We start from the raw sequence: 57,671 nt of genomic DNA, 5'->3' as shown, positions 1-57,671 counted from the left end.
CATCGCTCAATGCAGCGGCCGCATTATTTAGCTTTGCATAGGCCTCAGCCCGATTAAGGTACATTTCAGCCAGACGTAGGTAACGGAAGGGTGAAAAAGTATAAAGTGATTCATACCGGATCATATATTTTGAAACGGCCCGTGTATCCTCGGGATATCCCGGTGTTACATTACTGATATAAAAGCTATTTCGCTTGTCGTCAGCCTCCAGCAAGGACAACAAATAAGGAGAAGGGCGATATAAGCCCCCAGTATAACCTATCCGTGAGGGCATTGCAAAATAATTGCTGATCAGCCCCTGTGAATAGTCTATATTCACCGCAAAGATATCCTCTTTGTTGTTTATGTTATTGGTTTTATAATAATCGACATAAGCTTGACCCTGCAAAAGCTGATAACCACCTTCTTTGATCACTTTGTCTGCATACTCTATGGCCTTCTGGTTGGCACTGGCTACCGGATTATCGACCGTTCCACCCATATACAGGTATACTCTGGACAGCAGCGCATATGCAGCATATTTGCTGCCATAGCTGTTTGATTTTTTTACGGCAAATAAAGGAGCTGATGTTTCCAAATCGCTAATGATCTGCGCATACACCTGTTCCACCGAAGCTCTTTTCGGTGCAAATCCTGGGCTGATTTTGTCATCTAGGATAAGCATAACGCCCAGCGATTCACCGGGTGACTGATGGTAAGGTTTGCCATAGAGACGTACTAGGTTAAAATAGACATAAGCCCGTAAAAATAAGGCATCGGCTTTTGCCTGTAAGATTTCAGTGTTTGTTTCACCCGCCTTCACATGGCCCAATATCTTGTTGAGGTGCAGCAGCAGCGTGTAACTTCCGCGCCAAAACTCGTAGGTATGCGAACGATCTTTTGTACTGGAGTTGACATAGTCAAACACATCTGTATTCTTGTTCACCTCAGCATCTAGTGCCCTGATCGTGTTGCCCTTTGCCTCCGAGAGGAAGATGAGCATATCATTATAATTAAAGGAAGATGCTACCGCACCGCCAGCAACCAGGTTATACGTACCCACAACAGCCTTGCTATAGCCTTCGGGGCGCTCAAACTGGATATCCTCAAAAATAACGTTATGCGGACGAAGCTCATCCAACTGCTTATTACAGCCGCTTGTCAATCCTACAACAAGCATGCTAACTAGAAAATAAAGACTTCTATTTCTATGATATCGGTATATAGTTCTGATTTTCATCTGTAAATAATTAAAACGTAACTTGAACCCCCAGTAAAAAACGTCGTGGATTTGCAAAACCTGCGCCTACGCCACCAAAAGAATTTCCACCGAGTGCGGCGCCCTCCGGATCCGCCCCGACAAAACCGCTGTCTTTAATGACAAGCAGATTGTCTCCGCTGAGGTAGACAGTCGCATTTGTCATTTTTATACTTTTTAGGATATTCTGGGGCAATGCGTAAGCCAATCGTACATTGCGCAACCTGGCGTGACTGCCATTTCCCCATATTCTTGACGAGCGGTAGTTCAGTGTAGACCAGGCGTTGGGATCCGTGCTGAATATATCCGGATAGTTTGCCTTTGTATCGCCAGGTCCTTTCCAGACATGCTGGTTTTCGCCGAACGCGATATTATTGCGGCCCTGTCTTGGCAATATCGGACTCTGGAAATTATTGACAATACTCATCATCAGATAATTGCCATACTGAAACCACCATTCTGCGCTTAGAGTAAATGCTTTATATTGAAAAGTGTTGGTAAATCCGCCAAAAAACTTTGGTGTAGCTGAGCCAACTGGCTGCCAGTTGCGCAAGTCGCTCGTGGCTCCAATTCCTTCTACAATCGCTTTTTCACCATTGACAAAGTTGTAATGCTGCATATTGCCATTATCCGGATTGATACCGGCATATTCTACAGCCTTGATCACGTTAATATCGTCACCGATCTTCCGGTAGTAAGCGAGCGAATAACCATCCAGCAGCGAATCTTGATACAGTTTCGTGATTTTATTTTGATTGATGCTAAAATTAAGGCTACTATGCCAGTTAAAATCCTTTGATTTGATCAGATGTGCATTTAGAATCAGTTCTAGACCTTTATTGACAATCTGCCCTACATTCTGGTATTGCGCCAGAGAACCTTGGGCAGAAGGCAATTGCACATTCTGTAGCAGTCCATCACTTCGCTTATGATACATATCGAAGGTGATACCCAAACGGCCAAATAATAGTGCATCTACCCCAATATTGGTATTGTATAGCGTCTCCCAAGAGATGATGGGATTTGCAAGCTGCGAAATGCGGACACCGGTATTTCCTTCCTGCTCATAACGAAACAGGGTGCTACCATTTCCTGTCGCATAGAAGGTTGTATTCAAATAACCATCCCCAAGATCGCGCCCTGACGTTCCATACGAAGCACGCAATTTGAGCGAATTTATTGCTTTGACATCTTTTAGAAAATCTTCCGAAGACAGCATCCAGCCTGCACTCAAGGAATAGAAAGTACCATACCTTTTGTCCCGTCCGAAATTGGTCGTTGCATCTGTGCGGACCGACGCTGAGGCCAGATATTTTTGCCTATAGCTATAATCGGCCTGTCCGAAAACCGAAAATGTTGCTCTTTCCCGATAAGCTCCGACGGGTGAATAGGGCCGCGAATATGCTAGGTCTACCGCACTACCAAACCTTTTTGCCGCCCCCATATTTCTTTCGCCAGCAAGCAGATCGTTCATATTGACCGTAGACAGCTCTGTTGTGCGTTTGCCCCACTCCTGCCCCATCAATACGGATAGATTGTGCTGCTCAAAATTTTTCCGGTAATTCAAGGTATTGGATGTCAGATAGTCGACCATTTTTGTATCGTCCAGATCCAGGCTTCCATTGGGTACGGTCATCCCTGGCCGGAATAAATAAGGGAAGCCGCCATATCTCCCCGAAAATGATCTTGGATCAAAATAGGAGTTGATATTCGTGCCCATATAATTGATTGAATTGGTACTCTGGATACTCAGTTCCGGCAAAATATCATAGCGCAAGCGCAAACTACCCAGGTGATTTTGCACATTCGTCAAGCGTGTGTTGTCATAATCCGTTTCGGCAAGGAAATTTTGCATCCAGCTTGTTGTGACCGGCCCATAGTTGCTCGACTGCCTAACCAGCAAACTATCCAGCAAATTGCCCTGGTCATCATAGGGCGACATAAAAGGCTGAATCATATACAGTTCGGGAACGCCGTTGCGTTTTGATGTTCTGTCCACGATGGTGCTGAGGTTTATACTTGCGTGAAATTTGCGCGATACAGCATGATCAATATTAACCCGTAAGCTCTTACGGTCAAAAGAATTGTCATATAACGCCCCATTCTCTTTAAACCAACCTATTCCGGCATAGAATTTCGTCTTTTCAGTACCGTTTCGGACACTGACTTCGGTATTCCGGAGGTTGCCGTTGCTATAAATAGCGTCTTCCCAGTTAAAATTACGGGAACGGTCTGCATCGGTATACACACGGCGTTCTCTGATAAAATCATTTACATCAGGAAAAGTCTTACGGATAGATTCTGTCTGCTCCCAATAGCGGCGCATCTGCTGATCCATAAAACCGATGAGCTCGGTTGTATTCATAAAGCGCAAATCGCGTTTTGGCTGGATAATTCCATATTGTATATGCGCGTCGACAGCACTCTTGCCCGACAGTCCCCGCTTGGTTGTAATGACAATCACACCCTGTGCTGCCCGCGAACCATATATGGCTGTCGAAGAAGCGTCTTTCAGTATCGAAATATTTTCCACATCGGCTGGGTTAACAGCATCCTGCACAGCCTGGTAATTGGTGATTATCCCGTCGACCACAATCAGTGGTCCCAAATAGTTGTTGGTAGGTGTCGTCATGGAGGACTGCCCCCGCTCGACCACCTGGCCTTTTGCGCCGGACTCGCCAGAGGTCTCCGTGATATACAAGCCCGTGGTTTTCCCCTTTAACATGGACAAGACATTGGATGAGGTGACACTGCTGCGCAGGACATCCCCGCTGACCTGCTGCACGGCACCTGTCACTTCAGAGGCTTTCTTATTCATATAGCCCACCACCACCAGCTCTTCCAGGTACTGGCTCTGCTGCAGCAAGCGGATCGTCCCCAGATTTTCAGTTGCTTTTATCCGCTGTGGCAGATAGCCCAGCAATGAAAACTCCAGATAGCTTTGTTTGGGCACGTGCTCGATATAAATATCTCCGCTGCCGTTACTGCTGGCGTATTTCACTATTTTCAGATCTGCCGAAAGCACTTTAACGGTCACGCCCAAAAGACCATTATTGAGTGAATCAGTCACCCGTCCACGAACGCTCATTTCATCCTGCACAACGATTGGTTTTCTTTCGACAGAGGTCGGCTGTTCCTTTATAATGATCAGCTTGCCCTCAAGCTCATAGGTCAGTGGCAACCCCCGTATGATAGACTGGATGGCCTCCTGGAGTGGCTGATTCTTAATATTGACGGTTATGCTTCTGTTGCTCTCCACTTGCTGTGCGGACCAGATGTAGTGGTAGCCGGTCTGTTTATTGACCTCCCTAAAGGCTTCCTTGAGTGTCATTTTTGTGTGCCTGAGCGTCACCATCTGCGCGGCCGTCTTGGCGCTTATGTGCACAAAAAACACACTGCAAATAATAGCGGTAATTGATATTTTCATAATACACGTTTTGGTCAGGTTAGGAAACCAATGTACATCTTTCTTGTTTATTTTATACATTTGTGTTGGTTAGTTAGGTATTAAAATGTGTTGTTCAAGATAGTTTTGATCACGACTGACAGTATTGATCGGGGGCGCCGCAAACGCCCCTGATTATTGCCCGGTTCGCTCTCTTTCATTTTCTTTCGTCGTTTTATTTCATAGGCAATCTGGTTTTCAGGTTTCTTATTATCGTTTGTATTTTATTATCTTTTATTTTTTCTTGACATGCAGCAGTCTGCCTTTGAGCTCAAATCTGACATCGCTGGTCTTTTCCAAGATTTTCAGCAATGATTCCAGCTTCTCATAGCGGGGTACTATACCTTCAAATTTCAATTTCTTTAAGCTGGGGTCGGTAAAGTCAACATCAATATCATACCAGCGCGCCACCTGGTTTAGTATGATATCAAGAGATTCATCCGAAAAATTGAATGTACCCTCTTTCCAGGAGATAAAACCTGAGCTTTCGACATCTGCGATCGTGATCGTTCTTCCCTGGATGAGGGCTTGCTGATTCGGTTTTAGGTATTGTCTGTTTGCCCCATCCGGCAGCGACAGCTCCACCTTTCCTTCGATCAAGGTAGTCCGATCTGGCTCACCGCTATAAGCCGTGACGTTAAACGAGGTACCCAGCACCTTGATGGTCTGGCCCGGGGTACGTACCACAAAAGGCTGCAGTATTTTGTCCTTACCCTTTGACCTATATCGGTGCGCAACTTCAAAATAAGCCTCCCCCTCTAGCTCCAAGTTGCGCGCTTCGTCAGCCCGATCAACAATATACCGCAGACGTGAATCCGCATTGAGCCAGACTTTTGACCCATCAGGAAGCGCAATTTTATACGTACCTCCTTTCGGGACATCAATGATCATATTTCGTCCGCTCACATTCTCAGCAGCTATCCCCTGGACCAATGATCCATCTGCATAAGCCAGTTGCTTGCCCAGTACAATTTCAGACTGACTTTCGCTCAGGCTCACTTGTGTACCATCGTCCAGTCTGATGGTTGCTTTATTTCCACCCGGTAAAACAGTAGCCTGTTTTGGTGCCCCGGTATCGTTATCGACCAGATAGCGCACGGTGAGTCCCAGTCCCACCAGCAGGACAATCGTGCCGACAAGCCGCACCCACTTGTTGTGAAAGCTTATTATTTTTGCTGGCTCGGGCTTTTGAATCGTCTGTAAGACCTTTTGTTCCAGTCCATGCAACCAGTTATCGTCAGTATCAAGCTGCTGTACTGCAGTAGGCTCATTTTTGAATTCCTCCCCGATCAGCTGGCGCAGCTGCGCAACGTTATTTTCGTCCGCTATCAATCCCTCCAGCTCCAGCATTTCCTTTGGAGTCAATTTATCTGCCAGATAGCCTTCGAACAATTCGGAAAAACGGGAAGTTTGCATAGCTCTTTTTATTAGTAATACGAACAGAATGAACAAACCAATGAAGCGATCTGAAAAAAAATGCAAAAAAAATTAAGATGTGGTATCAGGACTTAGTTCGTCGCCGCCGAGGCTGTCCGCAAAGAAAATTAAAATAAGGAAATTTAGAATATATCCGGGGCGATATTCGCAAAGAAAAATACAGTCAATACCATCGAAGCTAATTCTGGATGCTGCTTAAAATAAGCCTTTATAGAAGCATTTGCATTGGTGATATGTGAATTTACAGTTGAGACTGAAATGGACAAAAGCTGGCTAACCTCTTCATAGCTCTTGCCCTCTATTTTGCAAAGCTCAAAGACTTTTCGGCGCTGTTCAGGCAATTGCTGGATGCCGCGCTGTAGCACTTCGAGCATCTCCTTGCCAAAGATCCCCTCTTCGATATGGGAATAAGCTTCAATAATATGCGTAAAATAATCAACAGACAGCCTTTTTTCACGTGTGGCTTTACGTAACCGGTCATAGACCAGATTTTCAGCGATCTTATACAGGTAACCTCGGTAGCGTTCGGTATCCAGGTTGTCCCTATTTCTCCAGACCCGCAAAAACAGTTCCTGCAGCAGCTCTTCGATATCTTCCCGAGATTTGATCAAACGCGACATCGACACAGCCAGAGGACCCTTGTATCTGCTCATCAGCTCTTGCAATGCCAGTTCATCCCCTGCTTTCAGGCGAAGCAGTATCTCCGATTCCGTTGTATTAGGGGTGTTTTTCAAGCAGATTTATCAAGTTGAGGTTCTTTGGCCTAAAGTTAACAATAACAAATCAAAGCGCAAAGCCCCTGCCCCGATCTTAAATCGTCCCATTCAATCGGTTCCGCAATGTCAGGATATTAGCACAAAAAAGGCCGGATCAATTGCTGTTCCGACCTTAAAAAAAACTATCCTTTAATCCTACGTATACCTTATTATTCTTTATACATATCCTATTAACGAACACGATCAGGATCAAAATAGTTTTATTTTTTTTAAAAAACTTTAAAAGCTATCTATAAATCTTGTCAAATTCATAATTTCGTAGCCAAACAAGCCTTTTGAAACCAAGTTTTTAGTGGAATTGACAATCTACTGACGATAGTGTGCTATTTAAACGCAGGCTTGTGTTAATGTTATTAAATCTTTACTGTTTTTGAAAAGCGATAATCTATTTCATTAACTGACGCAAACGCTGAAATGAGTAATACGATCATAGATCTGTGTTGGAATGATTTTATTGAGGGCGATAAAAAGGCCTTCGAGCAGATCTATCGTGCCCTATTGCCCAGCTTGTACGAATATGGTATGCGACGTGTAAAAGATGAAGATTATGTCAGAGATGCTATCCAGGAAGTATTTATCAAATTTTGGGAAAATCGCAATAAATTAAAAGTCATATCCAATCCGAAGCATTATCTACTGGTTGCACTTAAGAACAGCTTATTAAACACGTAATTACGTAACGGGAGGCTGACCTCATTTGGCGAAAATGATGATTTCCAGCTGACTTACGATGTGGAGTCCAGCTACATCGCTACCGAGGAACAACGAGGCAATGCACTTAAACTGATTCAGGCACTTGAACAATTAACCGGCAAACAGAAAGAAGTTATTTTTCTTCGATATTTTGAAGAACTGAGCTATGAAGAGATCAGCGTGCTGACCAATATCTCAGTGAAAAGCTTATACAAATTGAATAATCGCGCCATGGCGACGCTTATTACTTTCTTAACATTTGTTATCGCGCAACGGTGAAAATTATTCTCATTTTTGAGTAGTAATAAAACCGTACAAAATGAGAACAGCAATTGTATTCAATCATCCCTATGAAGGTAGCTACTGCAATCGGCCTTACTCATTGTTGTCGAAGTAATGAATCCGCTAATAGACATCACCATTATCAACAAAGTGATAAAAGCACCTATTCATGACGCATTCAAGGTATTGGGGGTCGACTATTCTGCAGCGTCCACAAGATTTGGAACCCATGGGATATCTATTAAAGGTGCAGCGACCATCGAAGACATCTGGTTAAACAACGACTTAGATCCTGAAAAAGTAATTGACTTGATCACGGAATAGTTTTACCGTCATTGCTACATAAGTAGACGTTCGCCTTTACCCCATTAATCCTAACCAAGGCTAAAACCCAGTCCTTAAGGCGCGGCAACGGCATTGACAAGCAATACATCTTTTTTTAGGCCTTTGCTTTGCGCCTGTACCTGGATCTTACCCGCCTCTTCGGCAGCCTGCACGATCAGTGTAAGCTGTCCGTTAAACAAGTGCATCTGTGGCTTATGAAAAGCCTCGAGGTTGGTCGGATCGCCATTGGCCAAGGCCTTGAATGTACCGGCTCCTTTTACCTCAAACTGTACCAGCCCGTCTGCATGTGGGCACAAATTTCCATCTTTATCCACTGCCTTAACACGAATATAAGCCAATGCGCGGCCATCTGCAGCAATAGTGCCGCGCACAGTCTCCATTTTTATCTGGTACGGTTTTCCAGCTGTCCGTACAATCTTCTCATCTGTGGCTTTTCCATTTTCATCGTAGGCCACCACTGGATTGCTTCTGACGGCTGAGTGAATGTTTTTGATGTCCATAGCCAGCAATTCAGAAACTTTACGATCGTGGATGCCAGTGGAAGGAGAAATGCAAAGTGGGCGTACGATATTCTGGAGGATGAGGCGGATAATCTGTGGATTGCCTCTTACATGGGTGGGATATTTGTTGTCAACCGAAATACACTATTGGAAACAAAGGGACCAATTATAGCAAGCAAGAATTTTAGTAAAGCGAATGGGCTTTTGGAAGATTTTGCCAACCAGATCGTCGACAATGGTCGGGGTAAGATGCTGGCCTTATTTTATAATAAAGGTATCAGTAGCATCGATAGGGGCACCGGCAAGATAAGCGAATTGAAGGATAAAGAAAAATCCTTTCACCCGAGCGCCTACTCTCTCCTAAAGAATATTGTTAATTTAAAATAGAATTATTATCTTTGGCTATCAGACATTAAATCAATGCCATATATTATAATAAATCGTAAAAGAATGAGCTCTTCGGAATAGATCAACAAGATTCATATTTTTCAAGCTTATAATAAAAAGAATAAAGTCAGTAACAACAAACTTAAAATCCATCTATTATAAAATTATTTAATCATTAAAAACATGAGAAAAAATCGACTTCTAGTTATTGCATCAGCGCTGATTATTTTAGGACAGTCTTGCAAAAAAGATGACAACCTCACCCCGGAAACAAGAATAGATGATACGCCTAAAATTAAATCTGAAACTAAAATCCTGAAGGGAAAACCCGTAGCGGAAGGCGAAGCGGGCTATCACGTAGGGTTATTGAGAACTAAAGCTACAGAAGTTAAAGTACAACCAGGCGATTGTAAATTCCAGGTTTCATTACAATGATAGAAAAATGGCCACCTTATGGGTTCAATTTTAGAAATTGCAAGAAATTAAGACTTCTAGCAGAAAAGATTATTAATAACGAGAAGAAGTGAATTTCTCCTTCTCGTTATTTTCATATGAAAAATATCAAATGTTTTTTCATTTAATTACCCTATGATAACCACTTTCCTGATTATACCTTCTCTGCCAACCCACGCATCCAAGTATTAAAATCTGCGTCCGAAGGAATTTCAAGCTTCTTGCGCAACCTGTTCTTGCGGACCTGTACAGCCCGGACAGTGACAAAGGTATATTCCGCTATGTTCTTTGTCGAAAAATTAAGAAAAGCCATGGCACAGAACTCCAGCTCTGTCGTTCTGATATTGGGGTCAAGGGCTTTCAAGGCTTGGATAAACTGCGGATAGAGTTCAGCAAATAATGTCAGGAACTCCGGATTATTACTTTTGGCCAGGTCGATCAGATTATTGAATTTGTTTTCGCCGATCTGCTCCGTCAGCTCCCTATTAATGGTTTCTGTTTCCTGCAGTTCCTCTTCCTTTTGTCCCAACAGCCTACGGTTGTGCCTTACGCGCCATACAAAAAACGCAATGGCAATAATAAGTACCGCCAGGATGATTACAGAGACAGTAACCGATTTTGAGACCTTAGTATCCGATTCCTGATCTTTCAATTTTAAAATCATGCTGAGCACCTGATCGACGACCGCTCTATTTTCATTTTCCAGGGAATCATTGAGCCGGCTAAAAGCCATTTCATAGTGGTCAGTTTTGGCTTTGTCCAAGCCAGTTGTTCGGTAAAAATCGGCCAGCGCCCGGTACGAATTTTTCATTCCAATTCTGCTACCAGCTGCCCGCTTTCTTGCTAGGCTCTCCTCATAGAAAGCAGCAGCTTTTTTTAAATTCCCTCTCTTTTTCTCCAAAAGACCCAAGGTACCATAGGTATTCAGAACGACAGGAATTTTATATTTTTTCATGAGCTCCAGTGATTTGTCAAGGTATTGCTGCGCCTTCGCGAAATCACCTCTATCAACATATAGCTTTCCCAGGTTTTCATAAACAATTTGATAACGCATGGCCGCATCTTTCTCTTGAAAGACCTTCAGGTTCGCTAATTGGAGTTCGGTATATTTTTGCATAGAATCCAGTTGCCCCATGCGCTGAAAAACGACTGATAAATGTTCATAATTAAACTGGTAGGATTTTACCTGTTGTTCGCCTGTCAGTTTTTTGATCAGCCCCTGTTGCAGACGGAGCACTCGAAGGGCTTGTTGATTCAGATTGAGCTCACCATAGGCTCTCCCTCGTATGAGTAAGGCCTGAGATTGCATGAAAATTTCATTCTTATAATAGTCTGTGGTTTCAATACGATCCAGCTGTTTCAGTCCTTCCTTAAATAGCCCTGCAGTTACAAGACCTTCAGCTATATAAGAGCCTGATTTTGCTTTCCCTTCATCATAATTCGCTTCGTTGGCCAAATTAAGCGCTTTTATTGCAGTCTCTATATAAGGCAACAATTTTCCCGCTTTAGCAAATTCTTTTGCTTGTGCTAAAAGCGATTCCACCGCCTGCTTCTGCTGATCGCTTACAGTTGATTTAGCGGTTGATTTAAGTGCAAATAACAATAAAATTAAAAATAGAAATTGCTTTTTCATCAGGTTATTAGGTTATCATTAATTTAAAGGAAGATATCACTAACTTCTAGGGCACGAAAATAGCGTTTTTTTTCTCAAACAATACTATCGTTTTTCAATAATATGAGGGGTAATTTTCGCTAATTTTTGTTCCCCATCATATTCATTGAAATATAGAAATGACCATATTCAAACGCCATACAAAATTGCCTTTTAATATCTTAAGGATCAAAAACTATGATATCACAACTATATCACAATTATATCTCATTTCTTTAAGCTAAAAACAGGTATCAGCATATCTTTCCGGTAGAAACTGATCCAACCTAAGTTAAGGGGATAAAAAGGAGTTTAAGTTAACCGCTTTTGTTAGTGTTAGGGTAATAAGTCTGCTGCAGCTCTTGAAGCTGATTCACCACCGCATCATTACTACGCTCCCGTGCAATAGCAATTATTTTGCGAAACAAAGACTGGGTTGGGCGAAACGGATAATTTAGCGCTGCAGAGACCTTATCAAAATGCCTGCGAATGGCCGCCGGATCTTTTAACGCATCCCTGAAGTTCCAGCGATAAGATTCAAATATAAAACGTAGGCCATCATTGTTGCCGGGCAATGGCACAGTGCCGTGATCATCCTCTTCATAGAAAACATATTTCCATCGAAGATTTTTTAACCGTTCCTTTTCCAATACCGTTCTAAACTTGACGATCGCAATTTCATGTTCATCGTCGGTCAAATTCCGGAGCCGGGCATTATTGGCCTGGGCAAGAAAAAGGCGGATATCCTTAAAATCCCGTTGCAGTGGCAACAGCAATGACCAGCCATCTGACGACATTATTTTTAGGCTTTCCAGGCAAGCCTACTGACTGGGGATTGTTGTGTTGTTCAATATGCTGAAAAAGGCCATCTAAATACTGTTGCCTTTCTTCCGCTTTCAGATCTGTCCAGATCTGTCCTGTAGGTATATCATGTTCCTGCAGCCAGTTTTCGATCCACACTTCTTCTTCTTTTGTGCAATTCCCGGCCTCATATCGGATTAATAACTGTTCAAAATCGCTGTTGCTCATAAGGTCTATAATCTTCGGTTTGGATATAAGACACCTAACTGCAGAAGTAGTACTATTTAATTTTCACTTTTTTTTCAAGCTCAGGCGAAAATACTTCCAATTTCTCTGAATTAAAAAATGTTACAGGCATTGTAATTATTTTCTCGTTTTATTTTTTACCTTTCAGCATCTAAATATAGACCTATGAATGCAAGCACAAGCGACGTTAACCTGTTTTCTGCTTTTAAAACTGGTAACAATGATGCATTTTCAAGAATTTATGAGCTCTATGCTGAACCGCTAATTGAATATGCCTCGAGAAAATTACAATCCGTTGAAGAAACCCGAGATCTGATTCAAGATCTGTTTATTTATACTATGGGAAAAACGTGCTGACCTGACTATTAATCAATCGTTACGCGCTTACCTTTTTCGTGCTTTAAATCGAAGAATCCTGAATCATTATCGGAAGAATAACACGCGAGAAGAATACGCCTCCTATCTGTCAAAAATGGAACATGCATTCACTGATCCCGACCAATCAGTCGAAATAAAGGAGCTGCAACAGAATATCCAATTCGCCTTATCAAAAATGCCCAATAAAGTCAGGGAGATTTATCGTCTTAGCCGCGAAGAATACTTGAGTGTACGGGAAATTGCACAGCATTTAAATCTTTCAGAACAAACGGTAAAAAATCAACTAACAACTGCATTGTCAATTATTAGACAAGTATTAAAAGGAATTGTCGTCTTCTTGGTCTTTTTATATTTTTTATTTTACAACTAACTTTTACAGATAGATTCAAGGATTACTCTTTCGTGTTGGTAGTAGCGGAATTGGTTGGTGACAATAGTTGGTTTACCTTTTTCACGTATGGAGATCGAAGTTGACAGGATGAGCTGTAGCGTTTTATCTGTTGAGGACTTCCCAGCTGGGCGGTCCTCAACAGGATTTTTCTTCTATTTTTTCGCTTCGGTATTGGCAAAAGTTACTGGAATTTCTTTTCCTACTTGTGTAGAAAACCAAAATCCGCTCAAGCTTCCATATGTATTTTTAATTCGGAAAAAGTTTTTGCGATCTTCTTCAATCAATAGCACATAGCCGTTTTCCAATGTTACGATTTCGGCAAAAGATTGCTCCTCGTTGTTTTGATATTGATAAGTGGTTTGATCGTATGAAGGATCTTCTTTCCAACCATTTACTTTCCAATTCAGCATCATCTTTCGACCATTAATGGTGGTTGAGAAAGTTGTTTGTTCTAGCAATGGTAATTCGACTAAAGTTGCAGCGCTATCAGCCGCTGCTGCCGCCGCTTCTACGGCAACAGTTGCCGCTTCAGCAGCGATAGGGTCGCCCGGTTCTTCTGCGCTAACAAAATCTTCAAAATTACCATCGAAGGCTTTCAGATCTTTAAACAAACCGCCGTACCATTGCTCTTTGAATTGAATTAAATCAACATAGCGCAAGACATAATTCTCCTCTTTGTTCCTGTTGCTTTTGACCCAGATAAAACCGCTGTATTCTATAATCCCTTCAGAATTTTCGGCTTTATTGTTATCGGATTTAATTTCTTGGATGTATAAATCTTGCCAGTTGATTTCCCCATTCTTAACGTCACAAAAATCTTCCAGTATTTTTCCCATCATTTTATAATATCTGCTTTCGTTGTACAGCTCGATTGGGCCGGAGGTACGGGCATCAAAATCACCACTGCTGATCATGATTTCGGAAAATGTTTTTTGGTCGGGCCACAATGTTTTGAACGCCTTAGCATCACTGTTTTTTATTGCTTCAAATGCTTTGTGCAAATGTTTCTCGGACGCAGCATTTTGCGCCATCGCTATTGTATTTACTAGCATAACTAGTACGAGTAAGAGGTGTTTTTTCATAAAAGAAATAAATGAATTTTTTAAATATAAAAATATTCATCCCTGAAATAGGAAGCCATTTAACATTCGTAGTATTTCTTTTAATATTCGTGCATTTATTCCCGGACAATAAAAAATGTATTAAATACGGGGAGTGAATTAAATACCTAAATCTTGGATTTTTCAAACGATCGTTGGTTAGAGGCTGTTTTTTCAATAAATAAAAATGATAACAAATAACAGTATTATGGAAAACAACATCAATAATCCCGAAATCATCAATGACATTATCAAAATTAATAATGACCGTATTGAAGGTTACCGAAAAGCAATTGATCTGGCTACCAGTCATGGTTTAGATAAATTGCTACCGACATTTCAGAAGTACATTGAACAATCAAATGAATTTATCGCAGAACTGAAACCCTATGTGGAACTGGAAGGCAAGGAACCTACAGACAGTACAATGCTTAGCGGCAAGCTCTTCCGGGTTTGGATGGGCATAAAAGTAAATATCACCGGTGACGACGAAAGAAGTTTGCTGGAAACCTGTGAACAAGGAGAAGATGCCTTCAAATCGACTTATCAGACAGCCCTTGCTGAAGGATCGAATGAACTTTCACAACATGTACATAGTCTTATCAACACTCAGCTTAGTAAACAACTGGAAGCACATAATATCATCAAAATGATGCGCGACAATAAAGCAATCTAAGCTTAAAGTTTTAGAAAAACAACTACCGAAGCGTAAATGGCAGCGGTAGTTGTTTTTAGTTTGCGTGCCGTATCAGGCCCGCCCCCATCCTGCAATGCTTTCTAAACCTATAAACGAAATCTGCTCCGCCTCCAGAGGAGAAACAGGATCAAGACAAAGCCAACACTCCAAAGGTATTTCGTAGATAACAGCGTGTTACGGCTCTTTTCATGCCTGGTCTCCAGTTGTTTTCCCTGTTCATTTTTGCGGGTAAGGTCTTGCAGATGTCTGCTCCTACTGCCTGTTGACTCATGTCCTAGCAGCCTCCCTGACTGCGCGAACAGTCCACTGTCCGGATGAAAGCGAAAAGTACTGTCCGTCCAAAAATACCATGAGCGGGAGAGTGTATCCTGCCGAAAGGTATATAGCCGCTGCCGCTGTTCTAGATTCTGCCATTCCAATTCTGCTTCCTCCTGTTTATCGCGCTGTTTATTTTCATAGATCTTACATGAAGTCAGCGTAAGCAAGCCAATGAGTATAGACAAAATACAAGTTGGTTTTATTTCCATAACCTCCCTCCCCTCATTCCAACCAATTTGAAAACGCATAGATCGTCACGATTGGCCGCCGCCTGGACAATACCCTGTTTGCAACGTTTCCCTCCACAGTCAGTATAAAACTTCTTTCTCTTTTCTGGACGATCCCCACATGGTTGATCCGTCCGAGCTGCTGATTATAGATCGCAAATAGATCTGCCGCCCGAATGCTCCCCCGCTTTATCTGCTGACTGGTATAGCGCCGAGCCATTGGAAATAGTGCCGGACTCCAGGCATTTCGTGGTGCTGACAGTCCGGCCTTTCCGTAACACCATGACACAAACGCCGCACACCAGGCATGCCCTATATCTAGACCTGTGTAGGCCAGGTATTCCTCCACCTTAGCGCCATCATTATTGCCTGTTGCTTCCGTAATACCGATCTCTCCTATGGCGATATCCATAATGCGTTCGCGGACGCTCACTATTGGTCCATCATGCCCAGGTCTGGCTCCCATAGCCATAGACCTGGGCTGATCTTCTACCGTTTCTCGCTCTATAGAACAATTGCCAACACCGCCAACAAAGAGAACAGCGACAAAAAGAACACCGAAAAATAAAGAATACATTGTTGCCATGATGTCAATTGATTAAAGTGATAACTAAGGTCCTGACGAAAGATTTTAAAAGGCTGCCAGAGTATTTCCTGCAACCAGTAGCAGCAGTAGATAACAAGCAATCCAGTCAGGATAGCAAAGAGCAAGACCGATAGGATACCGATATCCAATACACCGGCTGTGGGATCTATCGCCTGGAGTAAAAGGCCTGCTGAAATAAAAAATACGAGCAAACCGACTAGCATTATGCCGAGCAGCTGCCTATTTGTTAATGGCCAATAGATATCCTCGATATCGGTGACCATTTGTTTTTGTACTATTTGCATTTTTAATACTTTTAGATATTTTATAAAAACTTCGCTTTAAAAAGGAGGCGCTCCTCATGGAGCGCCTCCTACATGCAGATGGTCTATGTTAAGACAAACTCACCCAAATATTGACTACCGGAGGTGGTCACACCATCCCGATGAATATTGAACGTCCAACCAACTATTGTCTTGCCTGTATAGCTGTCGGGCAAGGTTATATCCATGGTTTTATCCAGCCTTGTTGCACCTTCGTAAGCAAAAAAGAGATTATCTGCCTGATCGTATAGGAGCACGAGCACTTGGTCATCATCAAAAGCATTAAATCGATTGCCGATCGGATCCCAGCTTAATGACAGCACTTTAGGAAATGCCTCAACAGTCTGTAATCCTACTAAAGAAGCTAATCCTCCACTCGCAATCTTGACCGCAGCATAATCAATAGTAAAGTTGGGATAAGAGCCTACAAAGGCATTGTTGATAAACTGCTGAAACGCCACATTATAACCTGTCTTGTTCCGTTGTTTGCTATCTGAAAAGCCCAGCATCAACACGTCTTTGATGGATTTGAGAAAACTGGTTGTCATCCCAAACTTCATCCGTTGCGCCATCTGATCTTCTGATGCAGCTTTTGAACTCTTCTTTGGGAGCGAACGAACATAGTCTATACCTCGCCAGGAGCTCCCTACGATACTTCCCACCTTACCCTGGTAGGATCCGTGTATTCCTTTTATGAATCTTGCCATAATATTAATTTTTTAAAATTTTTATCCTATGTGACGCTGCAGGCTGCCACGATACCGATATCATGATGCTAAGGTAGTTCGCAAAGGAAAGGAAAGACGAGAAATGGCGTCATCTGGCATCATTTGACTTAAAATGCCATTTTCAGCGACAATAAAATTAAATTATTCCAAAAATCGTATGCAGGTCTGCCGCTTATTTGAGGAACAAACAACGCAATTAAATAGGGAATCGTTTGCCATTAATAGGCCGACGCCAGGCTCTTTTTTTGCTCGGCAGGCAAGGAAAGGGTCTAGAAAAAGCAAACAAATAGCAGAGAAATACCAGAGAAAGGGTAAACAAAAAGTATAGCATATACAAAAAAAAGGCAACTACATAGCAGACAAATACCAAACCAGACCTAAGCCAATCCCCTAGCAAGACCAAAGGATAAGCAATAAATTAACAAAGAAACACCAGAGAACCGGCAAAGAAACAGCAGAGAATAAGCAGATAAACAGCAATGAATACGCAACCGAACACCAAAAAATAACCAAAGAATGGGCAACATACGAACGCAACCTAAACAGAAAAAGGCCAGCTCCTTTTCGAACCAGCCTCACTCAAAAAGGAGACGATCAAATCATCCCATTGTCAATACTTCGCTTGATGGCTTCTTGTAAGTCCTCCTCGCGATAGTAATGCTTGTTGCCCAAATAAATGGGCCGTAGGATTCCAGATTTGACCCATCGGTTGTAGGTCCGTTCAGAGATTCCTAGTTTTGACACCACAGCCATGCGGGTCATCAGTTCATCAACGGTCCATCCTTTGCTCCTATTTTCTACTGGCAGGATGTGATGCGCCGTACAGGACAGCTTGTCGTTGATTTCTCGTAGCAATTGTACGATTTCATCCAATTGTGACATAAATTATTCCATTGGTCGATACCATGAAATGAGGGGCAGCCATACCCGGTTTTATTTATTATTCTGCTTATAAACTTCGTATTGGTATTTAAAATTAGCTTTATAAGACCTGGTCAGGCCAATAGAACAGCCATTTCTTGGTTTTTTAAAATATAGCTCCTTTGGCCGTACAAGATCAACTTTGGCCAAATTAACCAAGGTATTGATTCGAGGACGAGAAAACACGGTTGAAGGGAGGTTGGCCTGTAATTCCCTGAGACTTCCTTTAAATTGATGTGTATCTTGTTCTAAAAGAATATCTATAATATCGTTGTCAACTTGGGCATAAAAGATTTGGTCAACTTCTATTTCAATCAATTCGTTATTTAGATTTTTCATCATTAGGCTTTTCACATCTCTGCTTTGACGCTCCAATTTCCTATCCACCATATCGATCACATTCTCCATTTTTGATTTCAACGCATTAAAACTAATTTTTTTACTGAAATAGGTATAAATACCAGCCTCATTAGCTTTAAAAATATATTCCGAATGGGCCGAACAGGCGACCATTACGGGTGGATTAGGAATCAATCTGGCCAATTTGATCCCATCTATATCAGCATCTCCGAGATCCATATCCAGTATTAGAATATCTACTTCATTTTCCTTTAAGTACGCCAAGGCTTCTACGGGTTTTTGAACAATTTTGATTTCATCGTTGATAAAAGGAAGTTCCTTTAATGACATCAAGATATATACCAGGGAGTCGGGGTTATCGTCAACGATCAATAGTCTATAATTCAGCTTATTCATTTTACTTCATTAAAATTGAGTTTCATATTTACAGAAAAAGTATCTTCATTTAAGCTCGTTTCTACCGAAGACAGGTAGTCAACCTGCGCCAGCTTGGCATGCAATAGTGCAAAGCCCGTCCCTGATTTTATGAGGTCCTGTTTTGGAGACCAGGTATTTTGACAGGTCACCACAAGCCCCTGATCATTGAGCAATAGCGTATACCGTACAGGATAATCAACAGAAATAAACGCATGCTTAAGACAATTTTCTAATGGAAAAAAGAGCACACCGGTAGGAATATCCGGGCACAGTTTACCATTTAATTCCTGATCATAAGCTATAGATCCATCACCATAGTACATTTTTAGCAGGCGTACAAAGCATTCGAGATGATCCAATTCCTCCAGCAATGGATTGATCTTTGCCGGATGCTCCACCTCAAATAAATAGGCTAAAAATTGGATGATATCCCGTTTTGCTCTTTTGTCTTTGGGTACTTTATTGATGAGCATTTCGCCAAACCTACCGATGAAAATAGTCGCCAGAAAATGTGACGTATATTTCATCCCTACGGCACGATCCCGATATAACTTTAGGTCACTATTAAGCTGCCGCCTTTCCCTGAGCAGACTGATGGCAGCATAACCTAGACATACAATGCCTGCAAATGCATTCACTGTGACATATCCTGAGATAAGCCGTGCTCGGAATGCCTCATTATCTTCGGGTAAAGTATGATCAAAAAATACGATCTCAAAACGGGGGAGAAAATCATGTACCAAAAAATCTATAAAAGGAATAAAAGTAAAGGTCAGAAAAAGATAGATCATGACATTTGCGGCTATTCTTGTCCATGTTTGATTCCATGCGCCAACGATTAAAGAAGAAATGGTAACACAGTAAAATAAATATAAAGCAACTGTAATCATAATCTGCTCAAAGGGAATATGTACATCGTTACGAAAATAATTCACCCCTCCTATAAGCATCAAAAAAATTAGGAAACAAAAAAGATAAAAATACCACAAAACAGCAATACTCTTCATAGTAGAAAAAGGTTTAGAAACATAAATTTACCTATATTTTATTTTTATTCCCATTTGTAACAAAAATGTTTACGATCAAAACAGCCCTGACGACCGTTTAGCCTCAATTTGATTAAGGCTTCATGATTATTTTTTTGACCACTATCATCCTTGCTTGGCATTTGCACATTATAGCAATTCAGTTCATGCAAGTAGCTCCAACATTCCCATTTCCAGGGCTTATCCCGTATTACCACAGCTAAAAAATCATATAATTTCTGCATACTGCGATAGATAAAGGAATTTCGATTTTCCCCCAAATTCCTATTGATTTCGTTCCCTAGCATAAGATGATTGCGGCCCTTTAGTGAAAAATGTGTTAGCGGAATGATAGGTACATGTAATAAATAGCCTATTAAAGCAATCCCTGCACGGACATAAATCATATTCTCTAGGAAGTTAACCGCTACTTTTTTGTCCTTTGTGTCCGACACTCCACTATTTCCATCGACGAAAACCAATACATGTTTACCCGATTGAATGCTAGTCCGGATTTTTAGCAATACTTGTACATCGTCACTCATCAGGTATCGATAGTCCAATCCATTGCGCTGCATTTCTTGCTGCATCTGCATGAACTCTTCTTGTTGTGACTGGTAGACGCTTCTGTCCATTAAAATATCAAAATGAATCCCACAGTCAGCCATCACGCGAGGAATCTGCGCATGAAGCCCCAAATGGTATAGACAGATAATTTTTTTCTGTCCAGCTTTCAAAACTTCTATGTTCGAACAGTCCCAAGATTGTTCCGAATGGAAAGGTCTGGCGCTATGATAAGATTTCCATTTTTCATAGAGCTCATAATGGTCTTGCCATGCTATTGCGGGCAAGTAATAATGGATATGCGCCGAAAATAATGCAAACTCCCAGGTTTCGTATTTTTTTGACATTGTTATTCTAAATTGGTTAGTATAGGGAGCGTTCTCCTCATAAAGATGCGCTCCCTAACGGGTATAAGGCTGCATTTTTAGATGGTAAAGATCGGACATCTGTCACCGCTTAAAGCTTGTTCAGCAATAAACGGCAACAGCTGCTCCCAACTTAACAATTGAGTGCTGCCCAGATTCATTTCCATACCTTTCAAAATCTGATCATTTGTTGATTCCATTTCATAGTATCATCTTGTTACACAATTTTCTGGCCCCGGGCTGTACCCTCCCATTGCCAGAAATTTAAAACTCCGTATTGGATCCAATGGCAGCAAAGATGTCAGCAGGGAGAAATGATTTCTAAAAAAACTGTACATATACGGAAAATCGACAGTTACAATACAATTACAGCACAGACATGTCATTTGCAATTCAAAAACGTCAGTCACATTTCAAATTGGTCATTCACAGCCAGAAATCGGTCATGTACAGTTTTATTTGGTATCAAGTAATTAGACTTCATAAAATCATCTTTTAACTAATTATAAAAAAAGATGAAAAGACCTTACAAACTCACATTTAGTGCAGATTTTAGCGTTATTACTTATCCTCAAAAAACAGTAAGTTACTCCATTCGCAATGCCAAGGAAATGCATTGGCAATCCGTACGTAACCAGATCAGCGAGCAGACCTTTGATGGTCGATATGCTTATCTCTATTATTACGAGTATTGGATCAGCGAAGCGATGGATTTACCTATTGAGATTATTATGCCCGATCTGCATCTGATCTATCCCCTATTGAACGAAGTGCGTATTTCTGGAAAAAGAAAAGACCAGGAATTCACCTTCGAGCTGTCCCCAGCAGAAGGTGCCTATTTCTATCTCGCCCCGGGTCAATATCAGCTACAGCTGCCTATTGGTCATCATATTCTCGTTGGTTTTGTTGTCGATGCGGGAATGTTCAGGCCGCCTGCCATACAGCATTTCCCTTTCCTCAAAAATCTGGTTCAGGCAAAAAAAGATGGCTCACTGACGACGCTCAAAAGTGTGGGTTTTCGTGTTGGCCCCATTACCATTAAATACCTTTGTATCCTGTTCAGTATCCTAAATCCGAACACCCTTGACAACGAGCACATACTACTCAAACACCTAATTTTCCTTGTAGATTTAAGCCGTTTCAAACTTTTACATGCGTCAGACTCTGCACAACCCCTAGCAAAGCAGATCAAACAATTACTTGAAATCATGATCTTACAGCGCGGTGCACAAGCCCTTATAAAAGAAATCGCCGAGGTCTTTCTCACAGCTCCAGAGCAGCTGAGCCGCGAATACCAAAAGTTTCATAGGCTCAGTATTCAGGACGACCGCAACAAGCTTCTGCTTGAACATATCCAACAGCTCATCGTCGAGCATGACAAAGTGGGGACTACAGCCCATGAAGTCGGATTTAGTGGCCCGAGTGAAATGAACCGCTTTATCCGAAAAATGACCGGGCTGACCTCATCCCAGTTTAAACAGCAAGCCGAGCAAAAATTCAAACGCTAAAACCAAAACAAACCTTGATAAACTTAACACATGAAATTTGAAAACAACAAAAAGCTAGATTCAAAAACCATCTATGCCATCCTTCAAGACACATATGATGCAGTACCGCTACTGATGAGGCTACTTGCACCAGCGGGCTGGCAGGAAAGTTCCTTTCATCAAGAACTCATGACCTGTCGTAAGATATTGTACGATGAATACCTCAGCACCGATGAGAATTGGCTACTCGGAACAGAATCGATCTTCCATTCCACCTACGATGATATCTCCACAGAGGAAGAAATGAGTCTTGAGCAATATCTATATATCTGCTTCCCTCCACTCGACAACGATTATTTAGAGCTCTTTTATATTGTTTCCTCAATACTCGCCGAAATCACTTTTGTCAGCAATCTCTATCGGGAACATGAAATTGGCATGTACTATTTTGACGAAATAGCAATCGAGGATATCGTGATCCGACTGGCACACGAGAACAAGCAGATCGATAAAGACTGGGCAGAGGTGATGGTATTTGCATTTCCAGTCCCCTATCTGGATGAGATGGAGGTGCACTATTGTCTGGAAGTCTTATTTTCCATCTTGATGAAACATGGTTTTCAGCTCGATTACTGGCACAATGAGCTCTTAAACATTGTCGATCTGCAGAAAATGTATCAAGAGATATTATACAGCAATCTAGCATATCAGGATAAAGAGCGACAGCGCGAAATAATTAAAGAAGATATCCGTGCAGTTCTCAGGGACTACGACAGATCAGTTATTGATCCGCTCGATCTGCCTGCTATCATTGCTATGTTTAACCGTCGGGAAGTGTGCCCCTTAGTCCTCGCCTACCTTCATGTTTATCATGAATTTCCAAAGGGCTACCCCTATTTATTGACCGACTATCAGGGTTATCTATAGATCGCCCTTGTCAAACTTGGCCTACTGATAGATCAAGTTTGGCCTAACACGGGGGGTACCTTAGGTTGTAATTTAGCATTACGAAATTTAGCACAAGTTGAAAATGAAAGATACGCTTCAATTAGAAAAAAGAAAAAAATGGAAAGTCTTCATGGAAGTTTATATTCTGTGTGCACTTGTTCTATTGATCATATTGCTTTTCGTTACGGGATTAGGTAAAGTGGTTAATCATTCGACCTTCGTCAGCCAGTTGAATAAGCAGCCGCTTCCAAATTGGTCAACGCCTATCCTGAGTTATCTATTACCAATGTTGGAACTGGGGGCTGTAGCATTCATGTGTATTCCCAAGTTACGGCTTTGGGGATTAGGGTTTGGGACCGTACTCATGACAGCTTATACAATTTACGCCTATTTAGCTTACATCGAAATCTACGGCTATATCCCTTGTGCCTGTGGTAAAGTATTTGAAAAAATGAGCTGGAAGCAGCATTTCTTTTTCAATCTGGCCATTACTCTACTTGGCGTTCCGGCGTTAATTATGGAATACAAACTAAAAAACAGAAATAAAAAACTATGCATAGCGAACTCTGACGAGAGTTCAGCCAGCAGGAAAGGTAGTCAATAGTTGAGTGATATCATCTTTCGGGATTGCGACAATTCAGATATAAACGATAAACTTACGACAAGGCAAGTCACCGAGACAGGATATTTAAGAACTAAAAACTACCGATCTGTATTTATAAACTTTTAAAATTATCAACATGAAAAAGGTAAAATTATTTGTTCCAATTCTGGGAGCAATATTAGGAATGGGTGTCTATGTTGGACATGCCAATGAAATCAGTAAAAAAGCCGCAAGTACGGCTGAGCAATCATGGGAGGTTATTGATCCAACCGGGGATCTAACTGATCCCGATAATTATCAACCTTATTCGGGTGATATCGCAGTTTTATGTCCAGAGGATGATGTCTTTTGTGGTATCAAAGCAGAAAATAACGCTGGTAAACCACAGATGACGCCACAATTGGAATCTGAAATCAATAGTGGACAACCGACGTCGCATGTGTTTTATAGAGGGGAATAAGGTCAATTACAAAAGAGAGGGTGTTTTGCCCTCTCTTCTTATTGTGGATTTTGTATTAGCCCGCCTTCGACAATTACCGTTAATGGGATTAACATGGTAAAGCGCTTATCATTCGGTTCCAGTTCATACTTTTTTCCATCGGCAATCCGTTTTATACCGATACCGGCATTGTAGAGTTTATTCAACCGCTTAATATCACCCCATCGTATCCCAAATCGAAAAGCTAATTCCTTTTCACGTTCATCCAATATAAAATCGATCAGTTTAGATTTTTCGTCGGGTATATCCGGTAGCTTACCTATTTCAACACGCGTTTTCAATAATTTCGTTAAAGTACTTTTTGCGTCCAGCAGCCTATTTGATCTGGCTTCACTTTCCGCTTTGATCAGATAAATTTCATCTGTGGCAAGACCAGCAAATTCAGAACTCCCTGTAGGTCCTGCATAGCTCCCTTTAAAATTATAGAATCCATTTGTATTCTTTTTAAAGTATAGCGATTTCCTCAGATCATTCTCTCTGTAACTTTTGAATAATAGCGTGTCCACGTATGCTTTTGTACCGCCAAATATTCCGCCCGAAGAAGCTAAACTACAGTGAAAAATTACTTCTTCGTTCATGAGTTCAAACGGTGTTGCATTATCCGGCGAAATTAAATTATAGTCCATAAGATCATGTTGAATCTGTAAGCACAGGGTCGCATACCGCAGAGCTTCCTCCACATTTCCCATATAGAGCAGTACCCTTGCCAAGAAGGCATAGGCTGCTGCTTTGGATGGTCTTGTTTTTTTTAGCGGTAGGTCGGGGAGCAATACAACGGCTTCTTTCAAATCTTTGACGATCTGTGCAAATGTCTCTTCCAAAGTAGCCCGTTGGTAACTGGTATTAATATCGGAGGTGGTACGTAATGGAATACCAAGTTCAAGCTGTGCAGTACCGGCTTCATACGCAGGTGCGAACTGTTGGACAAGCCAAAAGAAATTCCAGCTGCGATGAAACAATGCTGTCCCTTTTGTCAAATTTTTATCTGCGACGGTTAATCCATCAAGCGCAGCCTCGTCGATATTGTCCAAGACAATATTGGCATGCATAATCTTTTTATAACTTTCAAACCAATCGGAAAGCTTCGACTCTTTATTATTCAGTAAGTAGATGTCGTTCAACACCGTAGCCAAACTTTTCACATCATTATCATTCATGAAATAATAGTCAGCCGCAACATCCATCCCAATCGGAAAGCTACGGATGGTATACAATTCATAGTCCATTAATGCCTGCAAGTCTTTGACCGTTTTGGGGATTGCCAGGGAACTCTTGGACTTCTCATCCAAAAATTTATTACACCCTATCACAGCTACTAGTAAGCAGCCTAGAATAAGCTGGGTTATGTTTCTTTTCATCATTTTAAAATTGAGCGTTAACGCCTAAAGAAAATTGCGCTGGGATACGTATTGTGATCCCGTTGGGATCTAAATCTGTTTTCGTGGCCTTCCAGAGAACACCAAGGTTACGACCATAAGCCTGCAGCAAAATCCGTTTGAAATACCCCGATTTGGTAGGGACTGAATAGCTCAAACTGATATCTTGCAGCGAGATATTATCGCCCTTTTCGACCAAAATATCCGAATTGGTATAAAACTGATCCCTATTCGAATTCAACGGGTAGATAAATGCAGACACATTGGTCGTGGATTCATCCCCCGGTTTTTGCCAGCGATCGTAGTAATCACTATGTAGTGGCGTATTGACAGATAGAGATGAATAATTGACCGACTCCCGCCTAAAAAAATAGTTGAATCGATAGGCGATGTTTACGTCGAGCTCCCACGCTCCATAAGAGAACGTGTTGCGAACGCTACCAAATTGCTCTGGTACAGCAGGTCCATGAAATATAAGATCTTCAAGGGTTACTTTGGACTTAAGGTTGGCGTAGTTTGTATAGGGCTGACCGTCAACACTAAACTGAGGGCTCCCCGTGTCTGGAGTAAGCCCCATAAAGCGGTAGCTAACAAGATTGTAGGCCGAGTACCCCTCTATGGGTGACAGGTTTTGCCCCGAAGCTACCAGATTGGCGATCACGCTCGGACGGTAGCTATACTTGATGATCTTGGTTTTATTGGATGAAAGCAACAAAGTCGTACGCCATTTTAGGGTTGCATCGATATTTAGGGTATTTAATTGGATCTCCCAACCCCGAGTTCTCAAGCTTGCCGCATTTCTGTTGAGTAGATCGACACCTAGCGTTGGGTCTACATTGACAATAGCAATTAAGTCCGTTGCATTTTTCCGGAAATAAGAAAATGATCCCGTTATGCGATTCTTTAAAGCCGCGAAATCCATAGCGAGATTTAGCTGGCTCACATTCTCCCAGCGCAGATCTGGATTTGGGGGATTATTCACATACGCGTTGGTAAACCCACCCAATGAGCTCGTGCTGGAACTGTACGTTATAGTTGTCTGGGCAGGAATGGTATTATTGACATTTCCGCTTTTGCCATACGTCGCCCGCAACGATAGACGCGGCATCCATTTCAACCTATAAAAGCTTTCCCGATCAATATTCCAAAGACCACCGATAGACCAGAGCGGTTTCCATCTATTGTTGGTATTTACACCAAATAAGTTGGATGCGTCCCGACGTGCGCTTGCCGAAATCGTATATTTCTTCAACAGATTATATGAACCATTAAAATACACAGATACAAAACGGTCGACTTTACGTTCATTGTTGAAGTTGTACCAAATCCTGCCACTTCCCAGACCAGCGTAATAATTATAAATAGTTCCATAATCAACGGGCTGGGAAATGCCAAGATCATTGTCATAACCATATTGCCGATAGGCATTTCCAAGTCCCTTATTATCCCTGATCTCCGCACCGATCAACAAGTTGAGATCACCGAGGCGAGCCTGTCTATCATAATAAAGCTGTACCCGTACGTTTTGACCATATTGCCTATTGGAAGTTCTATCCAATATATCTCCCAGCGGAATAGGGCGTTCCAATATATTACCTTTCGACTGGCTGTATTTATTGATCAAGTCGCGTACGTAAAATGAATTGCGATCCATCCGATCCTGCTCCAATCCATTTGATGTAAAATACTGATACCGCAACTCTGATCGAAGTCCTTTGCTCCACTGATACTGCGCAGCAAAATCAAATTTGAGCACATTTGTATTGTCCACCTTGTCCAAAAGCTTCTGATCCACCAATGGATAATACGACCAATCCAAAAGGTTCCCTCTGCCTAAGGTATCTAAAAAACGGCTTCGAAAATTCTGATCCACCCGGCCTGGATTACCGGCGTCATCCATTAAGCGCGTATAAGGATAGGCTGCGCCAGCGCTTCCGATCCGTACCGTAGTTATCCCGTTGTTTGAGGCTTTATTTGCATTAAATTGTAATCCACCCGTCAGCATAAGTTTTGGAATCGGTCGCCAGGTCTGCTCGGTGCGAAACGTAAAACGGTTGTTGTTATTTCCTAAAATGCTGCTCCTCATGTGATCAAAACCAAGCGACCAAATGGAGGCCAGCTTATCGTTTCCTGCACTGAGCTGGACATTATACTGCTGATTGATTCCCCGCTGACGGAGATATTTTGAGATATCCCCACGCAGATCACCCTGAGCCATTGCCGCAAGCTTGGACTCAAGCTGGCCATCCGCTATTAAATTATTCCTGTGGTCATTTAACAGTTCGACAACAGGGCTAATGACAGGATAATTCGTCCTGTTATTGAGCTGATTATTGTAATAACCTTGGTTAAATAGAAAACGCTCTACATCGATATAGGTCATATTATCAATCTGTGATCGATAATAGGGATCTTCCTTATTAATCACAGATACATTACTGGTGATGGCAAGTCGCACCGGCGCATTAAACTTTCCTTTTTTTAGCGTAATAACGACCACGCCATTACCTGCTTTTGCCCCCCAGATGGAAGTAGCTGCCGCATCTTTGAGCACCGTAATATTTTCGACGTCAGTGGGATTAATATCATTGATATTGCCTTCGTAGGGGAAATTGTCCACCACGATCAGTGGCCCCTTGATCGCTGCCGTAATGGTACTTAACCCCCTGACCATAAATTCACTTTGATTATTACCACGCTTATCAAAAAATATGGCATTACTTAATCCATCGAGCCTACTAATGATATTGGGACCAATCTGTCTATCCAGTTCCTTCTTCCCGATCACATCAAAAGCACCGGTAGCCCTATCTTTAGGTATGGTCTGATAGCCCGTCGATACCTGTACCTCTTCTAGTTCATTGACTTTAGGGCGGAGGTATACCAACCAATCCTGTTTTTTTAAAGATTCTACAGACATGGTATCCGGCTGATAACCCATACGCCTAAAAATAAGACAGGTGATATTGCCTTTCAAAGTTAGCTCTCCCTGCGCATCTGTTGCGCCAAGATACTTCCCATTGCAATCGTTAATGGATACCCCGGTGACCGGCAATTTTGTATCAGCATCTTGGACACTGATTGGCTGTACCTGTGCAAGTGCTTTTAAACAAAAAAAAGCACAGATCGTTAAAATCAAAAGATGTCTTCTCATCTTGTACCCTCCTTTCCGCTGGCAGGTACATAACCAAATCTTGTAAGCTTCAATTTAGTATCGTCGCCTTGGTAACCATCCTCAGTAATCACTAACATGATTATATTTCGCTTTTCAAGAGATAAGGTTAATCCCTGTGCGGCAAATGCACGCTTTAGTTGCTCCAAGTCATTGATATCATCCGGTAATGTGATACTGACCTGATCTTTAAGCCCGGTCTCATCAATTATAAAGGGCAACATCGCTATATTCCTTCGATTGAATAGATTTGGAATATTTTTGATCGGTATATTGATAATCGCATTTTTAACCTGCTTAACTCTTTTATCTGCTTTTTGCAGAAATTTACCGCTTGAAGTACCATCGCTCTCCACCAGACCATTCATGATGACTGTAGGAGATTTAGCCGATGGTTTGCTAATGATCAGTTTTTTGGGGTCGGCAACACGAATTACCAAGCAATCTACATTGCGCTGCTGATAAGACCCATTCATGCCCAGATAAAAGTTGAGATCACTTTCCATTTTTTTAAGGATCGTTTGATCAGTGTATGTAATTGGGCTAACGGATTCGTAGGTATATTCCCAAAAATTCTGAACTGTATTAAGCTTATCGATCAGACTATCCGGATCCTTGACTTCCAATATACGTCTAGAAGAAATTTTATTTATACCCGCAATATAATTTGAGCTATGCTTAAGAGCAGCTGCGTATTGCATAAACACATTGAGATTCGGTACGACCAATTGTTTGAAACGATGTACAGAATCAACATTAAACACAGATGCCTGGGAAATTCCGCGACCATAGGGTAAGAGAACACTATAATAATAATCTTGGATCTTATTATCATAATAAGGTTGAAGCAATGGTCTGTTAAATACCAATACTTTCGCCGCTACTGGTACTGCATGAGGATCTTGAATCATTTGCCTCAGTGCAGCCCTATTCAACTCACTCGGCATGGATAAAGCCCGTACTACACCTCTATTGTCAATACATACTGTGAAAGGGATTCCATCCATTTCGAAATAATTCCTCAAGACCTTATCGCCTACAATAGAAGAAAATGTTTTTGCCAATCCATTGGATTGGATAAATTCACTGTTACCGATGAATTTTTCTATTGCGGCACGATCTTGATAAGTGACGGACAGCACCTTTACCTGATCTACCATTTCGTCCTGCAATTTATAGAGACCAGGAAATGCAGCTATGCAGGATGAGCACCAGGTAGCCCAAAAATCTAGGATGATTAGCTTTTTAGTTTTGTAATCACGTAAAGTTATTGCTTGGGCCCCATTGGGATGCCCGACCACATCAAGCTTCAAATCCCAAAGTGCCTGCGGGATCGTATCCCCTATTTTGAGATACTTGATTAAAAGCCCATCAGCCCCGCTGTCCTTGCGGGGCGTCTGAGCTGATAAACTAAACATAGAAAACAAAGTTGCAAGCAAGAATATCAGGCGAGTCGTCGCCTGCATATATTTAAAGTAATTTAGATTTGATAGAATAGAAAGTACCCTTCCACCCCTATAAAAATTTATCATTTTTTTAAGGTATTAATGGTGGTTCAAGCAGTTTCTAATAGACTGTTGGATTGCTAACAATATCCGAGTCCGAGACAAGCTCGAACCACCGAATAAAAAATAAGATTATCTGTACCTCTAGTGCGGTGAAAAATTTCTATAACAAGGTCAATAACATAATGGTCGCTACGCACACTAGTAAAAATCGGATGCTAATATCTGGATGATTCTCACCCCATAAAGCTATTCTGGCGGACATTTTTTTAGAATCAATGGATCCATAAAAAATGTCCTCTTAATATATGATAAATAGAAAAGGAACCTCCCTTGCTCAATGGTTGAGCGTGAGAAACTACGCGACCATATCCCTAAATAAATAAGGGAGGCCCTATCTAAATATTTTCTACATTCTTTTAAGCTTATAATGTTCATTCGTCTTGGTTTTCAGTTTCTCACGCTGTTACCTATGAATGACCATACAAATATAGGAAAAACAATACTATTATTCCAAATTTGGTATAATAAAATTATTATTTTAAATGTCTATTTGTTTATGGCTGAACAGTACATAGACAAGGAAAACTTAGAAATTATTAGAGAAAGACTTTGGGCTATTTCAAACGAAAAGGAAATTACGCTAGAGGATATCCAAGATCGTACTGGATTTAGTTATAGCCAAGTTTATCGAATTGTTCGCGGAAGTAACAACATGTCAGTAAGTGGCTTAATCGCAGTCTGTAAAGCTTTAGAAATTCAACCCGTAGAAGTATTTGATTTCAAGATCAAAATCCCCAAACATTTGCCGTTGAGAAGAGACAGAAAGTCCTAGATCTTTAAAGTTGCGAGATACGCTCTTCACAGAGATTAACCACTAAGTTTTCTAGCTGATCAACTTTAAGTATTAATTTTCTCAAATCCTCGGGATCGATAAAGTAATCATCCTGATAACGAGCATCCAAATAAGCCTTATTCAGAACATCAAACAATCTATATTCTTCACTATCGTCAATAGGATATTTAAAGATTTGATTTAGGTTTTCATCAATATGCTTCGAGTATTTCCTATATACTTTTAGTTTATGAGTTTTGGGCTTATATCCGGTATACACTAATAGCAGTCCGCCATAAAGTTTCTCGGCTGCCTGATTTAAGTTAAATATGACTTCATTAAGAGGAAATCCCTTCAATAATGCATTTTCTAATATCACTTTGGTATGGTCTAAAAACCTTATTCCGCTATTCACCCATTTCTCATAGCTTCGAAGCGCAACTTCCTTCTCTTCACCTCTACTCAAAGGCTTAGCGTCTGAAAAGATAAATTCTCCGGAATCAAAAAGAACAATCCCGTCTTTGATGATATCCCTAAAGAAGTACTGCCCCATCTCTAATCCTTTGTTCACATAATTGAAACTATGCACGATCGGGCTTACATCGTTCTTATATTTCAGAGTTCTGTTTTCTATCTTGCTAGCAATATCATGCTCTTTGTCCTTGTCACCGTCAGGTATCACAACTAAAATATCATAATCACTGATGTAAGAATACGTCGCTCCCCTCTCCTCATATTCATCCTCTACCCACTTATCAGACGCGTGACTGCCGAACAAAATAATCTTAGCTGGATCCGCCACCTCACAGATAACCTTTACGATTTCACCTAGTTCGTCTTGTTTGCGTAGTGGTAAGTGTGATAATGGGTTCATAGGGTAAATTTACGAAAATTATGACAGAATTGCTCCTGGTGGAATAAGGAACATTCCTATAAATGTAATAATCAAGCAAATTATAACTAGTATACTTAGAAACACGTATCGAATCCCTCCATTTTTATAAGTAAATGCCAAAGTTTGAAGAGTGGCAATAGCTAAACTTAATAGCATGCACCAATTCCATATGGTTATAATAGTAGATGCTTGACCTACATTATCAACAACACCATAAACCATATTCGTTCTAAACGTAACTGTTATAAGAAACGAAGAGATCCCGAAAAGAAGGTTATACTTGTAAAATGCGTTTGGTTTTCCAATCATTTGTGGTATTGAATTAAGCACTGATTCTATTTTTACACCACCAGACAAAAACACTTCGTATTACGGGAACCCATATAATATTAATTTGTTGGTTTCTTATTTTTGTACTAATTTAAAGGATCAGTGAGCCATATTCTAAATAATTACCTGCAAAATTATGACCAATTCTTCGACAAAAGAACAAGTATTAGAAAACCTTAAGGAGCTAATTAATAACCAAGGATATATCTATGCATTATGCATGATACTTTTTGAAGACTTCCATCATGATTTGGATAAAATACACTTAGTGAATTATAGAGAAAAACTGAGTGTTAAAGAATGCGCATTGATAATAGGTTTCTTAGTCCAAAATGAAATAGATTTCACAACTCCAGATTCTCCTGAAAAAGTTATTGAGCTGAAAGAAAAGACCTATGAAGTCATGCATGAACTACAAATATCTCTAAACTCACCACAGTCGACGCAGATTAAAGAGATTTTTGAAAGACATAATAGAGGTGAAGATATTTCAAATCTATTTAATAATGAACCTGACATATTTGCTAAAAATGGTGGTATGGTAGAGCCAATGTTTTACGCAGGGGATGGTATATATGATTTCCAATACCTTGAATATTTAGAGAAGAAGTATAAATACGACAAAGAATGGCTTTGGAAAAATAAAAAATTTGATATAAACGAATCCTCAATATTAGTAAACAAAGTAAAAGCTATTTTACATGAAAAATCAAAAAAAGTAAACTTGTTCGATCTAAAGGAGACATTTCCCAAAATAGCTGAAAAAGAATCAAAAAAACTAAAAAGGCATCACTCTCAGAAAGAAATTGAAGAAATAACAAGACAACAATATGTAGGGGCCAGTTTTTACCAATACCACAATCTATTTAGAAAAGACTTTGACAAGATGGAAGCTGATAAGGATGATTGGGATTTCTTTTATAAAAATTTACTTGACTTATTTATTGTAAGAAATGAAGATTTCAGTGAACATGGTAGCTTCACTAATTTTATAACAAACTTTTCTTTTAGTTCCTCTAATGATGTAAATAAAGATTATAATGGACCTGGTTATTTCAATGTACTAAACTCTCGACCGTTTATAAAAATTGATGCTAGTAGTTATTTTGTCCCTATTAATTTTCTTGTTGCCGAAGCTGTTTATGAATCTCCATTTTATTGGATGTATGATGATAAAGATTACATTGATAAGATCGCGGAACATCGAGGAAATGTGGGAGAGGAGATTTCTTTTGAATTACTTTCTAAAGTTTTCGGTGAAGAAAATACGTTTAAATCTGTTCTAGTCACGACGAAGAAAGGAGAACCCGATACAGATATCGATGTATTATGCGTATTAGGAAACAAAGCTATTTGCGTTCAAGTCAAGTCTAAAAAAGTTACAATGAACGCCAAAAGAGGGGTATTTGAACAGTTAAAAAAAGATTTTAAGGGAGCTGTCCAAGATGCCTATGATCAGGGTCTTGTTTCAAGAGAACGTATATTAGGGAAAGGTGCAAAATTCACTGATAAAGAGGGTAATGAAATTCATTTAAACAATGAAATAAATGAAGTGTATATTATGGGATTGACAACTGAAAATCATCCCTCTTTAGTTCACCAAGTTAGGACACTTCTTTCTAAAGAAAAAGAAGAGCCATTTCCACTCGTTTTATCTGTATTCGACTTAGAGTTATTAGTACATTATCTTCCCGATCCATACGATTTCCTTTATTATGTTCGCCAAAGAATAGCGTTGATGGATTATTTTTTTGCAGATGAAGAGCTTGCATTTCTCGGATATCATTTAAAATATAAATTATGGAAGGATGATAAATATAGTGGAGGGATCATTGACACAGATTTTGGCGCAATTATAGATCGAAATTATTACCCATTTAAAACAGGCTTATCACACCTTCTTTCAGATAAAAATGATCCTATTCTTAATAGATGGAAAGACCCAAAATTTGATCATCTTGCCAAAATAATAAAAGGAAGTAATCATTCAAATAGCGTAGATATTATTTTCAGCCTTCTAGATTGGTCAGGAGAAACCAGAAAGGATCTTGTTGACCATATGATTAAGATAAAAAGAGATTCTATTAAAGAAAATTCAGATAAGAGTATTGCTACAACAACTGCTCCAGAGTTTGGTTTTAGTTATCAGGTTTTCAAAAACATTGACTTAAACAATCTAGAAGACAAGGTGCAAGCATATTCTATTTTAAAAAAATATCAACAAAAATGTAATTCTTGGTTGGGTTTAGGAAGTTTTGCCAAAAGTAGAAATCTGGTTGACTTCTTAATATATCTAGACGAACCCTGGGCTTTCGACCATGAATTAGACGAAGCTCGTGAAGATTTTTTTGCACACGCTAAAGGAAAGGCTATAAAACTTAATCCAAAGTTATCGATCAGTAGAAATGATCCGTGCCCATGTAAAAGTGGATTGAAATATAAAAGATGTTGTGGGGTTAGATCCAAATAAGATTTATAAATTTTTCTAAACAAATATTTATTTTTAGAATATAATTATTAAATTAAAGCATTAACCGACAAATTTTGGAAAAGATAGAATACGCCGATATAAATAAATTTTTGGTATCTATAGGTTTAATGCTAATTATCTTTAGCATTGTATTACCATACTACTTTTTAAAGGAAGATTTTGGCATTTTTTTGGATAATAAGTTATTTCTCACCCTGAAACCAGAGGTTCAGTCAATTATAATAGTTAAACGTAAGCAAGTATCATTTTTCCAGCAGGTTATCCCATATCTGTCACTTTTATTATTTACGGTTGGAATTGTTTCATTGATTTATGGGCTTATAAGGTGGTTCAAACGTCAGAAACGTATTGATGAAAAATTCGACACTGAATTGGAAAAATTAAAATGGGAAATTAAGGCTATGACTCCAATGGAGGTCATAGAAAAAACTCAGATAGAAATTTCCGAGATAAATTCTCCTAGTTCTGAATTGTCAGACCCATTTTTTAGAAGCCCCATGATTGACTATATGAATGTTGAGTCTCGAATCTATAAAGTTTTTGAAGCTTATAGTAACGTATCATTTGAAATTTTGACGCAAAGGAAGGTAAATTCAGCCGAAATAGATATTCTCATGTTATCAAAAAATAAAAAATTTATGGACCGGGTTATTGAAATTAAATATTTTAAAACAACTATAAACAAATCTATAATTGAAAAATCATTGACGAAACTCTCCCAAACGATCCATTCATACAAAACGTCTGTTAGAAGAAAGGCAAAACCTGTTCTCTTATTTGTTTACAATACTGATACTATTAATAAAGAAAAAGTTCTGGAAATAACAAATGATATGTTATCGTTTTCTCAAAAACAGGAGATGCTGCGTGGGTTAAAAATCATTTCTACACATGTCGAGGAAATTGAACAGCTTGATATAAGTAAGCTGCTGAAGAGATAAATCTCTCATCATTAAACCTTACAAACACTCACCTACAATTATCTTAAGTTACCAAAAGAACAATTTTAATTATATGAGCAAAACATTTGGATCAGTCTGGCGCAAAGCCGATTTCCACGTACACACACCATATTCCGCCTTATTAAATAATTATGGTGATGATTTTGATAATTATGTTCAACAGTTGTATAAAATAGCTATTGAAAAGAAAATTCACATTATTGGCATCACGGACTACTTTACGATAGAAGGCTACAAAAAAATAAGGCTGGAGTATTTGGCAAAGCCTGAGAAAATGAAAATGCTGTTTTCGGCCCAAGAAATTGAAAAAATAAAAAAAATTCTTGTTTTACCTAATATCGAGTTTAGGCTAAACAAGATTATTCAAATAAATAAAATTAGGGATGGTAAAAAGATATCAACTGAAATGGTAGGGTTAATCTGCACGTCATATTTTCGGATGAGGTGTCAATTACAAAAATTGGAGATTATACTGGACAACATTTATTATAAATCTCAATCTTAAAACAAAAAAAGTGTCTGATCTTTTTTTTATACTATTTTTCTCAAAAGTTTTGCTGATACTTTTTCGGCCTAATTTCTATTAGAAAGGAAGTGATCCGATTAAAAAGGTCCATATATCTATTTTAATTATATATCTAACCGAAGTTTAAAATATGAATGCATTTCCAGAACTAATTAAAAGCCAACTTGATTTTCTCCAAAACTGGAGAAATAAACTTGACGAATTAATACAACAGCTCAGTTACCAGGAGGGCGATATTAGAAAGGATTATTTCCGTATGAGTTATAATAATGTTAAACAATATTATATTTCGTATACATCATACTTAACATCATATTTAATAAACGATTCTCTATTAATTAGTCAAGAGGGAGTCGATTCTAGGTATGGAGGTCATTTACTAGAAGTAAAAGCATTGACAAAAGATATTAGAGATTTGAATGGATGTTTTTATTCTATGAATCATAGAGTATATATTATGGCTTGGTCACTTTTTGAATTAGCAATTTCAACAGTTTTCAATCATGTATGTCCTGATAAAAAGAAAGAAGATTATTTAAATAAAAAATTTAAAGAAATAAAAAACAAAGTTCCTAAAGAACACTGGGAACAAGTTAAAAAAACATTGAAAATAAAATCAATCAATTTACTTCCAATGCCAACGAAATATGGATATCTGCTAAAAATTGCTAAGGGGTATGATGGAAATAAACAAAACGAGTTAGAATTTCTAACTTTTTTCGGAAAGTTTAGAAATACTGTTCATTCAAATTTCATATATTTTGGAGAAGATTTTGACTATAAGTTTGGTCAAGCTCATTTTGTATTCCGAAATGGGAAAATTGTAAAATGGACCGACCCATTTTCAAAACATGAGAATATACCAACAGTAGAATTATATACACACCTAATCGGTCAATTGAATGACATAACTCTTAAAATATTTTCAGCCGTACCTTATGAAGGATTCATTGGCTACCCAGATCCAGATGCAGAATAATATTTTTGTTGTATAAGGATTATACTATTTATAATTTGATATCAGAAGCATGTTACTATCAATTCTCCAAAAATATTAGATAAGAAAAAGCAATAAAGTCATCAATATAGAAGATATACCCTAGTATGAATAAAGAAGAATATTTTTTGAAAAGCAAAACATCAAAATGCCAAACATTGAGGTGTCCAATTACAAACTATTGCACGAGGAGGGCTTTAACGATCTATTTTTATGCAGATTTTAAGTATTTGAATTACTATAATTCTGAAATAACGACATTAATAAAAGAAGGCATTATTCCCGAAGATTTCGAAGAAAAGGCCATTCCGCTTCAAAGTCCTGTCAACATTTGGAAGAAGTCGAATATCCATATTTATTATCAACATATGTGTCCCGAAGTAAATCTCTTTGAGAGTGAATTTTCACTGCCCTTTGCTATTGATACAGCAAGTACAGATGGAGAATGGGACGATTATAGAAACACAAATAAATTTAAAAATATATACTATGGACACTTTAGTGAGTGTGCAGAATATAACTACTATATTTTTCACAATAGAAAGCAGAAAAGTACAGGCCAAAGAAAGAGATCGCTAATCTCAAAATCATTAAGGTTCGAAATATTTCAAAGGGATAACTATACTTGTCAATACTGTGGCAGAACGCCGCAAGATGGCGCAAAACTGTCCCTAGATCATAAAATTGCTTATTCGGATGGTGGCAAGGATACCTATGAAAATCTAATTACCGCTTGTATGGATTGCAATATGGGAAAAGGAAATAAAGTAATATAAGCTTACATTATAACTATGACAGACTACTGTTCTTACTACTTCGGTAAATCTCTGAATGATCTTACCTATTCAGATATACAAACTTTTTTTAAGCAAGAAAAAGAAGAATCTATTACTTTAGAATTTAAGAGTGGACAGGATGTTCCTCCACTATCAAATGATATTTACTTAAATGAATTATCAAAAATGTATGCAACTTCTTTTATCCTAGGAACGATCTCAAGATACCACATAAGCACAAACCTGGTGACTCGAAGTAGAGAAAATAGAGGTAATCTCATAATTGACTTATGAGACTGCCTCTTTTGTTATTCTAAGCCTGTTGTCCGCTACTCCGATCAGATGCCAGCTTTAAATTAAACTGTGTTTTTAATTCATTGACCAAGGTTAAGGCTGTTGGCAAATCCATTGCATTTTGGGAAGCCACATCAGCTACTGCCTCAGATTTTTTCACTGCGCCAACAGAATTAACAGATGCTTCATTTTTTGATGTTATTATCGTTAGCCATTCACCAGCAACAATATGCGAAATTTTTTGAATATAGATGTTCTTGTTACCAGTAGATCTAAATGGAATATAGTAGCGAGTGACACCAGTATTCGCAACTTCAACTTTCAATGTACCGGCAACACCAGCGCCAATAGGAAGGCCGAGCGTGCTTGCGGCAATAGTGTCATTAGTAACATTATATAAACCAGAGATACTGAAAGTGTCGCTACTTGCATCGCCAATATTCTCCCCTGAAAAGATATTACGCCTAAAGCTTACCGATTGGGATAACTTAATATTAGGGGTATTGAACAAGGCTGTCAACGTGGCCTGGGATTCCAACCGGATCCGGTTACCATTTCCCCAGAAATTGTTTGTATCGAAGGTACCTGATTCCAAAAGGAAGACTATCGAGGCATGTTTACATTGGATCCTTATATTTTCTTGAACTCAAGAACCAAGTCTCCATCTTTCAACAACACGCTTTGTTCACCGGGTATAAATTCCAAGATGCTACCTTCATCATCATACACAAATGTATGGTCTGATTTATAGTGATAAGGGACATACATCTGTCCATTCTCTGATAACTGACCGATCAAATTTGTGCCATCTGAAGAAATCGTCATTGTTTGACCACCATCCTTAAAACGGTAGGTCCCTGCTATCTGGCGAAACTGTTCCTCAGTCAGGTCTTTTGTTTTATTGAAATCAGGTAAGATAGGATCTCTACCATAAACATATTGGATAAGTGTATTTTGGACTTGGCTTAGGTTAATATTAACGGCATTACACAAAGTCACGATCCCTAGCTTTTCCGCTGGAAAATACCAATAATCCGAAAAATAGTTTTCAATTCTACCACCATGAATATACCCTATCGGATTCTTAAATCGTGCTTTTTCAATTCCCATTCCATATTCCCCTTTATTCTCGGGTAGCATTAATGCAAGGCTCTCCTTTGAAATTAACCTACCCTCAAACAGGCCTGAAAGAAATCTATTAAGTTCTATTGCCGTGGTCGCTATACCACCGCTAGCAGGATGATTGGAAAAATTTACCTTTGAATTTTCAATATACCTATTCTGAATATTATACGATATCGCTTCATGTTTATTTGGATCTGTCTCTGTCGAGAAATATGTATTTCTTAATTTAAGTGGTTCGCATATCTTTTCATTTAATAACGCTGCATAAGACTTGTCATATACTTTTTCCAATATAAACCCCAATAGCGCATAATTCGTATTGCTGTATTCGTAGGCTGTATTTGGTTCAAAATTGCTTTTTTCATTTTCAATATAGCTGACAAATTCTGCCTCTGTATGAAATTCCTGTTCCCATATTTCCTCCCCTTTGATCTCAGTAAAGTTAAATATGCCACTTCGATGCTTCAACAATTGTTCTATAGTGATCTTTTCGGCATTTTTAATCTGGGGATAAAATGTCGAAAGATAAGTATCCAAACTCAGCTTTTGTTCTTCCACAGCCTTAAGAATTAAAACAGCTGTGTAAGTTTTTGTATTAGAGGCAATGCGAAATTTTGTATTGCTATCATTTTTTCTTTTGGAATCAACATCAGCATAGCCTATTGAAGTTGCATAATATAGACTATCGTTGTACAATACCGCTACAGTTCCCATCATTTTATTATTTTGGAAAAGATGAGCAAAATAGGCATCTAACTTTTGTTGAGCCACCAATGTTGTATTGCCGAGATAAGCAAATAATACAATAAGGGCAGAGATATTCTTACTAATTGTTAGCAAACGCATATAAGAGATTGGTTGAGTAAATAAATAGACTTTATCGAACAAATTATTTCCCTAAAATATCTTCCAGTGTTTTTAAAAGCTCCTTTTCCCTAAGATTAGTAGCTATAATCACGCCCTTTGGATCCAAAAGAAAATTTTGGGGAATTCCTCTCACATGATATAACTCAGCTACCTTACTTTGCCAGCCTTGAAGATCGGAAACCTGTAACCAAGTTAATTGATCTTCATTAATGGCTTTAAGCCATTTTTCTTTCGTAGTTTCATCATCCAAAGAAATTCCTAAAATTTCAAAATTTTTAGCTTTGAATTTTTGATAGGCTTTCACCACATAAGGATTCTCCTCTCTACACGGTCCGCACCAGCTAGCCCAAAAGTCCAACAGCAGATATTTTCCTTTTAAACTGTCCAACGACAACATATTTCCAGATGTATCCCTAGCGCTAAAAACAGGAGCTATTTTTCCAATTTGAACTGCACTCATACGATCGATTTGCCTGCGAAATTCCTTGCCCAAAGAAGTTTGTTTGAGAGGATCATTCAAACTGTCCCATAAATCTTCTATTTGTCTTACTTTTAATCGACGGTAAAACTTTCCCAGTGCCATTAAGCTGGAAAAGCTTGCCGGATGTTTACCAATGTAATCAACAGCTAAATCCGTTTCTTCTTGTTGGATTTTTTGATATTCAATACTAAACTTATTCAATTCGTTACTATCAGGATTCGCTGTCATTTTGAATTGATCATATCTCTCGTACCATTTTGTTCGTGCTAGCTCTGCTGGTTTTAATACCCGTTTAAGATCTTGGAAGTCTTTGTCGATCTGAGATCCATCAATACGGGACTCATTAAAATTTCCATCCGCATGAATTTTAATATTGGCGGGCTCAATCATAAAATCGAACTGATTTTCATCATCCGGATCCGCTGTACCTGTAACTTTTAGCTGAATAGAAGCATGTGTTCCATACACGGGAAAACCTTTAAAATAGAATGCTCCATTTTTGATAAGTGATGAATCCTGTTTAAAACCTTCAGTACTTTGATAGTTGAGATAAATATATTTATAGGCCGTTTTCTTGGCCAGCTTTCCTTCAATAGTAAAATAATGTTGTTGTCCATACAACAATTGTCCACTTAATAGCAAGGCTAAAGCGAGAAATGCTAATCTCATAAATTTATATGTTCAGGGGTATAGTTTAACTTAGATTTCGGATTAAATTCCAAAGCGAAAATAGAAAATTTTTAATGATTTTTTTGGCATAATATATTTCAAGAAAACAATTAAAAATCGCTTTTAGACCTACGTATTTCTACAGGGGTGCCGAGCACGCCGCTCATATCCGATGTCCAACGTTCAGATGAGGAATGAATTTACTTCTAAAATCAAATTCCGAAAATTCCTGCCAGACAACATTTTCGAAAATCATTTTCTTAATTGGAGGCTCGTTTTCTGTTATATACTCACCGTAATATACTTCCGTGACTTTGTTTTGAAAATTCACACTTAGATTGTAAGGGAATAAGTCTCCAAACTCTTCATTTAATTTAATGCCATCCATATTGATTAGATAGTTCTCATAAGAGGTGTTATTTTAAAAATGTGATTTTCATCGTGTTCATTATCCAATGACCAATAATCTATCAGTTCAACAAAATATCTTTTATCCTTTGATAACATCGCCTTAATTCTATCCCATCTGCAATCTACTGCTAGGTCATATTCATTTAGATAATCATCATAGGATGCTACAATCAGAGACATTAAAGCAGTCTTTTCCTCAAAAGCCAGGTCATATTGATGGTACAGATCTATAAATTCATTTATCCGATTTGAGTCTGCCATTTCGATATCCCAATCCTGCTCTGTCCCAGTATAAGGCAGAGATAACGTTTTACTGAGTGCTGCGATTACTTTTTCCTTTAATATCATTTATTCAAATATTTTAAGTGCAGACTTAATTTTGTCATTATCCAAATCCTGCAATTGGTAATGAACAAGAAATAATACGATGAATAGAAGAACCTTTAGAAGGTAAAATTTAGTTTTTTGTTTTGTTTTAACATGTTTTAAGGAAGCTCTATAATCCTTATTCAATATGTTCCCAATTCTGCATTTTTTAAAATATTTTTGGTACATTTATTTTACTGATAAAGTAAGCAAAAAAATGAAAGATTTGAAAATCGGGAAATTATTGATAAAGAAAAAAGCACTTATTACTATTGCTTTTTGTCTTTTTATTAACGGTATGGTAATCGGTACTTCAGTGGCTTTTAAGAAAACAACATTGCTAGACGTTAATGTATTGGTACTATATGGAGCCATCTTTTTACCTTACTTATTTTCATCCACTACTATCAAGAAAAATATTATAGAGTCCACTTAGCAACATTTTGAACTGGCTTATCAACTAAAGGCAAATTCTTTATTAAAAATCTACCATAGATTCAAACTTGTTTAGGTCATTTCCATCTATCGCTGCCAAACCCCAAATCACTTACCGTTGGCATGTTTGCTCCTCTTTCAGGTGAAGCGGCCCAACTTGTTCAGGCTAATGCTGACATCATGTACTTAAAATAGATATACGGAAATAAACCCGTCAAATCTGACGAGTTTAATATTAAATATTGATTCACTGTATACTTCAAAGTATTTAAAATATACTATGCCAAAATATCTCCATTCTCATCTTCCAATAGCAGATAAAAATTATTGGACTGTGGGTCATAGCAACTGAACCGTGCATATAAAGCTCCCTCCGGAACAGTTATTTCCTGATTGGTGATAACCATATCCGTCCGCGGATAAGCTGATAGAAAGGCTGCGGCCCCGTTATTAGTATAAAATGCGACTCTACTACCCTGATTACCAAACCGGCCATTGTAACGTATTTTCTTCGCCCCCATCAGATCGACATATGTACTGACACCCCAAAGAGCCGCTGCAGCCGAAGTAGTACCTGAAGCATTAATAATCGCAGACATCGTCAAGGACGGGATAATCTTGAATGGGCTTTGGTCAGCTGTCAGTAAAACCTCCACATCCATGATGCGATCAGCATCAAAGGAATTAATAGAAAGTTCCTTGGATTGTCCATTGTAAGCGATAAATCCTGTTGGAGTAATATCCCCCAACCTATTTGTTAAAATACCAGATTTGATCTCGCCAATATACTGACCATAGGCGGACTTTGAAGTCACAATTGCATTGTGAGTACCGATATTGAGTACCGAGTTTACTGTTTTACTCGGTAACCAAGATTTAAGGGAACAAAGGGATACCAACCCGTCTTTGTGATTACTGATGACCAATTGCGCATTCGTCTTGTTTTCATTAAATGTTATCGTTGATAGATCCTTGAATCTAAATCCATCAGCAGCATTAAGTGCAAGTCCGATGTTATCTGTTCGGAAAGTATCCTGAATAGAAACAGATTGGGACTGTTTATTGAGTTCGGCAGCTAAAGTCGGATCGATAAAACCCGAGGCATGCTCAAGCACTGCGGTGGTCGTATTACCTTCCGCATGAAAATTTTTGATCCCTCGGTAGTAATAAGGTGATTTATCCTTTCGCTGGCTATTCTCTACACTACAGTTGATGATATTGACCCCGTTGGCGATATAATCAGCCTTCGTATAGCCTGTCCAGCTATTCTTTACTTCGCCGGTTTCATCTCCGGTGCGCAATATGGTTCCGTTGACTTTATTCCGGTAGACAGAAAAGCTACAATTTTCAATATTGATATTCTTATAAACTTCCCAAGATCCAGCTACAGACTTGCATGGCAATGCCATCCGCATAAAGCCAACGGCCATTGGTGTCCCAATATGCTGTACATTTTTGATAAATACATTTTCGGCATAGCCCCGAATACTGCCAAATTCTTTTAATAAGGCTTTTGAAGCGGATGACTGATTGATGATCTTGACATCTTCGATCCAAATATTTTTGACATAATACAGTTGTGTATGCGACATAAATTTCCGTAAGTCGGCATATTCGTCGGTGATGACCCAAGTGGTATTTTTGACCCTAATATTTTCTACGAGCTTATTTTCATCATAGCCCACAAACTTGAAACCGTCACCATTGACCGAATAGAGGTTTTCGGCATTAACATGGCTTGCCTGTACATAGATACACCGCTCAATTGGATTGATCGCACGAATATTAGTATAGGTGGTATAGCTCCCTGAACTCAAGACACAGTCCATTCCATAAGGCTCCGGAATGGTAGGTATATCTTTCTGAACAAAATTTGCGCTTTGTTCCTGCGTATTGATCAATTCGATATTCTGGATATAGCTATTCCAGGTATTATTTACCACACCGGAAGCAGCATTGTAGAATTTGCAGTCCGCGATAAGCAAGCCCTTGGAAAGTGACAAATTGCCGCCAACATTCCGATCGGTCGTAATACTTGCATGGATGTTGTAAGTGATGATATTGCTGATCTCACCACCCATTATTCCAGATTCCTCGATCAATCCTTTCGCACGGTATGTCCCATTCTCTTCAGGAACTATTGCCCGACAAATAATATTGCGATAATAGATGTAACGGTCGGCCTTTGTCCCAGAAGAATAAAATAGAGTACGGCAATTGTGCGCTGTGGTATTGCTCCCCCAGTTATTCCGAAGTTCGATTTCAAGATCTGTCATCTGCAATCGCTTCACATTGGTGGTGTTGATCTGAATGTCACCATCAACGATCAGTTTAGCTCCATTAATCGCCCTGAGCGAAGATCCACCCATTGTAGCACGAGGTCCTGTTGCCTGGATCAATGTATCACGGCTGAGAATCACTTCCTTTTTATATTTTCCCGCATAGACATTTGCGAAGTAAAATGAATCTAAATCATTGGTCAAGCCATCGCAATGGGCTCCAAAATAGAATACATCGACTCCATCGCTAAACTGATGTATAAGCTTAATACCTCCGACCACGATAACGCTTCCTCCATCATCGCCTCCGGGTTCGGTAGCAGAGTAATAATATACGATCGGCTCTGGGGTATCTCCTTTTTTGTAATAGCCCAGTAACTTTACGCCTGAATAGATTGGAGTGGTTCCCTGTAGTTCTGCAATTTCTTCTGCGGAGAGGTTCCTCATCTCCTGCATCGTGTTCTTAATTAAAATCTGATTTGCCATATTTCTTTGATTTAAAGTGTATAGCAAAAGTAGGTCTGCGGATTGCGGAATTTGAGAGAAAGAAGCGTTATTTAAGCGGTAGCGGGGAGATACCGAAAAGTAAATAAAGGCGAAAATTATTATAATACAACTTTCTTAAACTGGGATTTTTAGAAAAATCTAATTTTCCCAAAAAGCTTATATAACCTCAATATTCTTCTTGAAGCATTCCGACTGAAGTATATTTATTAAGAAATACTTTATCGGTCACTTCTGTAAATTCTAACGCATCAACAATTGAAGAAAAAGTATGTATAACTTTTATAAAATAGAATCAATAACGGTATACCCCCCCACAACCACCATTCTCTTTAATCATGAGATTTTTTAGAAGAAAATTGTTGTATCATCCGTAAGATAACTATAGACCAAATATCCATCAGATTTGGCGATTACCTTCGGACGGTATTTAGCATAGATGTTTCTCCGAATTCGATCCAATTCCATCAAACTAATTTTCTTGTTATTCATAGGAAGATGAAAAGATACCTTTTCAATCTTCAAAGTTCGAGAATCGAAAGTAACAGTAATAAATAACCGTTCCTTCTTACGATCAAAATTCGAAGATGCTTCTTTCCTATTCATGCTATTAAGCACGATATCAAAAAGAGTTGGCGATGAACTTATCTTATAATTTCCAAGATAGTGTTCTAGCACTGTAATATTACTGCTGTTATTAAGCATCTTATCATTACTTTGAATCCACCAAATACTATCCATAACTTTGAATTTCTCAATAAAAAAAGAATTCCCATTTTCCAATGTAATTTTACCGGCTTTGATTTCCTCTTGACCATATGAAAAGCCAATACCCATCGCAAAAAGAAAACATAATAAAAATTTAACAACCTGTTTCATCAAATAAATTTAATAAACCATTAGGGGAAAGATCTAATTGGGGTGACCTATATTCTGGAGGCCCATACTGATTATACAAACTCAAAAACTCGTTATACTTTTGCAAAAACTCTGGGTTGTTTGAAAGATTTGGCATTACAGTCCCTTCAGTTGTAAGATCAGAAATCCACTCTTTAAAATCTTGTTTTGCTTTTTCATTGTCAAATTGCTTCCCAACCACTGAACTATACTGTTCCAGACTAAATGAAATACTTTGAAATACATATTGTTCAAATTCAATATTTACATGGCCTGGTTTTTTTGGCCCATAATTGCCCATGTTTGTATAGTTTTGGTCTTGGAAAGCATGAAAAAATTCATGCGATAGCAATTCTTGTCCAATTATTGATTCCGAACTAAACTCCAGGGTTTTTGTGGATGCATTATAAAAGCCTAAAAAACCTGCTTTTGGATTCTGGACGAAAGTAATATCATTTTTACCAATCTCGAGTGATTTCAATAATTTTGAACGCGAACAGGGATTCATATCATTCATTTCGTTTAGGAGACTTTGGACAAGACTATCAGACATGTTGTTATTAAATTTCACTTTCCCCTTATTAAAGGTACTCGGCGAACGGTCAGTATGCCCTCCGTCCCCTGTTCCTATTATTGGATCGTCTAATTCTTCGAGAGTAATGGCCTTGGTCGGACATACTTCTACACAATCACCGCATTCAATACATTCACGTAAATCTACGGTAAACTTTGCTATATTTAATTCTCCATATACAAAGCCTTCTAAATACGACAGCGCATCTACAGGACATTCAGGCACACATTGTAAACACACTATACATTCATCAGGCTTAAATCTAATTTTCATCTAGTTTCTCTTATCAAAATTTAATACTTTTATTTCACTAGAACTGTTTGATAATAAGTCATGCTTACATTTCACTTTTCTCACAGCTTTTTGATCGCATGGAAGTCTTAAAATTTTGGTCTCTGAATAAAGACAAACTTCGTAGTTCTGATCCTTGTAGCGAAAAATTTGTGTATCAATTTCCTTATTGTGTTTTGTTCTTTGTAGACCGTTGGTTTTCTTTATATATCCGTAAACATGCACTTCATCACAAACGTCTGAAAGAAATCTATCTTTAAGAAATTCATTTTTAAGTGGTGCATTTTTTATTTTCTTTTCAACCAAATAACTGAACTTTTTTATATCGTACTGCGCTATGGCATCCTCAAAAATGTTTTTAAAATTACGTTTTTGACCAAAAGAAAATGCATTGTCATCTTTTTCTTCACTCAAGTCTTTTTTACAAGAATTTGCGATCATCAAGTATGCTAATCCTCCAGCAAGTAAACGTATGCCCTGTCTCCTTTTCATTTTCAAATATTTTAATAAAATACCATATACATAGCAGGAGCATTTATAAGAAAAATGTCCTTACAATTTGATATTTGTCAGCGAAATTAAGATAACAGTTTATTAAAAACAAGTCATTAAAAAAATAAAAATCACCCCAAAATAAATCATTCAATATTAAAAAGTTACAAAAATTCAACAACAGTTAAATAATTACTTTCATAATCTTAAAAGTTACTATTGGTGTGCCCTGACATTGGGTGGAGGACAGGAGAGCGTTATTAAGGCTATAGCGCCGCGACAAAACTGCCTTATGGTTTTTATACCGGTTATAACGCAGGATATATAGGAGGAACAAAAGTAAACCATTCGTTATAAAACGGATCATCAGGAAGAATCGAACATACAGACAAGGTACCTATTCCAAGATAGGCCAAAGCAATAAAAAATGGTAATCGTTGTTTCTTTAGATACCTTATCATAAGTTTTCCTTTTATAAGGATGGTTCATATTGAATGTCATTTATTCCATCAAAAAGACTATAAGATACCTTAGCCGTAATTATTCGGATTTCATTAAATCTGTTCTTTACTTTAAGGTTTAAATAAGTATGGAAAGGATAATGAGGCTTAGTAATGGCAAACATATATCCAAAAATAGATTGATGTTGTTTCGCAAAATTACCGATAGACCATGCAGGTAGCATTTCGTAGGATATTAGCTCGAATTTGTGCTGCTCTAAATCAAAATCTATACATTCGTCAACTGCGACCCGAATCATTTTCTTTCGTAAAAAAACGCTATAAATTGCCAATAGGTACAATACAATAAATATAAAAATGATCTCAGGACCCATATTTTCAAAATAGAATGACGAGGTGAAAGATAATAAAATTATCGACCACAATCTACGCTGGAATTTTATTTAATATGTAGGTTGTCTTCATGCAACAGGCAAACAGAAAGAGAAGGTGTCACCTTTTTTGTAATAGCCGAGTAACTTTATCCCAGAATAGATCGGAACGGTTCCTTTTAGTCCTGCATCGTGTTCTTGATTAAAAGCTGGTTTGCCATATTTCTTCTTTTTAAAGTGTACAGCAAAAGTAGATTTGTTAGTAGCGCTAGCTGAGGAAAAGAAGCGGTTTCTAAGCGGTATTCCGAAGGTACCGAAAAGTCAGGGATTTTGAAACTTTCTTGAGTTGTTATTTTAAATCTTTACCTATGACAATTAATACATTATCACTTCTAAACCTATTTACTGAACCTCAAAAGGAGTTTCTGGTTATAGATGGGTTTTCTACAACAAACCTGCGGCGTGCAAATTCTAACGCCTCAGTAATTGAAGAAAAAGTATGTATAACTTTTATAGAATAGAATCAATAACGGTATAAACACCCACAACCAAAGAAATTAACAGAAAAGCAAGTACGATAAAGCAGCCTATGGTCACAGACCGATCTTTCCAGCTCGATTGAGCGATTTCCGTTTCGCTGACATTAATCATCGAAGGATCTTCAATATGTTTCAAAACAATTTCTGAATCTTTAAGCACCCATGGAGTCTCATCCAATATAATCTTTTGAAATACCTCCTTTTGCTCCTGATCCTCTAAATCTTTGGCGGCACATAATAGCTGATAAGCAAAAAGTTTCAGTCCCTCTTTATTGGCTTTGATGAAGTATACATCATCCCTTTCCCTATAATCGGAATAAATACCAAATTGCCCTTTCGTAATAGATCCTTCTAAATGCAGATCGCTTTTCAGAGATTCTAACAATTCATTTTTCATCGCAAACTAGATTAGTCTTTAACATAATTATAGTATAGGGCTAATTATGCATAAATAACAGAAGATCATTGTCCAATCTGTATTTTTGATGTTATTCAGCGAAATTAACACCTAATCTTCTATTGTAAAATCGATCGTTTGATTAAATTCTTCTTTTTCGGATTCCGACAGCTGATCACGCATGGCACGGATCGTATAACCTCCTCTTAGTACACCTTTATCCAAATACATCCAATCTGATATTTTTTGTTTATCGATCAGTACGGTGTCACCAAGAGCGATCTCTTTCGTTGAGACTGGGCTGTTATGGACAACACCCGTAAATTGGTTATTTAGATAAGCTAGATTACCGATCCAAATATGCTCCAAACTTTGATCAGGTGTATGATATGCTAGTTTGAGGGCAAAACCTTCATATCCTTCCTGTGGTTTTTGAAACGCCTGCACAAATAGATCGAGTGAGCTTTTTGCCTTTACTATGGCTGCATTCATTGCTTCATCGTCAGAGCGGAAACCAATGACATCGTCATTTTTAATTTTATCTTTTACTGACGGTGGCTGGCATGCCATCAATGCAGCACTGCTGATAGCAACAAATAAAATAGGTCTAATAATTTTGAATCTCATCTTTAAATATTTTGCATATATAATCTCTTCTGAACTCTTTAAATAGGGCCTCGTTTCACTAAATATAACAGACGTATTGGTACTTTACACATTCTATTTTCGGTTTCAAAGTTCTGCTTTTTTTCCGATAAAGTCATCATTCCGATCCGTCCACAATTTACTTATAAATTTACTTATAAAGATGGTTCAAAGTGTTTGGTGCAATCATAAATAACGCTATCGAAAATCCAATAAAATCTTCTCAGTACTCTTCAGAAACTCATCCATGTTAAAACAATATCGTTTATATACTTTTTGTTCGCGACAATAATAGGATAGCTCACCTTCTCCATTATTAAGCCCAATATAATACAGAGGTGTAGGCGTTCCTCTCAAATGAAATTTAAAGTCCGAAAAACATTCCTCCAAATTAGCATGGTACAAAAACATTTCATCTTCACTGAAGAAAAATGACCGCTCATAACCGAGATCTCGTAATTCAGCAATGGATTTATTTTCATCATTTAAGACACCTAAATTTTTCTCCGCTAATTTATCTTTAGCCTCGTCAAACCAGGCTCTAACTTCAATAATATCCCACTGCCAATCAAGGATATATTCGACTGTATTGTCAAATTCATAGCATATTTGGATTATCCCCCAAACTTCATTGGGTGGTAACTCCTCTTCATAAGGACTCGCTGTCCTTTCAAGATTAAAATATAATTTCCCGCAATGCATTTTTTCGAAATTTAGTTATTTACGATATCAATTCTTCAAGCAATACTAAATGAGCTCCTAGCCGTCTTTTAAGTTCAGATTCACTAATATTAAATTGATCCCTCTCATCATACAATTCATCAGGAGCATATTCGTCCACATCCAAGAATAGCGTATCCAAAATTCGGTAGATTCCATTGTCAGAAACAGATGCCATCCAGTGGATATCTTCCCTCCTAAGCTGAAGAAAGCTCGTCTCAAAAACTAAAACTGCGATCTCGTTATTTAGGAAAGCACGTAGTAAATAAAGATATTTCCGAAGCTGGATCTTTTCCATTTGGGTTAAACTTGTGCTCATATCAGACTTGAAGTTAAATAGTTCATACGAAGGCTGTCATTTATAAAATTACATCACAAGTTTCAACGCTAATCATCCCAACTGTGGGCGTCATTTCTGACCATAGCCAATTAAAATACTCAATCACCTGCCGGGCAGGGATCATGGGTCTGTCAGCAGTGGTATGTCCATCGGCAGCTACAGTAATAGAATAGTCCTTCGTCAAAGCCGATTTTAGGGTAGTATCCACACAAAAATCTGTGGCACATCCGGTCAAGACCAATTCCGTCACGCCGCTACTGGTCAATAACGTTTGAAGTTCTGTTTGATAAAACGAATCATTTGCTGTTTTAGAGATGAATATGTCTACGGGCTCTCTGATCAGCTCTGGTAATAACGACCAATCTTCTGTCCCGGGCAGAAAACAGTTTTCCTTTGTCCCATCATGCTGTATAAAAATGACCAGATCCCCGTTCTTTCTAAACGCCTCAGAAAGTCTGTTTATCCGATCAATAACAGCAAAGGTATCATACCGCAGCTCATAGGGTCTAAAACTCCCCAATTGCATATCTATTATTAGTAAGGCTCTCAATTTGTAAACTAACTTCCAAATAATTTCATGAATAAAGATAGTAAATGTCCGTTATCAAACATTAACTGTTCGATAGCGGACATCGCAAAGAAACATAACCAACTCATTAAAAACGAATTGCAGAAATGGCAAATCTATTGTTATCCCATATTCAAAATATCAATATGATAAAGATCTGCTTACAGCAGAAAGACAGTAATAATATCTTATTTCAACTAAAATGAAATATCTAATTATTTTTTCCCTAACGATAGCAATCCATCACGTCTTAATCGCACAAGAAGCTCACCTAAAATCCTTTATCCAACCTTATGCGATAAAGAATAGCTTCGACGGAACAATATTGGTTCAGCAGGACACTGCTATAATCTACCACGAAAGTTTTGGTATAGCGGATCGCAGATTTAATCTCCCGATAAACAAGGAAACTATTTATAATGTTGCATCGATAACCAAGGCCTTTACAGCAGTCCTGATCCTCCAACTAGCCGAACAGGGAAAGCTAGAATTAAATAAGCCTTTCAAAGCTTACTTGCCTGAATATCCAGATCAAGTGAGTCAAAATGTCACGCTGCATCAGCTGCTTAACCATACATCAGGAATCACGCTCATTGATACAGTTTCAAGTGTAGAAAACGCAATGAAATATGGTCTCGGTATATTTCAGACACCACATACTTCGGATCAGATTTTAAGAAGTTTTTGGAACAAACCTCTTGTGAATGAACCCGGCACCAAATTCAAATACAATAATGCGGATTATATCGTTTTGGGCAAGATCGTTGAAAAGATCTATCACAAAACGTATGAAGAGGTGCTCAATGAAAAGATATTAAAACCTTTGGGAATGCACCATTCGGGGCTGATGTACGAAAAAGATATTATCAAAAATCTCGCGAGCACTTATTTTAGGGATGACAACTCAACGGTTTTTATTAATAACATTCCTATGTTTATAGAAAACTGGTATGCCGCCGGTGCAATGTATTCTTCACCCAAAGATCTACTGAAATTCTCGAATGCATTATATGGGTTAAAGTTAATAAGCAAAAAAAGTCTTGATTTAATGCTTACTCCCGGCCTTGATAATTATGGCTATGGCGTATGGGTTAAAGGTCTAGACGGTAAAAGAAGAATGGAAAGATATGGTCAGATAATGGGCATCAATGCTGTGTGGATGAAATTTTTGAATCGGCCTATTACGATTATTATTCTGAGCAATACGAATGTTGCTAATCTTGGTGAGCTGGCGTTTGGAATTGAAATGAATGTTCCTGATTAAAGAGGCACTTTTAAGTTTTTAATCCAATGACAGTTTGAGTTACACTCTCGAAGAATTTCGAAGTATTCAAAAAACTAAAATGTCACTCCGATTTCCCTCATCATTGCGATCGTATTTTTGAATGATACCCCAAATTCATTACACGGTTCGGGAATCTTTATCCTACTTTTAGCCTCAGGCTGACTTACTTCATGTGTTATCAAAATGCGATTATTGACATCAGTCAATGCATAAGCGACCAACCAAGCATCTGCCTCATCAGCATCTAAAAATTCATTCAATGCAGCTTGTTTATAATGCCCCGATTTAGAAAAGGCCCAATTGGCAATACGTGAATAAGCTTCAATACAAACTTGTGATGGTTGAAAAAAGTTATCTGGCAAATTATTAGATACCCAATCAGTTAACATATCTTTATTATGACCAAGTTCATGCTTAACCTTATCGATACTGACTATTATTCCATTTACGGCCAACTCTTGTATTTTGGACCAAAAACTTGGAAATACATCGAAAGGATAATGCATCCGATGCGCCTGCACAAAGAAATTTGTATCCAAAATATACTGTGTCATCAGCTTCCTATTACATTTTGGTTAATAAATCGGGTATATACATCGCCAAAGAGGCCTGTTAGCTTGAAAGCATCTTTGTAGGTCAATCTTCCACTTTTCACTGCGCTATCAACGTAACTGGCAAAGGTCGGACTGACTCTCCTTTTAGTGGTTCTGTAAAAATCTCCACCAGAGCCTTTACTATCCTGTTTTGCTTTAGCCCATTCCATATAGTTGTTATAAAAACTAAAAAACTGGGGTTTCGTAATTAGATTTAAATCAAGCGCCCTTCTCGCTATGACGATAGTACTAACCTTAAAGCGAGTCGCTAATAGCTGAATATCTTGGATATTTTTCCACTGGGAAAGCAATTGGTTTTTGGGAACCAAAAACTCCGCCGCCACCTGATCACAAATTAATTCAAGATCGTTGTCTGCAGGAAGTAATTGATCCTGATTAAAACCAGCACTTTTACCTAACCAAATATGGGCCAACTCATGTATTAATGTAAATAACTGCGCAGCTTTAGCATCTGTATTGTTGATGAACATAAATGGCACGTATTCGTCTACCAAAACGAAACCTCTGCATTCATCGACAGGTATGGGGCGGTGCATATTGTTTCCTACTACGCCATTCTGAACAACAATAATCCCAATTTTCTCTATCGCATCCATCAGCATTGTAAGACTATCTTCCCAGGTCTTACAAGCCAAATACCAATTTTCAGCCAGGTTCAATTTAGCTCTCAGATCATTGACAAATACATTAACGATAGTTGTATTATTAAATTTACCTATAAAATCTAATGGCTCACTTCCTAATTCAATAAGATAATCTCTCAACCAATCTTGCCGTCTTTCGAGTTCTAAAATAGTATCATAAATATTGGGACTGACAGTATAATTTGGCCGAGCTTGGCCAGAACGAAAAAATGGAAAATCAATCTCCTCGTTCGGTGGCTCTTGCAAGAATAAATAACCAAAAGGAATATGTACTTTTTTAGAAAAATCTTCTAGCTGTTTTACGGTAGGCTGTTTTTCTCCTTGTAACCAGCGTTCTACATTTAGTGTTGGATATTTTAAAGAAAATTTGGCCAAATCATACCCTGCACGGTCTAATGCCCATGTTATAATATTCTCTCTTACTGGTATTGTAGTAGCCATGATACAAAGTTAACTATTCTACGACAAAATATCACCTTGAAGGTTTATATGGTTCTAATACCTAATATACAAATTCTTAGGGTTCCCTAAAAAATTATTTATCAATACAGATGTTGATGTCTGTATTGTAGAATATTGCAAATTCAATAAATCCACATCTGGTTAGATGTGGATTTATTAATTATCCTATGCCTGCTGTCCACTAAGCCGATCAGACGCCAGTTTTGAATTAAACTGTTGTTTTAATTCATTGACCAATGTTAAAACTGTCGGCAAGTCTGTCGCATTTTGGGAAATAATATCGGCCACAGCTCCAGACTGTTTCATTATACCAGCGGTATTGACATCCGCTACATTTTTTGATGTTATCATCGTTAGCCATTCACCAGCAATGTTATGCGAAATTTTCTGAATATAGATATTACTGTTACCTGTCGATCTAGAAGGCATGTAATAACGTGTCGCAACAAGATTAGCCACCTCAACTTTCAATGTACCGGCGGCTGCTGCGCCAACTGGAAGACCGATAATACTAGCTGCTATGGTATCATTTGTTATATTATATAAGCCAGAGATACTGAAGGTATCATGATTTGCATCACCTATATTCTCCCCTGCGATTAAATTACGCCTAAAGCTAACCGATTGGGACAATTTAAAATTTGGGGTATTGAACAAGGCTGTCAATGTTGCCTGGGATTCCAAGCGAATACGATTGCCACTCCCCCAGAAATTATTGGTATCGAATGTACCTGATTCCAATAAATAGCCACCGGCTTTCAGTTAACTCCTCGTAAGGTCACCAGTAGCTTTCCTTGTCAAACAACTAATTTGGCTTAATAAGCCATATAGCCTCTCATCGGACGATTATTATATTTTCTTCTCAAAAATTTATTAATTTAGCTAGGGCTCGTAGCATTGTCCAAGGTTTGTGCTAAATTGAACTTTTAGTCCAATTTATCCCCAACTATTGCCAAGCTGTGAACCGTTACCCATAATACTCAATCGACCGATATGACAAAATACTTTCCCGAAATACTAACCAATGAAAAAATTAACGACAGACACATTGAGTTTCGCAATGCGTTATTTGATTTAGACAAAAATGTAATCAGCGCAGAAAATTCACACTACTTGACAAATATTTACTACTCCACCAAACAACTCGACATTAGAAATAAGATTTTAAAACTGTTGTATGACTTAAATTTTGCGACATTGAAAGAATTCTTTGCAAATGCTTACAAGAAAGAACGATATTTAGATATGAAAATCTATGCTTTGCGTGGGCTTTCAAATTTTATGGAAGAGAAAGAGATTGCTAAACTGCTTGATAAGTTTAATCAAACATTAGCAAAAAGGCAAGATACAACACCATATAATTACCAAGAGTACGAATTATTAAGAGGAAAAAACGCTTTGCCTTTTTTAGTCGAAAAATTCGGTTATAACTGTTTTGAAGAAACCTTGGAACAATTGAATAAACAATATGATGATATGCCAGACGCGTTCAAAGGACACTTTACGACAGACGAAAACGGAGAAATTGTCATGTTGAGAAAACCGGAAGAAACTAAAATTATGATGGAGAAATTTTGGGAAAACGCAAGAAAGTAATACACAAAATAATACTGCTGATAGTAAGGGTTTGCTCGCAACAAAAGTAGCTATCCCTGTGGATATTAAGATTTAAACAAGTATGAAATTCACTCACAAATTCATAAAAACTGTTATCAACTACGCCTATTTCAGCAATAGAACACCGACCTCATAACACTACAAATAAGAATTGGTTGTACCGCTATGAAGGCAGGTCTTTTACGGACTTTAAGGATAAAACGAGAAAGAATGAGCAATGAAAATTTGAAATTTGCTGTTTTAAAAGCAAGGACCTTTCCTCCCTTGCTTTTAACTATGCTATTAATGACTATTAGTGACAAATTCATCTATGGTACCCAAATAAACTTTAACGTTTTCAATTCCATTTCTTTTTAGAATAGAATAAGCCATATTAGCACGTGTACCACTTTTGCAATGAACAATAACGGTCTTGTCTCTATTGATCTTCTTTAAGTTTTCATCCAAATGAGAAAAAGGAATATTTTCAACGTACGGTATATTTCCACTTTTATATTCATTTTCACTGCGGACATCAATTACCTGAACGTCCTTATTACCCAATAAGGATTTGAAAGTAGCTTTGTCAACGGTATCCGAACTTGAGAGCGGAAGACCTAAACTTTCGATATCAGCTACGTAGCCATATATGTTATCCATGCCGATACGGGTGAGTTTGCGGGTTAGATCTTCTATGCTCCTTTCATCGCTGATCAACACAAATTGCAAGCTATAATCTAACAAGGAACCCATAAATGTCGCAAATGAATTGCTTCCCTCAATATGGAGACTACCGGGGACAAAGCCTTTTACAACTGTACCTGGTATACGGGTGTCCACGATGACCAATCCATTCTCCCGCGCTTTCAAGAATTGTCTTGTTGATAACTTAGCGGCCTGAGGGAGTTGAATATGTAATGGCCGGGGTAACCTGTTTTGCTGTTTCATCACCGCAAAGTATTTCGGTGGGTCGGGTTGCCCATCTAAGATATATTTGACAAAACTATTTTCATCCTTAAAATGGAAAGCTTTGCTGTTTTGTTTTTCATCTTTTAGGGTAGAGGTCGGGGCATCACTCAGCGCTTTACCACAGAAGGAGCCGGCTCCATGGCCGGGCCAGATTTCGATCCCATCATGAAGTTTTGAGAATCGCTGCAGTGACGCAAACAACTGTCGAGCTCCCTTGTCTTGCGTACCATGTTGCTGGGCTACTTTTTCCAACAGATCGGGGCGCCCCACATCACCGATAAAAATAAAATCTCCTGTAAGGGCCTTTTGCGGTTTATTA

The 57,671-nt window shown here is 38.6% G+C and carries 58 protein-coding genes (2 of these 58 cut by a window edge); 19 read left to right on the top strand and 39 right to left on the bottom strand.

The features are described from left to right. The 4 genes from LC454_RS00545 to LC454_RS00530 all read right to left on the bottom strand — a co-directional run. Nucleotides 1–1,219, bottom strand: partial view of a RagB/SusD family nutrient uptake outer membrane protein gene (locus LC454_RS00545; RefSeq protein ID WP_223577989.1) — the 5' portion only. It extends 269 nt beyond the left edge of the window; the window shows 1,219 of its 1,488 coding nt (coding positions 1–1,219); its start codon is at nt 1,217–1,219; its stop codon lies beyond the left edge, outside the window. A gap of 10 nt (nt 1,220–1,229) precedes the next feature. Then, complete coding sequence (locus LC454_RS00540; protein ID WP_223577987.1) at nt 1,230–4,664, bottom strand: SusC/RagA family TonB-linked outer membrane protein; 3,435 nt, start codon at nt 4,662–4,664, stop codon at nt 1,230–1,232. Nucleotides 4,665–4,916: 252 nt separating this feature from the next. Then, nucleotides 4,917–6,098, bottom strand: a complete 1,182-nt coding sequence (locus LC454_RS00535; protein WP_223577976.1) for a FecR family protein — start codon at nt 6,096–6,098, stop codon at nt 4,917–4,919. Between the two features lie 143 nt (nt 6,099–6,241). Then, the gene (locus LC454_RS00530; RefSeq protein ID WP_223577974.1) at nt 6,242–6,853 is read right to left on the bottom strand and encodes an RNA polymerase sigma factor; all 612 of its coding nucleotides are present in this window, start codon (nt 6,851–6,853) and stop codon (nt 6,242–6,244) included. Nucleotides 6,854–7,309: 456 nt separating this feature from the next. Between LC454_RS00530 and LC454_RS00525 the strand changes: the two genes are divergently transcribed. The 3 genes from LC454_RS00525 to LC454_RS00515 all read left to right on the top strand — a co-directional run bounded on the left by LC454_RS00525 (nt 7,310) and on the right by LC454_RS00515 (nt 8,194). Beyond that, the gene (locus LC454_RS00525) at nt 7,310–7,567 is read left to right on the top strand and encodes an RNA polymerase sigma factor (RefSeq protein ID WP_223577971.1); all 258 of its coding nucleotides are present in this window, start codon (nt 7,310–7,312) and stop codon (nt 7,565–7,567) included. Nucleotides 7,568–7,627: 60 nt separating this feature from the next. After that, a complete protein-coding gene (locus LC454_RS00520; protein WP_223577969.1) occupies nt 7,628–7,867 on the top strand; it encodes an RNA polymerase sigma factor in 240 nt (79 codons plus the stop codon). Nucleotides 7,868–7,984: 117 nt separating this feature from the next. After that, the gene (locus tag LC454_RS00515; RefSeq protein WP_223577967.1) at nt 7,985–8,194 is read left to right on the top strand and encodes a hypothetical protein; all 210 of its coding nucleotides are present in this window, start codon (nt 7,985–7,987) and stop codon (nt 8,192–8,194) included. 74 nt (nt 8,195–8,268) lie between these two features. Here LC454_RS00515 and LC454_RS00510 read toward each other — a convergent pair whose 3' ends face one another. Continuing rightward, nucleotides 8,269–8,715, bottom strand: coding sequence for a hypothetical protein (locus LC454_RS00510; protein ID WP_223577965.1), 447 nt, complete (start codon nt 8,713–8,715; stop codon nt 8,269–8,271). Between LC454_RS00510 and LC454_RS00505 the strand changes: the two genes are divergently transcribed. After that, nucleotides 8,695–9,102, top strand: coding sequence for a hypothetical protein (locus tag LC454_RS00505; protein WP_223577956.1), 408 nt, complete (start codon nt 8,695–8,697; stop codon nt 9,100–9,102). The two genes, LC454_RS00510 and LC454_RS00505, sit on opposite strands and share 21 nt — an antisense overlap. Nucleotides 9,103–9,285: 183 nt before the next feature. Next, nucleotides 9,286–9,537: a hypothetical protein gene (locus LC454_RS00500; RefSeq protein WP_223577954.1), complete on the top strand. Its 252-nt coding sequence runs from the start codon at nt 9,286–9,288 to the stop codon at nt 9,535–9,537. Nucleotides 9,538–9,709: 172 nt separating this feature from the next. Here LC454_RS00500 and LC454_RS00495 read toward each other — a convergent pair whose 3' ends face one another. The 3 genes from LC454_RS00495 to LC454_RS00485 form a co-directional block, all read right to left on the bottom strand. Then, nucleotides 9,710–11,188, bottom strand: coding sequence for a tetratricopeptide repeat protein (locus LC454_RS00495; RefSeq protein ID WP_223577952.1), 1,479 nt, complete (start codon nt 11,186–11,188; stop codon nt 9,710–9,712). A 335-nt stretch (nt 11,189–11,523) separates the two neighbouring features. Beyond that, entirely contained in the window at nt 11,524–12,003 is a 480-nt protein-coding gene (locus LC454_RS00490; protein WP_223577950.1) for a hypothetical protein, read from the bottom strand. After that, nucleotides 11,954–12,235, bottom strand: coding sequence for a hypothetical protein (locus LC454_RS00485; RefSeq protein ID WP_223577948.1), 282 nt, complete (start codon nt 12,233–12,235; stop codon nt 11,954–11,956). Before LC454_RS00485 ends, LC454_RS00490 begins: the two co-directional genes overlap by 50 nt. 340 nt (nt 12,236–12,575) lie before the next feature. Here LC454_RS00485 and LC454_RS00480 point away from each other — a divergent pair, with 340 nt between their 5' ends. Further along, nucleotides 12,576–13,001, top strand: a complete 426-nt coding sequence (locus LC454_RS00480; protein ID WP_317196245.1) for a sigma-70 family RNA polymerase sigma factor — start codon at nt 12,576–12,578, stop codon at nt 12,999–13,001. 173 nt (nt 13,002–13,174) lie between these two features. Here LC454_RS00480 and LC454_RS00475 read toward each other — a convergent pair whose 3' ends face one another. After that, entirely contained in the window at nt 13,175–14,074 is a 900-nt protein-coding gene (locus tag LC454_RS00475) for a hypothetical protein (protein ID WP_223577946.1), read from the bottom strand. A gap of 256 nt (nt 14,075–14,330) precedes the next feature. Between LC454_RS00475 and LC454_RS00470 the strand changes: the two genes are divergently transcribed. Further along, on the top strand, nt 14,331–14,798 hold the full coding sequence (locus tag LC454_RS00470) for a PA2169 family four-helix-bundle protein (protein ID WP_223577944.1): 468 nt from the start codon (nt 14,331–14,333) through the stop codon (nt 14,796–14,798). 107 nt (nt 14,799–14,905) lie between these two features. On the opposite strand, the gene LC454_RS00465 is transcribed toward LC454_RS00470, so the two are convergent. The 9 genes from LC454_RS00465 to LC454_RS00425 form a co-directional block, all read right to left on the bottom strand. Beyond that, nucleotides 14,906–15,385 carry a hypothetical protein gene (locus tag LC454_RS00465; protein ID WP_223577942.1) on the bottom strand — a complete coding sequence of 160 codons (480 nt, stop codon included), beginning with the start codon at nt 15,383–15,385 and terminating at the stop codon, nt 14,906–14,908. Beyond that, nucleotides 15,360–15,950 (bottom strand): CHAP domain-containing protein, encoded by a 591-nt coding sequence (locus LC454_RS00460; protein WP_223577940.1) that lies wholly within the window; start codon nt 15,948–15,950, stop codon nt 15,360–15,362. The genes LC454_RS00465 and LC454_RS00460 overlap by 26 nt, the downstream gene beginning before the upstream one ends. After that, entirely contained in the window at nt 15,869–16,255 is a 387-nt protein-coding gene (locus LC454_RS00455; RefSeq protein WP_223577937.1) for a hypothetical protein, read from the bottom strand. The genes LC454_RS00460 and LC454_RS00455 overlap by 82 nt, the downstream gene beginning before the upstream one ends. A gap of 83 nt (nt 16,256–16,338) precedes the next feature. After that, the gene (locus tag LC454_RS00450; protein WP_223577935.1) at nt 16,339–16,980 is read right to left on the bottom strand and encodes a DUF6266 family protein; all 642 of its coding nucleotides are present in this window, start codon (nt 16,978–16,980) and stop codon (nt 16,339–16,341) included. 615 nt (nt 16,981–17,595) lie between these two features. After that, complete coding sequence (locus LC454_RS00445) at nt 17,596–17,883, bottom strand: helix-turn-helix domain-containing protein (protein ID WP_223577932.1); 288 nt, start codon at nt 17,881–17,883, stop codon at nt 17,596–17,598. 51 nt (nt 17,884–17,934) lie between these two features. Next, the gene (locus tag LC454_RS00440; RefSeq protein WP_223577930.1) at nt 17,935–18,678 is read right to left on the bottom strand and encodes a LytR/AlgR family response regulator transcription factor; all 744 of its coding nucleotides are present in this window, start codon (nt 18,676–18,678) and stop codon (nt 17,935–17,937) included. Further along, the gene (locus LC454_RS00435) at nt 18,675–19,649 is read right to left on the bottom strand and encodes a hypothetical protein (protein WP_223577929.1); all 975 of its coding nucleotides are present in this window, start codon (nt 19,647–19,649) and stop codon (nt 18,675–18,677) included. Before LC454_RS00435 ends, LC454_RS00440 begins: the two co-directional genes overlap by 4 nt. Before the next feature lie 101 nt (nt 19,650–19,750). Next, complete coding sequence (locus LC454_RS00430; protein ID WP_223577928.1) at nt 19,751–20,635, bottom strand: hypothetical protein; 885 nt, start codon at nt 20,633–20,635, stop codon at nt 19,751–19,753. A gap of 77 nt (nt 20,636–20,712) precedes the next feature. Beyond that, entirely contained in the window at nt 20,713–20,853 is a 141-nt protein-coding gene (locus tag LC454_RS00425; RefSeq protein WP_223577927.1) for a hypothetical protein, read from the bottom strand. A 315-nt stretch (nt 20,854–21,168) separates the two neighbouring features. Between LC454_RS00425 and LC454_RS00420 the strand changes: the two genes are divergently transcribed. The 4 genes from LC454_RS00420 to LC454_RS00405 all read left to right on the top strand — a co-directional run bounded on the left by LC454_RS00420 (nt 21,169) and on the right by LC454_RS00405 (nt 24,152). Beyond that, entirely contained in the window at nt 21,169–22,161 is a 993-nt protein-coding gene (locus tag LC454_RS00420) for a helix-turn-helix domain-containing protein (protein ID WP_223577926.1), read from the top strand. 30 nt (nt 22,162–22,191) lie between these two features. Next, complete coding sequence (locus LC454_RS00415) at nt 22,192–23,067, top strand: hypothetical protein (RefSeq protein ID WP_223577925.1); 876 nt, start codon at nt 22,192–22,194, stop codon at nt 23,065–23,067. Nucleotides 23,068–23,218: 151 nt separating this feature from the next. Next, entirely contained in the window at nt 23,219–23,692 is a 474-nt protein-coding gene (locus tag LC454_RS00410; protein ID WP_223577924.1) for a MauE/DoxX family redox-associated membrane protein, read from the top strand. Between the two features lie 136 nt (nt 23,693–23,828). Beyond that, nucleotides 23,829–24,152 carry a hypothetical protein gene (locus tag LC454_RS00405; protein ID WP_223577923.1) on the top strand — a complete coding sequence of 108 codons (324 nt, stop codon included), beginning with the start codon at nt 23,829–23,831 and terminating at the stop codon, nt 24,150–24,152. A 38-nt stretch (nt 24,153–24,190) separates the two neighbouring features. On the opposite strand, the gene LC454_RS00400 is transcribed toward LC454_RS00405, so the two are convergent. From LC454_RS00400 to LC454_RS00390, 3 genes are read right to left on the bottom strand one after another with little or no spacing between them, the layout of a single operon-like run. Continuing rightward, nucleotides 24,191–25,552 (bottom strand): RagB/SusD family nutrient uptake outer membrane protein, encoded by a 1,362-nt coding sequence (locus LC454_RS00400; protein ID WP_223577922.1) that lies wholly within the window; start codon nt 25,550–25,552, stop codon nt 24,191–24,193. A 1-nt stretch (nt 25,553) separates the two neighbouring features. Next, entirely contained in the window at nt 25,554–28,721 is a 3,168-nt protein-coding gene (locus LC454_RS00395; protein ID WP_223577921.1) for a SusC/RagA family TonB-linked outer membrane protein, read from the bottom strand. Then, nucleotides 28,718–30,271: a TlpA family protein disulfide reductase gene (locus LC454_RS00390; RefSeq protein WP_223577919.1), complete on the bottom strand. Its 1,554-nt coding sequence runs from the start codon at nt 30,269–30,271 to the stop codon at nt 28,718–28,720. Before LC454_RS00390 ends, LC454_RS00395 begins: the two co-directional genes overlap by 4 nt. Before the next feature lie 445 nt (nt 30,272–30,716). Between LC454_RS00390 and LC454_RS00385 the strand changes: the two genes are divergently transcribed. Next, nucleotides 30,717–31,079, top strand: coding sequence for a helix-turn-helix domain-containing protein (locus LC454_RS00385; RefSeq protein ID WP_223577917.1), 363 nt, complete (start codon nt 30,717–30,719; stop codon nt 31,077–31,079). A 4-nt stretch (nt 31,080–31,083) separates the two neighbouring features. Here LC454_RS00385 and LC454_RS00380 read toward each other — a convergent pair whose 3' ends face one another. Beyond that, on the bottom strand, nt 31,084–31,953 hold the full coding sequence (locus LC454_RS00380; protein WP_223577915.1) for a HEPN domain-containing protein: 870 nt from the start codon (nt 31,951–31,953) through the stop codon (nt 31,084–31,086). A gap of 487 nt (nt 31,954–32,440) precedes the next feature. On the opposite strand from LC454_RS00380, the gene LC454_RS00375 reads away from it, so the two are divergent. The 5 genes from LC454_RS00375 to LC454_RS00355 all read left to right on the top strand — a co-directional run bounded on the left by LC454_RS00375 (nt 32,441) and on the right by LC454_RS00355 (nt 38,056). Further along, nucleotides 32,441–34,774, top strand: coding sequence for a YecA family protein (locus tag LC454_RS00375; RefSeq protein WP_223577913.1), 2,334 nt, complete (start codon nt 32,441–32,443; stop codon nt 34,772–34,774). 74 nt (nt 34,775–34,848) lie between these two features. Next, complete coding sequence (locus LC454_RS00370; RefSeq protein ID WP_223577911.1) at nt 34,849–35,736, top strand: hypothetical protein; 888 nt, start codon at nt 34,849–34,851, stop codon at nt 35,734–35,736. Between the two features lie 73 nt (nt 35,737–35,809). Continuing rightward, nucleotides 35,810–36,262 (top strand): hypothetical protein, encoded by a 453-nt coding sequence (locus LC454_RS00365; RefSeq protein ID WP_223577909.1) that lies wholly within the window; start codon nt 35,810–35,812, stop codon nt 36,260–36,262. 151 nt (nt 36,263–36,413) lie between these two features. After that, a complete protein-coding gene (locus LC454_RS00360; protein WP_223577907.1) occupies nt 36,414–37,262 on the top strand; it encodes a hypothetical protein in 849 nt (282 codons plus the stop codon). A 125-nt stretch (nt 37,263–37,387) separates the two neighbouring features. Then, nucleotides 37,388–38,056 carry an HNH endonuclease gene (locus LC454_RS00355; protein WP_223577905.1) on the top strand — a complete coding sequence of 223 codons (669 nt, stop codon included), beginning with the start codon at nt 37,388–37,390 and terminating at the stop codon, nt 38,054–38,056. A gap of 313 nt (nt 38,057–38,369) precedes the next feature. Here LC454_RS00355 and LC454_RS00350 read toward each other — a convergent pair whose 3' ends face one another. The 13 genes from LC454_RS00350 to LC454_RS00290 all read right to left on the bottom strand — a co-directional run bounded on the left by LC454_RS00350 (nt 38,370) and on the right by LC454_RS00290 (nt 51,764). Continuing rightward, nucleotides 38,370–38,945, bottom strand: coding sequence for a hypothetical protein (locus LC454_RS00350; protein ID WP_223577903.1), 576 nt, complete (start codon nt 38,943–38,945; stop codon nt 38,370–38,372). A gap of 35 nt (nt 38,946–38,980) precedes the next feature. Then, a complete protein-coding gene (locus LC454_RS00345) occupies nt 38,981–40,321 on the bottom strand; it encodes a serine hydrolase domain-containing protein (RefSeq protein ID WP_223577901.1) in 1,341 nt (446 codons plus the stop codon). A gap of 43 nt (nt 40,322–40,364) precedes the next feature. Beyond that, nucleotides 40,365–41,492: a TlpA disulfide reductase family protein gene (locus tag LC454_RS00340; protein WP_223577899.1), complete on the bottom strand. Its 1,128-nt coding sequence runs from the start codon at nt 41,490–41,492 to the stop codon at nt 40,365–40,367. Nucleotides 41,493–41,885: 393 nt separating this feature from the next. Further along, nucleotides 41,886–42,251, bottom strand: a complete 366-nt coding sequence (locus tag LC454_RS00335) for a hypothetical protein (protein ID WP_223577897.1) — start codon at nt 42,249–42,251, stop codon at nt 41,886–41,888. Between the two features lie 731 nt (nt 42,252–42,982). Continuing rightward, on the bottom strand, nt 42,983–45,469 hold the full coding sequence (locus LC454_RS00330) for a hypothetical protein (RefSeq protein WP_223577895.1): 2,487 nt from the start codon (nt 45,467–45,469) through the stop codon (nt 42,983–42,985). Between the two features lie 366 nt (nt 45,470–45,835). After that, nucleotides 45,836–46,366 (bottom strand): hypothetical protein, encoded by a 531-nt coding sequence (locus LC454_RS00325; protein WP_223577893.1) that lies wholly within the window; start codon nt 46,364–46,366, stop codon nt 45,836–45,838. Next, nucleotides 46,350–47,231 carry an NADH-quinone oxidoreductase subunit I gene (locus tag LC454_RS00320; protein ID WP_223577882.1) on the bottom strand — a complete coding sequence of 294 codons (882 nt, stop codon included), beginning with the start codon at nt 47,229–47,231 and terminating at the stop codon, nt 46,350–46,352. Before LC454_RS00320 ends, LC454_RS00325 begins: the two co-directional genes overlap by 17 nt. Further along, nucleotides 47,232–47,741 carry a hypothetical protein gene (locus tag LC454_RS00315; RefSeq protein ID WP_223577880.1) on the bottom strand — a complete coding sequence of 170 codons (510 nt, stop codon included), beginning with the start codon at nt 47,739–47,741 and terminating at the stop codon, nt 47,232–47,234. Nucleotides 47,742–49,083: 1,342 nt separating this feature from the next. Then, nucleotides 49,084–49,509, bottom strand: a complete 426-nt coding sequence (locus tag LC454_RS00310; protein WP_223577878.1) for a hypothetical protein — start codon at nt 49,507–49,509, stop codon at nt 49,084–49,086. A gap of 111 nt (nt 49,510–49,620) precedes the next feature. Next, nucleotides 49,621–50,136, bottom strand: a complete 516-nt coding sequence (locus LC454_RS00305) for a YegJ family protein (protein WP_223577876.1) — start codon at nt 50,134–50,136, stop codon at nt 49,621–49,623. Nucleotides 50,137–50,352: 216 nt separating this feature from the next. Further along, nucleotides 50,353–50,856 (bottom strand): hypothetical protein, encoded by a 504-nt coding sequence (locus LC454_RS00300; RefSeq protein ID WP_223577874.1) that lies wholly within the window; start codon nt 50,854–50,856, stop codon nt 50,353–50,355. Nucleotides 50,857–50,875: 19 nt separating this feature from the next. Next, nucleotides 50,876–51,193 (bottom strand): colicin immunity domain-containing protein, encoded by a 318-nt coding sequence (locus LC454_RS00295; RefSeq protein WP_223577872.1) that lies wholly within the window; start codon nt 51,191–51,193, stop codon nt 50,876–50,878. 40 nt (nt 51,194–51,233) lie between these two features. Beyond that, on the bottom strand, nt 51,234–51,764 hold the full coding sequence (locus tag LC454_RS00290) for a cysteine hydrolase family protein (protein WP_223577870.1): 531 nt from the start codon (nt 51,762–51,764) through the stop codon (nt 51,234–51,236). A gap of 220 nt (nt 51,765–51,984) precedes the next feature. Between LC454_RS00290 and LC454_RS00285 the strand changes: the two genes are divergently transcribed. Beyond that, complete coding sequence (locus tag LC454_RS00285) at nt 51,985–53,046, top strand: serine hydrolase domain-containing protein (protein ID WP_223577868.1); 1,062 nt, start codon at nt 51,985–51,987, stop codon at nt 53,044–53,046. A 74-nt stretch (nt 53,047–53,120) separates the two neighbouring features. On the opposite strand, the gene LC454_RS00280 is transcribed toward LC454_RS00285, so the two are convergent. The 3 genes from LC454_RS00280 to LC454_RS00270 form a co-directional block, all read right to left on the bottom strand. Beyond that, a complete protein-coding gene (locus LC454_RS00280) occupies nt 53,121–53,621 on the bottom strand; it encodes a DUF4411 family protein (RefSeq protein ID WP_223577866.1) in 501 nt (166 codons plus the stop codon). Beyond that, nucleotides 53,621–54,766: an ImmA/IrrE family metallo-endopeptidase gene (locus LC454_RS00275; protein ID WP_223577864.1), complete on the bottom strand. Its 1,146-nt coding sequence runs from the start codon at nt 54,764–54,766 to the stop codon at nt 53,621–53,623. Before LC454_RS00275 ends, LC454_RS00280 begins: the two co-directional genes overlap by 1 nt. Before the next feature lie 186 nt (nt 54,767–54,952). Further along, the gene (locus LC454_RS00270; protein ID WP_223577862.1) at nt 54,953–55,528 is read right to left on the bottom strand and encodes a hypothetical protein; all 576 of its coding nucleotides are present in this window, start codon (nt 55,526–55,528) and stop codon (nt 54,953–54,955) included. A gap of 252 nt (nt 55,529–55,780) precedes the next feature. Between LC454_RS00270 and LC454_RS00265 the strand changes: the two genes are divergently transcribed. Continuing rightward, the gene (locus LC454_RS00265; RefSeq protein WP_223577860.1) at nt 55,781–56,383 is read left to right on the top strand and encodes a hypothetical protein; all 603 of its coding nucleotides are present in this window, start codon (nt 55,781–55,783) and stop codon (nt 56,381–56,383) included. 303 nt (nt 56,384–56,686) lie between these two features. On the opposite strand, the gene LC454_RS00260 is transcribed toward LC454_RS00265, so the two are convergent. Further along, nucleotides 56,687–57,671 carry the 3' portion of an MBL fold metallo-hydrolase gene (locus LC454_RS00260; RefSeq protein ID WP_223577858.1) on the bottom strand. 515 nt of this gene lie beyond the right edge of the window, so only the last 985 of its 1,500 coding nucleotides appear in the window; its start codon lies beyond the right edge, outside the window; the stop codon is at nt 56,687–56,689.

The sequence above is a fragment of the Sphingobacterium sp. GVS05A genome (assembly GCF_019969845.1).
GTDB lineage: Bacteria > Bacteroidota > Bacteroidia > Sphingobacteriales > Sphingobacteriaceae > Sphingobacterium.
The sequence above is the reverse complement of the archived record's forward strand: the minus strand, read 5'-3'. Positions and strand labels throughout refer to the sequence as shown.

Coding starts and splice junctions, on each gene's coding strand:
- LC454_RS00475 (WP_223577946.1), bottom strand. CDS start 14,074: ATGCTAGTAAATACAATAGCGATGGCGCAAAATGCTGCGTCCGAGAAA.
- LC454_RS00405 (WP_223577923.1), top strand. CDS start 23,829: ATGAAAAAGGTAAAATTATTTGTTCCAATTCTGGGAGCAATATTAGGA.
- LC454_RS00315 (WP_223577880.1), bottom strand. CDS start 47,741: ATGAAAAGGAGACAGGGCATACGTTTACTTGCTGGAGGATTAGCATAC.
- LC454_RS00525 (WP_223577971.1), top strand. CDS start 7,310: ATGAGTAATACGATCATAGATCTGTGTTGGAATGATTTTATTGAGGGC.
- LC454_RS00330 (WP_223577895.1), bottom strand. CDS start 45,469: ATGGCAAATCAGATTTTAATTAAGAACACGATGCAGGAGATGAGGAAC.
- LC454_RS00435 (WP_223577929.1), bottom strand. CDS start 19,649: ATGCTTATAGGAGGGGTGAATTATTTTCGTAACGATGTACATATTCCC.
- LC454_RS00360 (WP_223577907.1), top strand. CDS start 36,414: ATGAATGCATTTCCAGAACTAATTAAAAGCCAACTTGATTTTCTCCAA.
- LC454_RS00295 (WP_223577872.1), bottom strand. CDS start 51,193: ATGAGCACAAGTTTAACCCAAATGGAAAAGATCCAGCTTCGGAAATAT.
- LC454_RS00430 (WP_223577928.1), bottom strand. CDS start 20,635: ATGTCAAAAAAATACGAAACCTGGGAGTTTGCATTATTTTCGGCGCAT.
- LC454_RS00410 (WP_223577924.1), top strand. CDS start 23,219: ATGGAAGTTTATATTCTGTGTGCACTTGTTCTATTGATCATATTGCTT.
- LC454_RS00365 (WP_223577909.1), top strand. CDS start 35,810: ATGAGCAAAACATTTGGATCAGTCTGGCGCAAAGCCGATTTCCACGTA.
- LC454_RS00440 (WP_223577930.1), bottom strand. CDS start 18,678: ATGAATAAGCTGAATTATAGACTATTGATCGTTGACGATAACCCCGAC.
- LC454_RS00445 (WP_223577932.1), bottom strand. CDS start 17,883: ATGTCACAATTGGATGAAATCGTACAATTGCTACGAGAAATCAACGAC.
- LC454_RS00465 (WP_223577942.1), bottom strand. CDS start 15,385: ATGCGTTTTCAAATTGGTTGGAATGAGGGGAGGGAGGTTATGGAAATA.
- LC454_RS00510 (WP_223577965.1), bottom strand. CDS start 8,715: ATGGACATCAAAAACATTCACTCAGCCGTCAGAAGCAATCCAGTGGTG.
- LC454_RS00460 (WP_223577940.1), bottom strand. CDS start 15,950: ATGGCAACAATGTATTCTTTATTTTTCGGTGTTCTTTTTGTCGCTGTT.
- LC454_RS00420 (WP_223577926.1), top strand. CDS start 21,169: ATGAAAAGACCTTACAAACTCACATTTAGTGCAGATTTTAGCGTTATT.
- LC454_RS00310 (WP_223577878.1), bottom strand. CDS start 49,509: ATGAAAAATGAATTGTTAGAATCTCTGAAAAGCGATCTGCATTTAGAA.
- LC454_RS00415 (WP_223577925.1), top strand. CDS start 22,192: ATGAAATTTGAAAACAACAAAAAGCTAGATTCAAAAACCATCTATGCC.
- LC454_RS00425 (WP_223577927.1), bottom strand. CDS start 20,853: ATGGAATCAACAAATGATCAGATTTTGAAAGGTATGGAAATGAATCTG.
- LC454_RS00395 (WP_223577921.1), bottom strand. CDS start 28,721: ATGAGAAGACATCTTTTGATTTTAACGATCTGTGCTTTTTTTTGTTTA.
- LC454_RS00485 (WP_223577948.1), bottom strand. CDS start 12,235: ATGAGCAACAGCGATTTTGAACAGTTATTAATCCGATATGAGGCCGGG.
- LC454_RS00375 (WP_223577913.1), top strand. CDS start 32,441: ATGACCAATTCTTCGACAAAAGAACAAGTATTAGAAAACCTTAAGGAG.
- LC454_RS00455 (WP_223577937.1), bottom strand. CDS start 16,255: ATGCAAATAGTACAAAAACAAATGGTCACCGATATCGAGGATATCTAT.
- LC454_RS00535 (WP_223577976.1), bottom strand. CDS start 6,098: ATGCAAACTTCCCGTTTTTCCGAATTGTTCGAAGGCTATCTGGCAGAT.
- LC454_RS00495 (WP_223577952.1), bottom strand. CDS start 11,188: ATGAAAAAGCAATTTCTATTTTTAATTTTATTGTTATTTGCACTTAAA.
- LC454_RS00345 (WP_223577901.1), bottom strand. CDS start 40,321: ATGCGTTTGCTAACAATTAGTAAGAATATCTCTGCCCTTATTGTATTA.
- LC454_RS00500 (WP_223577954.1), top strand. CDS start 9,286: ATGAGAAAAAATCGACTTCTAGTTATTGCATCAGCGCTGATTATTTTA.
- LC454_RS00265 (WP_223577860.1), top strand. CDS start 55,781: ATGACAAAATACTTTCCCGAAATACTAACCAATGAAAAAATTAACGAC.
- LC454_RS00380 (WP_223577915.1), bottom strand. CDS start 31,953: ATGAACCCATTATCACACTTACCACTACGCAAACAAGACGAACTAGGT.
- LC454_RS00355 (WP_223577905.1), top strand. CDS start 37,388: ATGAATAAAGAAGAATATTTTTTGAAAAGCAAAACATCAAAATGCCAA.
- LC454_RS00400 (WP_223577922.1), bottom strand. CDS start 25,552: ATGATGAAAAGAAACATAACCCAGCTTATTCTAGGCTGCTTACTAGTA.
- LC454_RS00320 (WP_223577882.1), bottom strand. CDS start 47,231: ATGAAAATTAGATTTAAGCCTGATGAATGTATAGTGTGTTTACAATGT.
- LC454_RS00515 (WP_223577967.1), top strand. CDS start 7,985: ATGAATCCGCTAATAGACATCACCATTATCAACAAAGTGATAAAAGCA.
- LC454_RS00540 (WP_223577987.1), bottom strand. CDS start 4,664: ATGAAAATATCAATTACCGCTATTATTTGCAGTGTGTTTTTTGTGCAC.
- LC454_RS00305 (WP_223577876.1), bottom strand. CDS start 50,136: ATGAGATTCAAAATTATTAGACCTATTTTATTTGTTGCTATCAGCAGT.
- LC454_RS00300 (WP_223577874.1), bottom strand. CDS start 50,856: ATGCATTGCGGGAAATTATATTTTAATCTTGAAAGGACAGCGAGTCCT.
- LC454_RS00280 (WP_223577866.1), bottom strand. CDS start 53,621: ATGACACAGTATATTTTGGATACAAATTTCTTTGTGCAGGCGCATCGG.
- LC454_RS00340 (WP_223577899.1), bottom strand. CDS start 41,492: ATGAGATTAGCATTTCTCGCTTTAGCCTTGCTATTAAGTGGACAATTG.
- LC454_RS00325 (WP_223577893.1), bottom strand. CDS start 46,366: ATGAAACAGGTTGTTAAATTTTTATTATGTTTTCTTTTTGCGATGGGT.
- LC454_RS00390 (WP_223577919.1), bottom strand. CDS start 30,271: ATGATAAATTTTTATAGGGGTGGAAGGGTACTTTCTATTCTATCAAAT.
- LC454_RS00470 (WP_223577944.1), top strand. CDS start 14,331: ATGGAAAACAACATCAATAATCCCGAAATCATCAATGACATTATCAAA.
- LC454_RS00285 (WP_223577868.1), top strand. CDS start 51,985: ATGAAATATCTAATTATTTTTTCCCTAACGATAGCAATCCATCACGTC.
- LC454_RS00385 (WP_223577917.1), top strand. CDS start 30,717: ATGAATGACCATACAAATATAGGAAAAACAATACTATTATTCCAAATT.
- LC454_RS00275 (WP_223577864.1), bottom strand. CDS start 54,766: ATGGCTACTACAATACCAGTAAGAGAGAATATTATAACATGGGCATTA.
- LC454_RS00450 (WP_223577935.1), bottom strand. CDS start 16,980: ATGGCAAGATTCATAAAAGGAATACACGGATCCTACCAGGGTAAGGTG.
- LC454_RS00490 (WP_223577950.1), bottom strand. CDS start 12,003: ATGTCGTCAGATGGCTGGTCATTGCTGTTGCCACTGCAACGGGATTTT.
- LC454_RS00335 (WP_223577897.1), bottom strand. CDS start 42,251: ATGATATTAAAGGAAAAAGTAATCGCAGCACTCAGTAAAACGTTATCT.